Genomic DNA, 47,397 nt, shown 5'->3' on the forward strand with positions numbered 1-47,397 from the left:
AAGGCAAGACGGGCGCGCACGACCGCTGGATGTTTTATCTGGCGCGCATCTGCAACCACTGCTCGAACCCCGCCTGCCTGGCCGCCTGCCCCCGGCAGGCGATCTACAAGCGCAAGGAGGACGGGATCGTCCTCATCGACCAGGAGCGCTGCCGCGGCTATCAGAAGTGCGTGCAGGCCTGCCCGTACAAGAAGCCGATGTTCAACCCGAAGGCCGGCAAGTCGGAGAAATGCATCGCCTGCTATCCGCTCATCGAGAAGGGCATCGCTCCGCGCTGCGTGCAGACCTGCATCGGCAAGATCCGCATGACCGGGTTCATCAACACGCCCGACAAGGCCGATCCCGACAACCCCATGGACTACCTGGTGCACGTCGCGAAGGTCGCCGTCCCGCTCCTGCCCCAGCTCGGCACCGCGCCGAACGTGTACTACATCCCGCCCATCCACGTGGACAAGACCTATCTGGCCCAGATGTTCGGGCCGGCCGCGGGGGACGCGGTGGACGAGTACAAGCGCCGCGTCGAGAAAACGGTCGGCCTGCTCACCTTGTTCGGCTGCACCGACCGCTGGGTCGACAAGTTCAAGGTCGAGAAGGGGATGGCGACCGCCTATCAGGACGGAAAGGAAGTGGTGACCGTGCCGGTCAAGGAGCCCATCGTCTTCCGGGCCTTCCGCGACGAGAGGCACGCGGTCAACCGGCAGAGCGTGACCTGAGGAGATCTATGGCCACCGATACAGTGGAAAAAGTCCCCGCCCCGCCGCGCGCCATCGCCTTGCGCCTGGTTTCGGCCGGATTCGGATACCCGGACGCTGCCTGGAGGCCGCGCTTCGACGCGCTGTTCCAGGCGGCTCGCGCGTCGCATGCCGTGAACACGAGCGGTCTGATCAAGCTCGAGAAGGCCCTGAACGCCGCGACCCCGTCGGAGCTGGAGGGCCAGCACTTCCGGCTGTTCGGACCCGCCCCGCTCTGCCCGCTGGAGCTGTCGTTCCACGCGACGAAGGACCCCACCGGTCAGGCGAAGACGCTCGCCGACCTCGCGGGCTTCTACAAGGCCTTCGGCGTCGAATCCGAGGAGCGCGCCGACGGCCTGCCGACGGTGCTCGAGTTCCTGGCCTATCTCGAGATCAAGCGCGTCCACGCCGAGCTCAACGGCTGGAGCGCGAAGCGCGACATCGCCGCCGAGGCGTCCGAGAAGATGCGCGGGGAACTCGTCTTTAGATCCGTCGGCGTCATCACGCGCAAGCTCACCGCGGCCGGCGCGCCGGAATTCTATCTGCAGCTCGCGGCGCTGTGCCGCTCGCTCCTGGGAGGTAAGTCGTGAAACTCATCGGCACTCTCGTCGTTCTCGTCCTGGCGGCGGCTCCCGCCGCGGCGCTGCATCAGAACCTCGTCTCGGGCAAGGTCGATATGCTCGAGCTCGATCCGTATGCGGCGGCCTGGGAGAAGGCCTCCGCCGTCAAGGTCGGCGTCGCGCCGCAGAAGCTCGTCGTCCCTCAGGGCGGCGGCGCGGTCTCGGACGTCGAGGTCCGAAGCCTGCGCGCCGGCGACGAGATCTTCTTCCGCCTGCGCTGGGCGGACCCGAGCAAGAGCGAGGACCTGGAACTGTCGGGCCAGTTCGTCGACGGGATCGCGCTCGAGTTCCCGCTGGTCGCCGGCTCCATGCCCGCGCCGATGATGGGCGAGAAGGGCAAGCCGGTCAACGTGTGGCGCTGGAGCGCGGCCATGGCCAAGCCCGATCACGCCCCCAAGGCGTACTCGGACTACTACCGTCCGGACGCCATCCACACCACGATCAAGTATCCCGCCAAGCCCGAGGACCTCGTGGCCGAGGGCTGGGGGTCGATCGGACGGCGAGAGAGCCAGGCCGTGGACGGCGCCGGGGACTGGAAGGACGGGACCTGGACCGTGGTGCTTCGGCGCAAGCTCAAAGTCCCGGGCGGCGCGGCGTTTTCCGGCGGGACCGTGGTCCCCTTCGCGCTCGCCGTATGGGAGGGCGGGTCCGCCGAGCGCGGTCCGGCCAAGTCCTTCGCGGTCTGGAACAACCTTCTCCTCGACCGCGCCGCTCCGGCCAAGCCCAAGAACCCGCTCGTCGCGGGAAAGATCGTTTACGACCGCTACGGCTGCGGGGCCTGCCACGGCGCGGACGCGATGGGCGGCGTGCCCAATCCGGGCTCGCAAGTGGATCCGATCCCCGCCTTGAATCGCGTGGCGGAGGGCTTTACCGAAGACGAGATCAAGAGGGTCATCCTCAACGGCCGCAACGCCACGCCGAAAGACGCGGGCGATGTTCCCCGGCTTCATATGAACTCCTGGAAGACCCTCATGGACGATGAAGAGGTCGACGCGGTCACCGACTATCTCATGAGCCTGATGCCCAAGGGAGAGAAGACGGACTGGTAGTCAGCCGCCGATCGAGCACATGAAGCGGGGGTTGGCCTCGGCGGCCGCCGCCCGGGCGCCCATGCCGTGGCTCTCCGGCTTGGCGCGGACGGCGTCGCGGATGAGGCCGGCCAGCCGCTCCGGGCCCGCGCCTTCCCGCAGGGGCGTGCGCAGGTCCACGCCGTCCTCGCCGTCGAGGCAGGGGATCAAGGTCCCGGTCGAGGACAGGCGCACGCGGTTGCAGGCGTCGCAGAACCCGCAGCTGAGCGCGCTGATGAAGCCGACGGTCCCGGCGGCGCCGGGCCGGCGGAAGTAGCGGGCGGGCCCGTGCCCGAGGGGGCGCTCCCCGGGGGAGACGGCCTCCAGGGGGGCGGCCGCGGCCGTCATCTCGCCGAGCGGGACCCGCCGTTCCGGGCTGAAGAAGCCGGTCTCGCCCATCGGCATCAGCTCGATGAAGCGCACGTGCACGGGCTTGCCCTCCGTCAGCGCCGCGAACGCGCCGATCTCGTCGTCGTTCATCCCTTTGGCCACGACGACGTTGAGCTTGACCGGAGCCAGCCCGGCCTCCACCGCGGCCTCCACGCCCGCGAGGACGGAGTCCAAGCTCCCGAAGCGCGCGATCCGTGCGAACCGGTCCGGCCGCAAAGTGTCGAGGCTGACGTTGACCCGCCGCAGCCCGGCCGCCTTGAGCTCGCCGGCGAGCCCGGCGAGCAGCACGCCGTTGGTGCTCAGCGACAGGTCCTCGATGCCGGGGATGCCGGATAGGCGGCGCACCGGCGCCGGCAGGCCCGGTCGCACCAGCGGCTCGCCGCCGGTCAGGCGGACCTTGGAGACGCCGAGGCGGGCGAAGGCTCCGACGAGCGCCGCGATCTCGTCGTCGGCGAGCAGGTCGGCGCCGGGCGCGAAGCGCGCGGCGGCCTCGGGCAGGCAGTAGACGCAGCGCAGGTTGCAGCGGTCCGTGACCGAGAGGCGCAGGTAGTCGATGGTCCGGCCGAAGCCGTCGCGCATCACGGCGCCAGCCCCTTGGCCCGCTCGTAGTCCTCGCGCGTGTCGATGTCCATGAAGGAGAGGCCCTGCGGGTCGACGCCCTTGACCTCGCCCTCGAGCATGAAGCGCGTGCGCAGGGTGTCGAACAAGCGGGAGATGCCGAGCGCGTCGGCGTCGATGGAGGCCCGGATCAGGCCGGCGCAGGCGCGCGAGTAGACGCCGCACAGCGGCTGGCGCCGCTCGCGCCACACGGGGATCACGGCGTCGTAGTCGGCGCGCGAGTGCCACATCGCCTTGATCAGCTCCGGCCGCACGAAGGGCATGTCGCAGGCGGCGACGAAGGCGTGCGGGGTCGCCAAGCCGTGCAGCGCGGTGAAGAGCCCTCCCATCGGGTGCCCGTCCGGACACAGGTCCTCGACGACCGAGACCCTGTCGTTCTTCAGGAAGGCGAGCTCGGCGGCGTTCTTCGTGACGACCAGGACCTTGGGGAGGGCCTCCAGCAGGGAATCCGCGACCGCCTGCACGAGCGGCCGCCCCCGCCAGTCGGCGAGGGCCTTGTTCGCGCCGAAGCGGCTGCTGCGGCCTCCCGCCAGGACGACGCCGGTCATCCCGGCGATCATTTCAGCCACCGGAAGCCGAGGACGTCGCCGCGCCTGACGCGTCCGTCGGGCGCGACCGCCACGGCGTTGGCCCGCGACGCCATCCCCATCATCGCCGAGCCTTGCGGGCGCAGGATGTCGAGCTCGTAGCCGCCGGACGCGGGACGGGCGCGGCAGAACAGGTATTGCCGGCGGTCCGGGGGCGCGGGATAGTCGTCGAGAGCGACGCCCGCGAGATGGTAGCTGGGGTGCTTCGGCGCGTAGCCCTGCAGCTTCTCGAGGGCGGGGCGCACGAACTCCTCCAGGCAGACCAAGGCGGCGATGGGGTTTCCGGGGAGGCCGAAGGCGAGCTTGGCCGGCGCGCCCGCGGACTCGAGGACGCCGAAGAACAGGGGCTTGCCGGGCTTGATGGCGACCTTCCAGAAGACCTCGCGCACGCCGAGCTCGGCGAACACGGACTTGGTGCAGTCGAAGTCCCCGACGGAGACCCCACCCGTCGCCAGGAGGACGTCGCTGCGCTCCAGGGCGGGGGCGAGGACCGCGCGCAGCGCGTCCGGCTCGTCCGGGGCGATGCCGAGATCATAGGCGGCGACGCCCCAGCGCGCCAGCGCGGCGAGCAGGGCCGGCCCGTTGGAGTTTCGGATCCGGCCCTCGGCCGGCTCCTCCCGGTGATCGACGAGCTCGTCGCCGGTCGCGAGGACCGCGACGCGGGGGAGGCGGATCACGGGGACCTCGGCGATGCCCTGGGCGGCGAGCAAGGCGACGTCGTACGGGCGCAGGAGCGCGCCCTTCTCGAGCATGACGCTGCCCTCGGCGACGTCCTCGCCGCGCTCGCGCACGTGGCTGCGCGCGCGGGTCGTGCCCGCCAGCCTGACCTTGCCGTCCGCCCCGGGCTCGGTCGCCTCGACCATCACGACGCTGTCCGCGCCGCGCGGCAGCGGGGCGCCGGTCATGATCCGCGCCGCCTGGCCGGACTTCACCTCGAGGCGAGCCGTCTCGCCCGCGCGAACGGTCTCGAGCACGGTCAGCTCCACGGGATTCTGCGGCGCGGCGTCCTCGAGGTCCGCCGCGCGCAGGGCGAAGCCGTCCATCGCCGAGTTGTCGAAGGGGGGGAGCGCGGTCCGGGCGCGGATGTCGGAGGCGAGGACGCGGTCCACGGACCGGGTGAGGGGGATCGTTTCCGCGCCCAGGACGGGGGCGAGGTCAAAGATCAACTGTAAGGCCTTGTCGGCGGAAATCATGTTCTCCTTTTTGATTCAGCCCGGGCGGCGGGCTTCGAGAGGGCGAGGCCTTTCGGCTTCGCCCCGCGGCCGGCGGGTCATGGCTCGGCGCGAGCTTTAGACCGTCCGGCTCGGAGCGGCGGCTAAGAGTCCTTGTCGTCGGCGACCGTCTTCAGCCCCTCCTTGAACGCGTTGAGCGACCGTCCGATCCCCCGGGCGGCCTCGGGCAGGCGCTTGGATCCGAATATGAGCACCGCGATCACGAGTATGACGGCCATTTCCGTGAATCCTATGTTGGGCATCGCGTGTTCCTCGCTCAAGGCATATCCGGACTGCCTTGTCCGGATTTCATGCAACGATACGGCCAGATCGGGCCGCGGCGCCTCAGCGGTCGCCGGTCATGTAGGTCTCGACCTCGGCCCAATAGCGGTTGACGTCGCGCTCCATCGCCCGGTATTGCTCGTGCGCCTGCCTCGAGAGGCGGTGCAAAGTGGAGCGCCCGGCGTAGGCGTTGAAGGTCGGCCAGACCTTCCGCTCCTCCTCGTCGATGAGGCGGCGCAGCATGCCGGCCAGCTCCACCGACAGCTCGCGGATGGTCGCGCCCCCCTCGGGAGTGATCGTGCTCAGCAGCGAGGCGGCCTCCTCGCGGAGCTCGGCCACGGCCTTGTGCTGCTTGCGCACCTGGGCCAGCGCGCGGTACGCGGCCGGCGTCGGCAGCTCGGGCGACTCGTCGTAGATCAGGTGCTCGAGGGTCTGATGCGCCTCGAGGGCCTTGAACAGGACGAGGAGGATGTTGCGCATCTCATGGGCGGCCGTGCGGTCGTTGGTCTCGGCGGCGGCGCGCTCCAGCCGCCCGACGAGCTTGAGCAGCAGCGCGTGCTCCCCGGACAGCGATTCGAAGACGCTCATGGCTTGACCTCCGGCGCGGGCGCCTCCGGAAGCCGCAAGGTGAAGACGCTCCCCTTGCCCTCCTCCGATTCGGCGGCGACGTCTCCTCCCATCGCGCGCAGCGCCGCGCGGCAGAAGGTGAGCCCCAGGCCGAGCCCGTGCCCGCGCCTGTGGTTGGATCCCTGGTAGAAGCGGTCGAAGATGAAGGGGAGCTCGCGCGCGGGGATGCCCTGGCCGTCGTCCGCGACGCGGATCAGGATGGAGGCGCCGTCCCGCGACGCCCCCGCCTCGATCCGGCCTCCGGCCGGGGTGAACTTCAGCGCGTTCCCGATGAGATTGGTCACGGCGCGGCGCAGCAGGTCGGGGTCGGCCCTCGCGGTCAGCCCCGACGCGGGGCCCGCGCGCAAGGCGAGCCCGAGCGAACGGGCCGTCTCCGTCTCCTCGTCGAGGATCCCGGCGATGAGGAGGTCGGCGTCCACGGCCGTCAGCCGGACGGGCATCGCGCCGTCCTCCAGCCTGGTCGTCTCCAGGTACGATTCGATGAGGTCGTCGAGTCTCCGCGAGTTGCGCGCGCCGCCCTGGATCAAAGCGATGTCGCCGTCGTCGAGCACGTGCCCCGCGCCGAGGTCCTCGACGGCGCGCAGCGCGCCGTACATGATGGTCAGCGGCGCGCGGAAATCGTGCGCGAGCATCTGCCGCCACTCCTCCTGCTTGCGCCCCCGCTCGGCCAGCGCGGTGACGTCCTCGATGATGACGAAATGGCGCTCGAGGCTGGGCAGGCGCACGCGCAGGCAGCGCACGCGCAGGTCGCGGTCCGTCGGGAGGTATTTCCCCGCGAAGGTCACGGCGTCCTGGTCGCCGCGGGGGACCTTGAGCGGGCAGGCCGCCTCCGCGTCGTGACGCCCCTCGAGCCCCGCGCACAGCAAGGCGCAGATCGAGGTTTCGCCGGCGGCCCGCGCGGCCGGGCCGAGCAGGCGGCCGGCGGCGGCGTTGGCGTAGAGGAGATCCCCCTCAGCGTCGGCGATGCAGAAGCCGTCCGTGAGGCAGTCGAACAGAGGCCGCAGGGAGTCCAGAAAGTCGGCGCTCATGAACGAAACGGTGCACCACTACGACCACAATGTTACGACAATGATATGGCGATATCGCCGCAAACGGCCTATGCCGCGGAGGCGCGGGCCGCGCGCCGGCGCTCGAGGCCGCGCGCGGCGATGGCTTCCTGGGTGCCGCACGAGCAGTAATACACCGAGAGGGTCTTCGTCCTCTCCAGCGCGAACAGCATCAGGTCGAGCGCGGTGAGGCCGCTCTCCGCCGTCGGGCGCCAGAGCAGGTGGGCGGCGTCCGATTTGAGCGCCACCTGGCCGTCGGCGACGACGCGGTCGCGGTTCTCGGCGCACAGGAACAGCTCGTGGATGTTCAGGAAGGGGACGCCGAGCTCGTCGAGCTCGAGCACCATCTTCTCGAGCCTCTCCCTGTCCTCCGGGACCACGGGGATCTCGACGGCCGTCTCATCGAAGTATCTCCGCGCGCGGCGGACCGGCGCGGCGTCGTAGTCCCGGGCGGCCAGGTCGAAGCGGATCGCGTCGAGGCCGGCGGACTTCAAGCGCCCGAGGAGCTCGTCGGTGGCCAGATCGCCGTTGGTGTACAGGTCCACGCGGGGAGGATCGGGCATCGCCTTGAGCACGCCGAGCAAAGCCAGCACGCGCTCGGGGCGCAGCAGCGGCTCTCCGCCCGAGAGGCCGACCGAGCGCAGGCCGTAGCGAGCGATGATCTCGGCCGCCTCCGCGGGGTCGTCGATCGGTATGCCGTGGACGACGGTCTCGTCCTTGCGCGGCTTTTGATTGAAGCAGAAGAAGCAGTCCCGCGTGCACAGCCCGGTCACGTACAGGTTGCTGCCCATGCCCTCCAGGCAGGACGCGCAGCCGGGGGGCAGGCGCCGCGTGTAGAGCGTCAGGCTCTCGAAGTCGCCCTTGACGCCCGCCGCCTTCAGCCGCTCGAGGCGCCCGCGCAGCTCGACGACGCGCTTGGGGTCGGGCTCGGCGCCGGGAAGCGGCGTCGTGGCCCGCGCCGCCTTGCGCGCGTACCAGGACAGGTCGTCCTCGTCCTTCAGGCTCAGGCGTTCACCTTCGCGGGCGCGACGTCGAAGCGCGACTGGAAGAAGCGCAGGCGCGGCGGCTCGTAGGAGAACTTGAGCCCCGGCAAGGCCGCGCGCTTCTCGTGGAGGCGGGCGATGCCGTCGGCGACGAAGTCGAGGTGGGTCTGCGTGTACGCGCGCCTCGGCAAAGTCAGGCGCACCAGCTCCAGCGACGGCCGGTGGTTGCGGCCCTTCTCGTCGCGTCCCGCGGAGACCATGCCGCGCTCCATCGCGCGCACGCCGGTGGCCTGGTAGATCCAGGCGGCCAGCGCCTGGGCGGGGAGGTCGTCCTGCGTCAGGTGCGGCAGGAAGGCCTTCGCGTCGACGAACACCGCGTGGCCCCCGATGGGGCGCACGATCGGCACGCCGCCCTCGGCGAGGCGCTTGCCGAGATACTCGACCTGCGCCACGCGATGGGCGATCCAGTCGTCCTGCACCATCTCGCGCACGCCGACCGCCAGCGCCTCGAGGTCGCGTCCGGCCATGCCGCCGTAGGTGTGCAGGCCCTCGTACAGCACGCACAGGTTGCTCGCCTCGTCGTAGAGCCCCTTGTCGCGCGTGGCCAGGAAGCCGCCGATGTTCACGTAGGCGTCCTTCTTGGCGCTGACCGCGACGGCGTCGACGACGGCGCACATGTCCTTGAGGATCTCGGCGACGGGTCGCCCCTTCTGGGCCGGCTCGCGCTGGGAGATCATGTACGAGTTCTCCACGAGCCGGGCGCCGTCGAGGACCAGGCGGACTCCGTTCGCCTTGCACAGCGCGGAGACCTTGCGCAGGTTGTCGAGGCTGACGGGCTGGCCGCCGGCCAGGTTGACCGGGGCGCCGACGCAGACGTAGGCCATGCCCGCGCGGCCGGTCTTCTTGATCAGCGCCTCGAGCTTCTCGAGGTCCACGTTGCCCTTGAACGGGAGCTCGGCGTCCGGGTCGTGCGCCTCGTCGACGATGACGTCGTGGAACACGCCGCCGTTGAGCTCGATGTGGGCGCGGGTCGTGGTGAAGTACATGTTGCCGGCGACGGCCTGGCCGGGCTCGATCCACGCCTTGGACAGCAGGTTCTCCGCGCCGCGGCCCTGGTGGGTGGGCACTAGATAAGGGAAGCCGTACACGTCCTTGATCGCGGCCTGCAGGCGCTCGAAGCTCTCGCTGCCGGCGTAGGCCTCGTCGCCGACCATCATGGCGCCCCACTGCGCCGCGCTCATCGCGTTGGTGCCCGAGTCGGTGAGCAGGTCGATGTACACGTCGGCGCTGCGCAGGAGGAAGGTGTTGTAGCCGGCCTCCGCCAGGCGCTCGTGCCGCTCCGCCTCGGACAGCCGGCGGATGGGCTCGATCATCTTGATGCGGTACGGCTCGGGCAAGAGGCGGGTGGAGGGGGTAGCCATGGTGCCAGTGCCCTTGCAACATTCCGGCTAGGCGCCCGCGAGCGGCCTTTCGGCGGCGCTATCGGCCTCTGTCGGATTCCATTCTCTCGACGAGGGTTTTGAGCACGTATGTGCTCAAAACCCCTGAGGGGGAAATGAGGACCGAACAGGGGAGGCAAGGGAACGACGGCGGTTCAGGCCGCCGTTTTTTCGAGCGTCCTCCGCGTCATGAGCAGGTCGTCGGTCCAGATGCCGTCCATGCCCTGGCCGAGGAAGAAGCGCACCGCGTCGGGCTCGTTGGCGACGCCGCCGCTCACGCAGACGCCTCGCCGCTTGGCGGCGGCGACCTGGGCCGGCAGGTCGTACACCGCGCAGGCGGCGCGGTAGAGGACGCGCGTGAGCTTGCCGTCCCAGCCGAGCGAGATCGCCTCGGCGCCCAGGTCGCAGGAGGCCTCGACGTCCCAGGGCGGGCCGGGCATCACGGCGATGCGCACCGACGGGGCCGCCTTCTTGGCCGCGATCAGGAGATGGCGGCTCTTGTAGAAGTCGAGGAGGAAGGTCCGCTCGCGCACCGGCGAGGACGCCGCGCGCCGGGCGGTCTCCTCGGCCAAGGGCACGCTCGGCTGGTGCAGGTCGAGGAACAGCTCGGCCCCGGGCCAGCTCTGCATGTCCTCGAGCGCGTCGTCGAGGTGCGGGATGGCGTACCGGCCGAACACCTTGAGGTCCTTGAGCTCGCGCCACTTGAGCCTCGCGACGAGGACGTCCTTGCCGCACACGCGCGAAGCGCGGTCGTCGTGGAAGATGAACGGCTCGCCGTCGGCGCTGAGCTGGACGTCGAGCTCGATTCCGTCCGCGCCCTCGAGCCTCGCGCGCCTCAGCGCCTCGAGCGTGTTCTCCGGCGAGGTGAGCATGGCGCCGCGATGGGCGTACATCTTGGTTCTTCCTATGGGCATATCTTCCCCGGGTTGAGCAGGCCGTAGGGATCGCGCGAGAACTTGTGCACGCGCCAGGCCTCGAGCCGCGCCGGGCCCCAGACGTTCTTGATCCAGTCGAGCTTGCCCAGGCCGATGCCGTGGTGATGGTTGACGCGGGCGCCGGCGTCCGCGCCGGCCGTCAACGCGTCGTTCCAGGCGGCCGCGTGACGTCCGCCGCCCGAGCCGGCGAAGGTCACGTACAGGCAGGCGCCCGTCCCGTCGAAATGCGAGACGTGGGAGAAGCTCAGCGCGTGAGGGCGGATGGCCGCGCGCACCGCCGCGTCCACGCGCGGCAGCAGGGCCAGCGGCGCCCAGAAATCGGCGGTGTCGACGAAGCCGCCCGCGGCGAAGGTGCGCTCCAGGCGCTCCTTGCTCAGGTGGTAGCGCCTGTCCCACCAGCGACGGGAGGGGCCCTCGCCCAGGTCGAGGGCCCCGCGGGCGGGGGGCGGGGCGGCGCCGCGATACGGCTCCTCGTCCTCGTAGACGGCGATCGCGACCCAACTGCGCCCGAGCAGCGGCGCCAGGGCGTTGAGCCAGTCGGTGCGCTTGAGCAGGAGGGCCTCGACGCGGGAGCGCATGGCCCCGGAGGAGCCCGCGCCGGAGCGCTTGAGGCCGTTGAAGAAGGCGTCGACCGGGCCGTACAGGCGGAGCACCGAGGGCGGGCCGTTCTTGGTCATGGCCTCCTGCGCCCACTCGAGCGCGTCCTCGGGCCCGGGGAACTCGTAGGCGAAATGGCGGCGTGAGGCGGGCCTCGGGCGCACGCGCAAGGTCGCTTCGACGATCGCGCCCAAGGTCCCTTCGGCCCCGAGGTGGGCGGCGGCGCTCTCGGGCCGCACCGACCCGTCGAGCTCGGCGACGCGCACGCCGCGGACCTGGGCGCGCACGCCGCCGTAGCGGGTGGAGAGCTGGCCGAAGGCGTCGGTCGCGATCCAGCCGCCGACGGTGGAGTCCTCCATCGACTGCGGGAAATTCATCAGCGACCAGCCGAGGAACTGGAGCCGCCGCTCGAGCTCTCCGCCGAGCCAGCCGGCGCCCGCGCGCACGACGGGCTCCGCCGCGTCGAGGCGCAGCTCGAAGTCCTTGAGGCGAGCGGAGTCGAGCACGACCGCGCCCGGGCGGGCCGGCACCGCCGCACCCAGCACGCCGGAGCCCGCGCCGCGCGGCACCATGGTCACGCCGTGACGGGCGGCCCAGGCGAGCGCCGCGGCGGCGGCCGCCTCGGTCGCGGGACGCAGGGCCGCGGAGGGGGCGTGGCCCGAGACCTGGGCCTCGTCCCAGCCCAGGGCCTGCGGCCAGGAGTCGCGGGCGTAGGCGCGCAGGCCCGCGCCCGTCGCGATCCCGCCGGCGCCGAGGTCGTCGTACAGCTCGTCGAGGGGGAGGCCGGCGCTCATCTTCGCCCCGTGAACGCGCGGCGCAGGACGAAGCCGGACAGCAGCGCCGCCGACGCCGCCAGGCCGCCCGCGCGGATCAGGGGCCACGGCATGCCGCGCTCCGCCTCGACGGGCGCGGGCGCCGCGGGCGGACGTCCCAGCTTCTCGAGGACGGCGGCGAGGACGTCCTCGCCCATGGGCCGGTAGGTGGTGAGCTTGCCTCCGGCGACGGTGACGAGGTTGGAGAGGCCCTCGCCGGCGTGATCGAAGATCCGGTGCTCGCGCGAGAGGAGGAAGGCGGCGCCGGAGCGATGGGGGATGGGACGCAGGCCCATCACCGCGCGGCAGGGACGCGCGGCCAGCCCGGGCAGGACGAGGGCGAGCGCGCGCCTCAGGTCCTCCTGCTCCGGCGCGCGGACGCGGGCCTCGTCGGGCGGGCCGTCGTGAGGCACGTCGGTGGGGCCGACCCAGGTCTCGCCCGGGCGGGGGTAGGCGCCGACGCGGCGGCCGCCCGGTCCCGGGAAGATGAGGCCGCGCGGCGGAGGGTCGCCGGGGATGACGAGGTGGACGCCCTTGCGCAGGCGCAGCCTCACCGTCGACGCGCCGGCCAGGCGCGCCACCTCCTCGGCCCAGGGGCCCGCGGCGTTGACGAAGACCCGGGCCGCGATCTCCCCGCGTCCGCCGTCGATCGCGGCCGAGGCGACGCGGCCGCCGCGGACGGTCAGGCCGACGACGCGCCGGCCTTCCTGAAGCTCCCCTCCGGCCGCGACCGCGGAGCGGGCGAGCGCGGCGACGAGGCCGGGAACGTCGACGCGCCACTCGTCGAAGGACACCGCGCCGAGCAGGGAGTCCGCGCGCAGGCCGGGCAGGCGCGCGGCGGCCCCGGCGGGGGAGAGGCGCTCGTGGCGGCGCGCGCCGCGCAGCCGCGCGAACAGGTCGTACTCGTCGTGAAGGGCCTCGACGAGACGCAGGCCCAGGCCGTCGCCGCGGTACACGGGCCACACGAACTCCTGGCGGGTCAGCAGCTCGGGGCGCTCGGCCCGCAGGCGCTCGATCTCGCGGCACATGAGCCAGGAGGTCCCGACGTCGTAGGGGAGATAGCGCAGGCCGCCGTGCAGGAGGCCGCTGGTGACGGCCGTGGTCTCCCGGCCCGGCGCCCCGCGGTCGACCAGCACGGCCTTCAGGCCCGCGCGCGCGGCGCACTCGAAGATGCCGAGCCCCGCGATGCCGCCGCCGATGATCGCCAGGTCGTGGACGGTCATGTCAGTCGCGCCGGATGCCGGTCAGCTTCTCGTAGAGGTATTGGATGTTCTTGGCCTCGAGCGTGTGCACGGCGTAGGTGATGAAGAAGGCGGCGAACACGTCTATGGAATAATGGAAGCGGCCGATGAGGACCGTCGCGGCCATCAGGATCGAGACGGCCAGGAAGCTCAGGCTCACCCAGGGAGCGCGGAAGAGGAGGAAGGCGAGGAAGGGCGTGGCGGTGTGGGACGAGAAGAACAGGTCGTGCTCGAAGGTCAGGAAGCGGCCGAAGACGGCGAACAGCGGGTCGCCGGCCACGACCGCGTGGTCGGGCGGCGTGCGCATCGGCGTGAGGATGATGAAGAAGGAGCGCACGACGACGAGGACGGCGTAGGCCCAGAGGATGCGCGGGATGCGGCGGCGCTCGTAGCGGAGGGAGGCGTAGACGAGCCAGAGGAGGAGGAAGGTGAAGCCGTAGATGAAGAGGACCGAGGTGTCCCAGTGCGGCAGCCGGGCGAGCAGGAGGTCGGGCGAGGTGTGGGCGTTCTCCCCGTTCGCGTCGGCCAGGCGTCCCGCGAACTGGTTGATCACCAGCGCCGCGGCCAGCGCCGAGCCGCCGACGAGATACTCGCGCCAGGTCGCCGGGCGCATGTCGTCGGGCCTCACGCGCGGGCCCCCAGCATGAGCTCCGCCGCGCGCAGGCCGAAGGCCGCGATCGTCACCTGCGGGTTGACTCCCAGGCTCTCCGGCACCACCGAGCCGTCGGCGATCGTCACGCCCGGGCCCGCGCTCTGGTCCCAGCCGGCGACGCGGCCGGCGCCGCAGGTGCCGAGCGGGTGGAAGGCCATCATCTGCAGGGCGGCGGGGCCGGCCGACTCGAGCGGGAGGGCCGCGAGCGCGCGCTCGTCGGCGGCCTCGTTGAGCTCGATGTTGAACGGCAGGAGCACGCGCTCGGCGCCCGCGGCGAGCAGCGCGCGCGCGGTGAAGCGCGCGCCGCGGACCATGCGGGCGTAGTCTCGCGGCCCCATCCGGTAGCGCGCGACGGGATGGGCGGGCCCGAGCGGATGGTCCACGCGGCCGCGGCTCTCGTCGCGGATCATGAAGCCGAAGGTCGCGGCGCGCGCGTAGGCGCTCATCCAGCGGCTCAGCGCGCGCCCTTCGAGCGGCACGGTCATCGCCGACATCTCCGGGGGGACGTAGACGCCCTCGTAGCGGATGGCGGGATCATACGGGTCGACCACGCCGGCACCCTGCGGCACGCCCTTCCAGCCCTCGACCTTCTCGTCGAACAGCCCGAACACCTTGGCGGCGGGATGGACGGAGAGCCCGGCGCCCGCCCCGCGCCAAGCCGGACCGAGCCGGAACTTGCGCACGAAGTAGGGCGTGGCCAGCGTGCCGCAGGCGAGCACGAGGCCTCTCGCCTGAACCCGTCCCTTTTTCCCGTCGGCGGACCGGAGGCCCACGCGCACGCCGCCGGTTCCCGCGTCGATGTCGACGAGAGTCGTGCCGCTTCTCAATTCGAAGCCGGTCTTTCCTTGGATCCCCGCCAAATACGCTTTATACGAAGTCACCTTCGCGTCCTTCGGGCAGACGAAGCAGCACATCCCGCTGCCGACGCAGCCGTCCTCGGCGCGGTCGAGGTTGTGCCCGCCGGGTATGCCCAGCCGTTCGAGCCCGCGCAGGAAGATCCTCGACGCGGCCGTCATCGTCTCCGGCGGCGCGGTCTTCGCCTTGAGGGCGCGCCAGGCGTCCTCGACGAGGCGGCCGAAGCCGGACGCCGAGAAGGCGCCGCCGGAGGCGCGCTCCCAACCCGACAGGATGTCCGCGGGCGGGCGCAGGCAGGTGCCGGAGTTGATCGTCGTCGTCCCGCCGACGGTCCTCCCGGTGGGGATCGGGAGCAGGCCGTCCCCGAGAGCGGCGCGCAGGCCGCCGTCGGCGTAGTAGCGCTGCACGGCCTCGAAGGCGTCCGCGGCCGGGCGCGCGACGGGGCCTTCCTCCACGAGCAGGACGCGCGCGCCGCCCGACACGAGGCGCGACGCGGCGGCGGCGCCGCCGGCGCCGCTGCCCGCGACGACGAAATCCCAGCGCTCAGCGGCCATCGGTCCCTCTCGGACGGTACACCGTGACGGCCAGCATGGTCTTGACGCCCAGGAAGGCGGCCCGGGCGGCGGGGCGTCCGTCGCGCTGGAGCAGGCCGAGGAGCCGCTCGCGCTCCGCGTCCGTCAGGCCCGCGAAGCTCCGCGCGCGGCCGAGATAAAGGAAAGGCGCCGCGAAGCGTACGAACAGCGCGCCGGCGCCGAAGTAGGCGCGGGCCCACCGCGGCGCCAGGCTCAGGCGCGAGCGCAGGCGCGCGGCCAGGACCTCGCGGCGGTCGTCGAGGCCGGCGTGACGCGCGCAGCCGCGGGCGAGGGGGAGGAGGCAGGCGAGGCTGATCATGAGGCCGGCGCCGCGAGCTCGACGATCGCTCCTTCGGGGCTGTCGAGCTCGGCGAGCAGGAAGCCGCCTTCGCGGACGGTCAGGCGCATGGCGCCGGTCATCGATGTGCGGCAGACGCCGGGGCCGGAGGGCGAGTCGTAGGGGAACTCCGCGCGCAGGCTCTCGTCGAGGCGGCATTCGCCCTCGACGACGACGCCGCCGAAGCGGACGCGGAAGGACCAGGCTCCGCCGCGGAGCTCGGAGCGCGCGGACAGCGAGGCGAGGAGGCCGGCGGAGGCGAGGTCCCGGCCCTGATGGACGAGGCGCGCCGCCGTGAGCGGGACGCTCAGCGGCCCGAGCAGCGGCGCGTCGGCGGTGAGCAGCTCGAAGACGGCGTCGCCGTCGGGCCGCGCGAACACGGCCCGCGCCCAGCGCCAGCTCCGCGCCCCGCCCGGGCTCCACAGGTGGCCGACGCCGGCAGGCGCGCGCTCGAAGCGGGCGCTCAGGCCGCCGACGCGCGCCTCGCCGGAGGCGCGCACCAGGCCCTCGGCCGATTCGTAGCCTGCGCGCACGAGGCCCGCGCCGGCGAGGAAGGGCGGCGCGAAAGCCATGGTCCCGGCCTCGGCCTCGGGCCAGGACAGGTCCCAGGAGGGGCCGGCCGCGCGGCCGCGCGCGAGGGAGAAGCTCCCCAGGCGGTACGCCGTCGCGGGGCCCGACTCGACCTCGGCGGCGGGGCGCTCCCAGGTCTCGAGCGCGACGCGCCCGGCCGTCTTGTCGAACAGGACGGCGCGGCACTGCGCGCCCCCGCGCGAGACGGCGTAGCGCGCCCAGAAGCCGCGGCGCGCGGAGGGGTCGGTCGCCATCACGAACCACGCTTCCTGGCTGAGACGCGCGCCGCCCGCGGCGCGGGGATGGTAGGGCCGGACCAGTCCGGCGCGGAGGAAGGCGAGGTGGACGAAGATGGCGGAATCCACCGCGGTCCCGACGAGGAAGGCGGCGTCGCGGTCCGCGGCGGCGAAGGCCGCGAACAGGACGGAGGAGACGGCCTTGGAGAGGAGGAGGAGGTCCCACCGGGAGTCGAGGAAGGGGTCCGCCGCGATCTGGAAAGAGAGCAGGGAGATGACGGCCATCAAGGAGCCGGCGAGCCCCAGCCACAGCCCGGGGCCCCCGTTCGGCAGCCCCAGCAGGCGGCTCAGTCCGGCCGGGGCGGCGACGAAGACGACTCCGGTCCCCAGGAACACCCAGCCGTACGCCCGCATCATGCGCATGTCTCTCCTAAGAACGCCAGGGCTTCACATGCAACACTAGCGCCGACGAGGCTTCGAGACTATGATATCGGTCATAGGCGGCCGGCGGCCCGGGGGCTACACTCAGGAGGCAGGGAGGACCCGTGGAAAAACGCACCATCCGCTTGAATCTCGACGTGAGCTTCGTCTACGGACCGCGCACCTGGCGCGTGCCGCTCGCGGCGATGCTGCTGCTGTGCGCGGTCGGCGACCTCAACTCCGAGAGCGTGACCCTCAGCACCTATTATCCCGCCCCTTCCGGCGTGTACACCCAGATGATCACCACCGGAGACACCTACCTCGCGCGCGACGGCGCCGGCACCCGCGTCGGTATCGGCACGACGACTCCGACCCAGAAGCTGTCGGTCGTGGGGAACGTCGACGTCTCGGCCGGCTACGTGAAGATCAGCTCGGTCGGCTGCGGCGTGGCCGACGTGACGCAGGGCGTGGTCTGCAGCGGCACGCAGTACGCGACCTTCACCCCGGGCTTCTACATCGAGGGCTGGTCGTACCAGAACCGCGGCGGCGCGGTCATCGCCGAGGCGGGCCCCGGCCAGACCACCACGCAGGTGCGCGCCCTCAACCCGACGACGGGCTCCGAGGACTGGATGACGCTCAAGAAGAACGACTCCTCCACGCGCATCTGGTGCTGCCCGCGCTAACGCGCGAGGACGCGCCGGATGATCTTCCTCGGGTCGCTCGCTTGGGCGACGAGCTCGGCCGGATCGTAGGCTCCGCCCATGTCCCACAGCCCGGCGCAGATCGAGGTCAGCGAGCACTTCCGGCACGCGGCGCCCTTGCCGTAGCGCCAGGCCCGCTCGCGGTAGTGCACGCGGGAATCGAGGAAATCCACGGCGCGCTGTTCGCCCTTCACGATGGCGCGGGTCTCGGTGGAGCAGTGCCCGAACTCGCCCATGTAGCAGAGGGGGACCTTCTCCAGGCGGAAGGTGCGTCCGGTCCGTTCGAGGAAGCGCATGGCCAGGAGCAGCGAGCGCTTGGTGCTCCGCAAGGCGGGCACGGTCCCCCGGTCCGAGGCCACGCGCTCGACCAGCGGGTCCAGGTAGGTCCACGAGAAGTGCTTGAGATACGGGAAGCGCGCGCAGAGCCACCGCGCGGTCTCGTGGATGTGGTCCGCGTTCTGGGCGCAGACGGTCTGATTGACGTCGACGCTCACCGCGCGCCGGCTCAGGCGCGCCAAAGTGCGCACGATGTTCGCCAGGGACTCGGGGTTGCCCGTCAGATCGGCCTGCACCTCCTTGCGGTGGCTGTGCACGCTGACGTGCAGATGCGAAAGCCCCGCGTCGATGAGGCCGTCGAGGAAGGCCGGGTCCGAGGTGAGCTGGCCGTTGGTGATCAGGCGGCAGGGCATGCCCTTGCGCGCGGCGTAGGCGATCAGCTCCCGGAGGCCCTTGTACAGCGTGGGCTCGCCGCCGGTGAGGATGACGCCGTCGTAGCCCTTGCGGCGGTAGCCGTCGATGAGCCTCTTGCCCGCGGCGAGCGTGAGCGCGCGCTCGTTGACCGGGTTCGAGCAGAAGCGGCAGCGCTGGTTGCAGCGCCGCACGACCTGGATGTAGCCGAGGTTCGCCATCGTCGGTTGTGTTTCTCGGCGCATTGTATACAATACGCGGCGCGATGATGCGGATTCCTCGGCCGGTGACGGACCACTTCGGCACCCGGCTCGAGCCGCGCGAGCTCGTCGCGGGCCTCGCCGCGCGGGGCCTGCGCCGCTTCATCCTCGTCCTCGAGGACGGCGGCGCGCTGCTGCGGACGGACGACGACCTCGACGGCGACGCCGCCTCGCGCGCGCTGACCTGGCTGCGCGGCGAGCTGTCGCCGCTGCTGCCGTGCCGGCTCGAGAGGGCGCCGGGCCTGAAGGCGGGCGGCGCGTTCGAGGACCGGCGCCGGCGGGCGCTCTGGACCGTCGCGCTCGGCGAGATCCTCGACGAGGCGGCCGACGCCGCGCGCGTGGAGGCGGACGTCTTGGCCCGCGCCGGAGCCGGCGCGGCCTTGATCACCTGGCCGCGTCCGGGCGGCGCGCGCGGGGTGCGCCCCGCGCGCATCGCCGCCGCGTCGAGCGAGCCGCGGGCTCTGGCCTGGCTGAAGGCCGCGCTGGACGGCGCCCGGGAGGCTCCGCTCCCCGAGGCGGACGTGCTCCTCGACGGCCTCGAGTGGGGCGTCGCGCGGCGGCCGACGATCGCGGCGGCTCCCGCGGCGGTCCCCGTCGTCGTCGACGCGGCGCGCTGCGACGCCTGCGGCCTGTGCGCCGAGGTGTGCCCGGCGCGCAGCCTGACGGGGAAGGGGACGTTCGCGCCGGGCGGCGTCGAGAGCTGCCTGCGCTGCTTCGACTGCGTCGAGGCCTGCCCCGTCGACGCGCTGCGTCCGGCGTACGGGCCCTCGAGCGCGACGACCGGCGCGGCCCTCGCGGACCGTCCGGGCTGGCTGTCCCGCCTGCGCGGCGCGCCGGGGCCGGCCCTGCCCGCGCTCTTCCCGCCCTCGTATCTCCTGCCGAAGCCCGGGCCGAAGGGGGAGCCGAGATGGATCCTGGGCCTGGCCGTGACCACCATGCAGGAGCACGCGGCGGCCCTGCTCGAGGACGGAGCGGTCGCGGGCGCGGTGGAGGAGGAGCGCCTCTCGCGCGTGCGCCATCACGGGCGCGCCGGCGCGAGCCTCGCCGCCGACCCCACGCTGTGCCTCGAGGAGGTCCTGTGCCGCCGCGCGGCCGGGGCGCTGCTCTCCGAGCGCGGCCTCACGCTCGACGACATGGACGCCATCGCGGTCAACGGCATCCCCGCGCGCTACCGCCGCGCCTACCGCGCGCACGAGGACGGCGCTCCGATCCCGGTCCTGCGCGCGGGGCGGCTCGTCTTCGTGCCCCATCATCTCAGCCACGCGGCGTCCGCGTGGCGCGTCTCGGGACAGAAGGACTCCTGGGTGCTGACCGTCGACGGGCGCGGCGACCGCGAGACCGCAGCGGTGTTCCGCGGCGCGCGCGGGCGCCTGCGCCGCGTCTCGGAAATCCTCAGCCTCACCGACCGCTCCATCGGCGGCGTGTACGAGACCGTGACCCGCCTCCTCGGCTTCGGCGCGCACGGTCAGGGCAGCGTCATGGCCCTGGCGTCCTTCGGCCGGCCGCGTCGCGGCTTGTCGCGGTTCCTCTCTCGTCGGGCGCGCGGCGTCTACTCCATCCACGAGCGCGGGCTCGCCGAGCGCTTCAAGGCGCTGGCCCGCGCGCCGGGCGCGCCGCTGAGGAAAGCCCACAAGGGCCTGGCGGCGTCGCTGCAGGCCGCGCTCGAGAAGACCGTGCTGGGCGTGCTCAAGGACGCCGGCGTGCCGCGCGGAGCGTCGCTATGCCTCGCCGGAGGCGTGGCCCTCAACTGCCGCTTGAACGAGCTGATCCGCCGGACGTTCCGGCCGCGCGCGCTGTTCGTCCAGCCCGCGGCCAACGACGCGGGCACGGCGCTCGGCGCGGCGCTCGAGGCGGCGGCCCTGCTCGGGGCGCCGCCGGCGCGGGAGCTCGCGGGCGCCGCCCTCGGCCCGGCCTTCGCGGAGGACGAGCTCCGCGCGGCCCTCGAGCGCGCCGGCCTCGCCTACGAGCGCTCCGCCTCCGTCGCCCGCGACGCCGCGGCGCTGCTGGCGGAGGGCGAGGTCGTGTGCTGGTTCCAGGGGCGCGCGGAGTTCGGGCCGCGCGCGCTCGGCTCGCGCAGCATCCTCGCCGATCCCCGGCGCGCGGACATGCACGCGCGCGTCAACCGGATCAAGGACCGCGAGCCCTGGAGGCCCTTCGGGCCTTCCCTCCTCGCCGGCCGCGAGGCCGAGTGGTTCGAGGACGGCTTCGACTCGCGCTTCATGCTCTTCGCCCGGCGGCTGCGGCGCGGCAAGGCGGCGCTCGTGCCGGCCGTGGCGCACGTCGACGGGACGAGCCGCCCGCAGTCGGTCCACGCCGCGTCGAGCCCGCTCTACCGCGAGCTCATCGCGGAGTTCGACGCGCTGACCGGAGTGCCCATGGTGCTCAACACCTCCTTCAACCGCCGGGGAGAGCCGATCGTCTGCTCGCCCGCGGACGCCGTGGACGCCTTCCTCGGCATGCCCGAGGCCGGCGTCCTGGTCCTGGGGCCTTTCGTCGCCCGCCGCGCGGCCGCGCGCCGGGACGAGGGGGACGCGGCCCTCGCGGCCCGGCCGGGCGGCCGGCGCCTGATGCTGCGTCTGACCGCGCGGGACGACGGCGACCCCGCCCACGCGCCCATCGCGGACATCGCCCATCTTCCCGACCGCTCCTTCGAGGACGCCGCGCGCGCCCTCTCCCGGGGGCGCGAGGCCGGGTGCTCCGAGCTCGTGATCATGAGGGGGGAGGCGACCCTCCGGCCGGACCTGCCGGAGCTCCTGCGCCGCGCCCGCGCGATAGGCTACCGCTTCATCCAGCTCCAGACCAGCGGGCGGAGCCTGTCGCGCGCCGGGACCCGGGCGAGCCTCATGGGGCTGATCGACGCCTTCGAGATCACCGTGTTCGCGGCGGACGAGGCGACGCACGACGCGCTGACCGGCCGCCCCGGGTCGCTGCGCGAGACGCTCGCCGGCGCGCGCGCGGCCGTGACGGCGGAACGCGAGGTCGTGCTCGTCGTCCCGGCGGTCCGGAGGAACCTGTCGCGGCTGGTCCCGGTCGCGGAGCTGGCCGCGCGGCTCGGAGCGCGCCGCGTCCAGTTCTGCTTCCCGCGGCCGGTGGAGGCCGCAGCCGGCCTCCGGGCCGAGGCGCTGGCCCGCCTGGGCGACGCCTCGCCGGGGATCCGCGCGGCGCTGCGCGCCGCGGCCGCGGCGGGCGTCGCCGCCTCCACCGAAGGCGTCCCCTTCTGCCATCTCGACGCGGACCAGCGGACGGGACCGGACTCCGGCGGGGGCTGGGCGCGGTTCCGCGTCGACGATCTCCGCCGCCTCGAGGAGTCTCTCGATCCGCGGCGCGCCGGCTCCCGCCCGGAGGCGCCGGCGTGCCGCGGCTGCGCGGTCCGCGACGCCTGCCCGCGCACCTGGGCGCTCTACCTCGCCCTGTTCGGCTCCTCCGAACTGGCGCCCGTCGCATGACGTCCATCATAGACGCGGCGCCCGCGCCGGGATTAAACTAGGCCATGATATCCCGAATCCTCCTCGCGTCTCTGTTCGCCGGGCCCGCGTACGCCGCCGCGCCTGAGACCGCTCCCGCCGCCGCCGCCGAGGCGAGCCAGAGGCTGTTCGCCCGCTGCTCCAAGGCGGATTTCGGCGTCGACGAGCTCCTGGCCGACGCCGCCCTCCGCTCGGACCTGGCGACCTGCTCCAGCGCCGAGATCCGCGATCTCCTGGACTACGCCGCGTGCCGGGACCTGCAGGGGGCGCCCGGCGGATGCGCGGCGCTCGGCGGCATCCGAGGGTGGGGAGCGCAGAGCGTCGCGGGCTGCCGCGACACCGCGCTGGACGACCGGTTCATCTTCCAGACCCTGCGCAACGGCGACGCCCTCGGCGCCTGCCGCGACCTGTTCAAGCTCGACGGCAAGTCGGGGCCCGCCGTCGACCGGGGCTGCGCCGCCGTGATCGCGGCGGTCCGCTCCGGAAACGCCGCGTCCTCCTGCGCCGCGCTCGCGCGAGAGCGGCTGCTCGAGGCGGGGGAGCGCTGCGAGGACCACATGATCCGGTGGGCCGGCGTCCCCGCGGACTGCGGCAGGATCAGCGACGCCGACGCACGCCATCTCTGCCGCGGGCGCGCGTCCCTGGCGGCCGGCGCGCGCAGCCCCGCCCAGTGCGCCGCGTCGCCCTCGTGCCAGGCGCTCGCGGCGAGGTCGCCGAAGGCGTGCGACGGCCTGAAGGCGCGCTTCACGCGCTCGCTGTGCGCCCGCGTCGCCGCGGAGGCCAAGGGCCTCGCCCGCGGGCAGGAGCTGCGGAGCCAGGCCGAGGCCGAGGCCAAGGCGAAGGCCGCGAAGGAGGCCGCGGCTCAGGCCGCGGCCGAGGCCGCTCGTCGGGCGAAGGCGGAGGCGGCCATCGCGAGCCTCAAGGCCGAAGCGGATTCCGCCGCGAGCCGGGCCGCGACCGATCTCGCCCGCGCCAAGGCCGAGAGCGAGGAAAAGGCGGCGAAGCTGGCGGCGGCCGAGTCCGCGAAGCACGCCAAGAACGCCGAGGCCGTCAAGGCCAGGGCCGAGGCGGAGGCCCGGAAGGCGCTCGCGGCCGAGCTCAAGGTCCGGAGCCAGCCCAAGCCTCAGTTCAAAAAGGGCGAACCGATGCAGGCCCAGTCGCCGGAGGTCACCGAGATGCTGAAGGCGCTGCAGGAAGGCCGGCCGATCCCGAAGCCCGCGCCGAAGCCGAAGAAGGCCGTTCCGGCGGAGGACGCTCCCTCCGCGCGATAAGAGGGCGTGGCCGTTCCGTTGCGTTTCCCGGTCGCGTGACCAGGACCCGCTGCCAATCCTCGCTCCAGCCCGTCGACAGCGACGCCGCCCGCCTGCTCAAGCTCCTCGGAAGCCGGCGCCTGGCGGCCCTTCAGGCCGCCTTCGGCGGCCGCCGTCTGTGGATCCCCAAGGCCGGCAGCAACCTCCGCTGCTCCGTCTGCCGCTTCCGCGACGACTGCATCCGCTCCTGGCGGACCCAGGGCGTGAGCATCGTGAACATCGCCAAACGCCTGGGCGTGTCGCCGAAAACCGTGTACCGGGTCATCGGGATCGAGCGCGCCAAGGCGGCCGCGTGATTCTCATCCAAGGCACAAAATAGAATGGCCCGTGCGCGGGTAAGCCGCTACCATAACGACGAGCCCGCTCCCGTCCGACTCTCCATCCGCGAGGAAACAATGCCCACCAGCGAAAACGCCGAGATCGCCTTCGAACTGGACGAGAACCTCTATCCGCTCGAGGCCGTGCAGAACGCCGTCTACGTCTTCACCGACCGCGCGTACGTGCGCGTCGAGCGTTCCGAGCCGGAGCGGCTCAAGGTCGTCATGACGGTCAAGGCGGGCGCCGCGCCGTCGGCGCGCGTCGAGCTGAAGGGGGAGTTCGACAACGAGCTCATCCACCAGGTGCTGCGTCAGCGCATCTCGGCCTCCAACCAGAAGATCCGCGAGTTCATCGTGACCAAGGCGCTGGTCTCGGCCCAGCCCGCCGCGCTGGTGTCCTCGTCCTCCGCCCCGGCCGTCCCGGCCGCCGCGGACGCCGGCGCGCCGTGCCCGGAGTGCGTCGAGTCCGCGCCGCCGCCGCCGCCCGCGGCGCCTCAGATCGACGCCGCCCTGGAGAAGGAGATCGACCGCCTGCTGGCCGAGATCGAGAGCGGGGACGGCGCGGCCGATCCCCTCGGGGTGTCGGTGCCTTGGGAGGAGGCGTTCGGCGGCAAGGACAAGAAGGACGAGGCCCCGAAAGTCCCCAAGGCGAAGGCGGCCAAGGCGAAGCGCAAATGAGCGCTCCCGCCGCCGCAGGGATCCCCGCCCTCGACCCCGTCAAGACGGGCCCCTTCCGCTTCCGGAAGCTGGCCGGGGGGATGCTCGTCACCAACGACCTCGGACGCCACCAGCTCCTGGATCACGACAAGTTCCTGGCGTTCATCGCCGGGAAGCTCGAGGCCGGCGATCCGGCGTACGAGAAGCTCAAGGCCGACGGCTTCATCCGCGACCAGATGGATTTCGACGCCATCGCCTCCGTCTGGGCGAAGCGCAACAAGTTCCTGTGGCAGGGCCCGACCCTCCACGTGATCGTCACGACCCTGCGCTGCAACCACCGCTGCCTGTACTGCCACGCCAGCGCGCTCGGCATGGCCGACGCCTCGACCGACATGACCGAGGAGACGGCGCGCAAGGTCGTCGACCGGATCTTCGAGAGCCCCAGCTCCGCCATCACCATCGAGTTCCAGGGCGGCGAGCCCCTGGCGAACTGGCCGGTGGTCAGATTCATCGCCGAGTACGCGGCCGAGAAGAACAAGACCGCGGGCAAGAGCCTGTGGCTGAACCTCGTCACGAACCTGAGCCTCATGGACGACGAGAAGATGAAGTGGCTGCTGGCCCGGGGCGTCAACTTCTGCACGTCCATCGACGGCCCGGCGGCGCTCCACGACCGCAACCGCCCCTGGAGCTCCGGGGCCAGCCACGCCGAGGCGACGAAGTGGTTCCGCAAGATCGACAAGAAGACGCGCGCCAAGATGTTCCGCATCGACGCGCTCCTGACGGTCACGCGGCTGTCGCTGAGCCAGCCCCGCGAGATCGTCGACGAGTACGCCTCGATCGGCGCGCGCGGCGTATTCCTCCGGCCTCTGAACCCCTACGGCATGGCGGTGGCCACCTGGAACAAGATCGGCTACGGCCCCGAGGAGTTCCTCGCCTTCTACGAGAAGGCCCTCGACCGCGTCCTCGAGCTCAACCGCGAGCGCTCCCTGCGCCGGCCGTTCTTCGAGCAGACCGCCCGGCTGTACCTCGCCAAGATCCTGACCGACGACGACCCCAACTACCTGGACCTGCGCTCCCCGTGCGGGGCGGGCATCGGCCAGATGGCGTACAACTTCGACGGCTCCGTCTTCACCTGCGACGAGGGCCGCATGCTCAACCGCATGGGCGACGACACCTTCCTCATCGGCAAGGCCGGGGAGGGAACCTACGCCGAGTCGGCGGGCCATCCCGTCGTCCGGGCGCTGGCGGTGGCCTCCAACCTCGACAACCAGGTCGAGTGCTCGCAGTGCGCCTACAAGCCGTACTGCGGCGTCTGCCCCGTGCAGTGCTACAAGGAGCAGGGCGACATCACCGGCCGCATGCCGACGAACTCCCGCTGCAAGATCAGCATGGGCGTGCTCGACATCCTGTTCGACCGCCTGCGGGACAAGAGGAACGAGAAGATCTTCCGCTCCTGGCTCAAGGTCAGGAAGGGAGAGAGCGAGAAGTCCGCCGCGCTGTATCAACGAGGCTGAGAGGATCCCCCAATGGAAGACAAGGATGACAAGAAGCAAGCCAAGGACGCGGAGATCATGCCCCGCGTCGCCAAGGACCTCTCGCGCTTCCTGACCAGCGAGGAGGGGAAGATCCTCAAGAAGGACGTGGTCAAGGCCGCGGCCGTCCTGGGGATCATCGGGGCGGCGATCATGCGCGCCGAGGACCTCCTCGCGCAGACCGCCCACACCAACGCGGTCCACAACTCCGGCGGCGCCTCCTCGCACGGCAGTCACAGCTCTCACGCCAGCCACGCATCGCACGGGTCGCACGGCTCGCACGGGTCGCACGGCTCGCACGGGTCGCACGGCTCCCACGGCTCCCACGGCTCCCACGGCTCGCACGGGTCGCACGGGTCGCACGGCTCGCACGGGTCGCACGGCTCCCACGGCTCGCACGGGTCGCACGGCTCCCACGGGTCGCACGGCTCGCACGGCTCGCACGGGTCGCACGGGTCGCACGCGCGTCCCACGGCTCGCACGGGTCGCACGGCTCGCACGGGTCGCACGGCTCGCACGGGTCGCACGGCAGTCATGGCAGCCACGGACAATGGTGAGCTCGTCCGCCGCGCCGGGCTGATACGCCTGGTCCGGGCCGCCGCCGAGGCGGTCCGCGCGGCGGGAGCGTCCCCGGCCCGCGTCGCCGTCCGCGTCGATCCGTCCGCCGCCGTCTCTTGCGTCTGGCGCGCCCTGCCGAGAGGCGGGCGCGCCGCCGAGTTCACGGCGCCCCTGACGGCGTCCGGGACCGCGTTCGCGGCCGCCTTGGCGGCGGCCGTCAAGGGCCCGGCCTTTCCCGCCGTGAAGAAGGCCGCGCCGGCCAAGGTACTCCTCTTCCGCAGCCTGCTGGAGGCGCCGGGCAAGGAGGGCGCGGAGCGTCTCAACCAAGGCACCTTCTACCTAGCCTCGGCCCTGCGCGCCTCCGGCGCCGAGGTCGTGCTGTCCGACGCCAAGGTCTCGCGCTTCGGCCGCGAGCCGGCGCAGCGCGCCGAGCTGTCCGCGCTCCTCGACGCGCATCCGGACGTCTCCCTCGTCGCGCTGAGCCTGTACGACGCCTATTTCGAGGACGCCGCGGCCCTCGTGCGCTTCCTGCGCGCGCGCGCCGCGGCCCGGATCGCCGTCGGCGCCCTCATGCCGACCCGCGACCCCGAGGCGGCCTTGGTCCATCTTCCCGGCGTCGACTTCGTCGGCCGCGGCGCCGGCGAGGGGCTGCTGCCGGAGCTGGCCGCGCTCGGAGCCGGTCCGCTCGACGAGGCCGCGCAGGGGGCCCTGCTCTCGCTCGACGGCGCGCTCGCCCTCGACGGCGGCGCGGCGTACTGGGCGGGCGCCGAGAACATCTTGCGCGTGCCCGACCTCGACCGCGCCGCGCTCGACTTCTCCTTCGTCGAGCGCCGCGACGCCGCGTCCGGCCCGGCCTTCTGCCTGTCCCGCGGCTGCGGCTCCGCCTGCCGCTTCTGCACCTCGCCCGACCAGGGCCGCTTCCACGGCAAGACCCCCGCCGAGGTGGGCAAGGTTCTGGCCGCCTACGGGCGGCGTCTCAAGGAGCTGTACGGCTCCTGGAGCGCGGCTCCGGCCGAGGCGTTCGGGATCGGCTTCTACGACGACGATTTCCTGGCGGACGCGCCGCGCGCGCGCGCCGTCCTCGCGCTCATGCGGCGCACGCCGTTCCACCTGCGCTTCGTCCAGGGCAGCATACGCGCCCTGTTCCTCCGCGACGCGGACGGCGCGCTCGCGGGCCTGGACGAGGGGCTGATCGAGGCGCTGGACCCCGAGCTGTTCGCGCCCAAGCTCGGCCGCGGCGACGGCTCGCGGGACCCTCAGATCTACCTCGGCACCGAGAGCTTCTGCGACGCCGAGCTCGCGCGCCTGGGCAAGGGCTACGGCGCCGGGCGCGTCGAGGAGGCGGTCCGCGCCCTGTCCCGCCGGGGCCTGCGCCAGGCCCACCACTTCATCGCGACGAACGCGCGCACCGAGCCCGGCGACGTCCTGGAGAGCCTGGGCCGCGTCGCGCGGCTGCGCGCCGAGTGCGGGCCGGAGTTCGCCCTGCTCGAGCCGGTGATCGCGCATCTCGTCTCCTTCCCCGGCACCGCGAGCCGCCGCGCGCTCGCGCGCGAGGGGCTCGACGCCTGCGTCGAGCTGCGCGGGGTCCTGAGCGTCCCCGGCTTCCCCGAGTTCGACTACCCGCTCACGGTCAGGGACGAGCCCGCCGACGCCGACGTCGCCGCCTGGGCCCGGCGCCTGGCGCTCAAGGGCGCGGGCGTGGATTGGGAGGGCGAATACGAGGGGCTCCTGTTCGAGTGGCTGCTCCGAGCCGAGCGCCTGGCCGCCGCCGGCGCCGAGCCCGCGCGCGCCGCGCGCCTGCGCCGCGCGGTGGACGCCCAGGCCGCCGCGATGGGAGCGGCCTCGTGAGCGCGCGCGGCAACCTGAAGGCGAACCTGCAGCTGTTCGTCACCCGGCGCTGCCAGCTGCGCTGCATCTACTGCCCCATCCTCAAGGGCGACGGGATCATGGCGCTCTCGACCGCGCTCAAGGGCGCGGACCTCCTCCTCGGCCACGGCTCCCCGCGCCTGCGCCTCGACTTCGGCGGGGGCGAGCCCCTGATGAACTTCGACGTCGTCCGCGAGGTCTCCGCTTACGCCGCGCGCCGCGCCGCCGAGCTGGACAAGCGGATGGGCTTCTACATGGTCACCAACGCGGTCCTCGTCGACGACGAGGTCCTGGAGTGGGCGGGGCGCAACCGGGTGCTCCTCGAGTTCAGCATGGACGGCGCCCCCCCCGACCACAACCGCTACAAGGCCGCCTACGACCGCGGCCTCGACCCCTACAAGGCCACGCGCGCGGGCGTCGAGCGCGCCCGGCGCGCGGGCGCGCCCCACTTCGTCATCATGGTCGCCAGCCCCGCCAACGTGGGGCGCCTGGCGGAGAACTTCGAGCATCTCCTGGACATCGGCGTGCGCAGCGTCGACCTGAGCTACGCCATCGGCGCGATCTGGTCCCCCGAGGACGAGGCGCTCTTCTTCGCGCAGGTCGAGCGCGTCCTGGACCGCCACGCGCGCGCCCTCGACTCCGGGGAGATCCGGCTGGGCAACGCCAGCCAGCGCGTCGAGCCGACCATCCTCAACAGCGAATTGATGGTGGATACGGACGGGTCTCTTCATCAGATGACGGAGTGGATGTTCGAGACGACGCCGGCGTCCGCGCCGGCGCCGTTCCCGGTGGGGACGCTCGACTCCGTCAAGGACATCAACGCCCTGCGCTGGAGCCGCTTCCACGCGTACTACACGCTCGTGAAGATGTACGAGGGCAACGCCAAGGTGCAGGCGGCGCTCCTCAACAACATCTCCTTCGGGCTGCGCGTGGGGAAGTTCTTCCGCGCGGCGGCGGGACGGCTCGGGAAGGTGGCCGCGTGACCGTGTACGAGGACTCGATGTCGCGCGCGGAGCGCGCCCTCGTGAACGTCGATAAAGACGGAGGCGCGTCCGCGCGCCGGATATTGGCGGCGATCGACGCCGCCTTGTTCGAGGCCCTGAGGCGAGCCGAGAGCGCGCCGGACGGGTCCGCGGCCGCTTCGCGGCGCGCGGAGATAAAACGACAGGCGTTCTATCGACGGCGCCTTCTTGGGCGGCTGATCAAATCCGGGGTACGCCCCACCGGGGACCACTTACGAGCCTTGTTCTCGGGATCGGGGAGCGACCGGCTCATACTGCTCGTCACTCATGCCTGCCAATTGCGCTGCGCTTACTGTCGCGTGCGCAAATACGGCGCGACGATGACCCCGGACGTGGCCGAGGCGGGGGTGCGCTGGCTGATGAGCTCCCTGCGCCGGGACGTCGAGCTCCAGTTCTTCGGCGGCGAGCCGCTACTGGCCCTCTCCGTCGTGCGGCGCGCGGTCGCGCTCGCGGAGACCTCGGCCCGCAACGCGGGGAAGACCGTGCGCTTCCTCCTCACCACCAACGGCCTGGCCCTCGACGACGAGGCCGTCGCTTTCCTGAAGGCGCACCGCTTCCACGTCGAGGTCAGCTGCGACGGCACGATGAGCGCCCAGGACGCCCAGCGCCCCACGGCCAAGGGCGGGAGCTCCTGGGCCCGGCTGCGCTCCGGGGTGGAGCGCCTGCGCAAGGCCGGCGTCCCCTACCAGGTCATCGCCGTCCTGCTCCCCGAGGACGCCGCCCGCGCCGACGAGCGCGTGGAGTCGCTGGCCGCCATGGGCCACCGCCGCATCCAGATCAACTACGCGCTCGGCCGCCATTGGACCGGCGAGCAGGCCGACGCCCTGCACGAGTCGATGGAGAAGGCCGCCCTGTCGGCCCGGCGCCTCGGCGTCGAGCTGGTCAACCTGACCGTCAAGCGCCGCGAGCCCGTCGTGCTCAACAGCGAGCTGACGGTCGACTGCGACGGGACGGTGTACCGCGAGACCGGCGTGTGCCTGGAGGAGGACTTCCAGGAGATGAAGAAGCGGTTCAAGGTGGCGGACGTGAGGAACGCCGGGCTCTTCGAGACCTACGGCGCCACGCCCTTCGACAACTTCGCCATCCTCGCCTCCGCCTACGGGCGCGGCGGGATGCGGCGCACCTTGCTCAGCAACCTCGAGCTCGGGCGGTCCTTCGCGGAGGCGAGATGAAGGTCGTCCTGCTGAACCCGCGCGATCCCGCTCCGCCCCCGTCCTATTTCGGCGCGCCGTACGGCCTATCCTTGCTCGGCGCCATCCTCAAGGGCAAGGGCTTCGAGGTGATCGGGCGGGATTACTCCCGCGCCTCCGGTGAAGACATGCTCGTGGACGCGGCCGCGCTGGTCCGCGCGGAGCGGCCCGGTCTCGTCGGCGTCTCCTGCCAGAGCTCCAGCCGCGGCGCGGCGGCAGCCCTGGTCCGCCGGCTCAAGGAGGCGTCGCCCGGGACGCGCGTGGTCGTGGGCGGGCCTTTCGCGACCGCGGATCCGGAGCTGGTCCTGCGCCGCACCGGCGCCGACTGGGTCGCGGTCGGAGACGGCGAGGAGACCTTGCCCGAGCTGGCCGAGTGCCTGGCCCGCGGCGGCGATCCGCGCGGGGTCGCGGGTCTCGTCTGGTCCGACGGGGGGAAGGCCGCGCGCGCCCCCGAGAGGGCCCCGTTCACGGACCTCGACCGCCTGCCCGACCCGGACTTCGACCTGTTCGACGCCGGGGCCGCCCTGGCCCGGTACCGGCGCCCGCGCGCGCTGGCCATGAACAGCGCGATCATGCTGCTGAGCTCGCGCGGCTGCGTGTACCGCTGCGTGTTCTGTCCGATGAGCGCCTTCAAGGGCAAGCCCCGCCAGCACTCGCCGGCCCATTTCGTCGGCCAGGTCGCGCGGATGGCCCGCCGCTACCGCTGGCGCGACTTCGTCTTCGGCGACAACTTCTTCACCCGCGACCGGCAGCGCGTGCGGGAGATCTGCGCCCTCCTGCGCCGGGAGGCTCCCGGCATCCGCTGGATCTGCATGACGCGCGCCGACGCGATGGACCCGGCGCTGGCGCGCGAGATGGCCGCCGCCGGCTGCCGCGAGATCTCCTACGGCGTCGAGAGCGGGTCGGCGAAGGTCCAGAAGGCCATCGGCAAGCGCCTCGAGCTCGGCCTCGTGCCCGCCGCCTTCGCCGCCACGCGCGAGGCGGGCATGCGGGCGGTGCTCATGCTCATGGTGGGCAACCCCGGCGACGACCTGGAGACGACGCGGGAGACCGCCCGCTTCCTGCGCGCGGTCGAGCCGGACCGCGTCCAGGTGCACACGACCAAGGTCTATCCCGGCACGGGCCTCCACGCCGTCGCGGCGGCGGCCGGCGTGATCCCGCCCGGGTTCTACGAGGGCGACGAGCACGAGCCTCCCTCCTACACGGTCGAGCGCACGGCGGCCCAGCTCGCGGAGATGCGGGTCCTCCTGCCTTCGCGCACGCATTACCTCGAGGCCGGTCCCGGCTGCGTCAACGGCTGCTGCGCCTTGCGTCGCCCCGCCGCCGGAAAAAGGGCCGGGCTGTCCGCCGCCCTGGCGCAGACCGCCTTCCGCGCGGAGCGGGGCGTGCTGGGCGGAGGGGACTCCCTGCTGATCCGGGGGCTCGGCAAGGTCCTCGACGACGCCGAGGCCCTGCAGGTGTTCGACCTGAGCCTGTACACCACGGCCCGTCCGCTGGCCGACCCCCGCGTCGCCGCCCGCCTGCGGGCGCGCAAGGATCTCCGCCGCGTGGTCGTGCCGCTGTTCTCTCCGGACGCGGCGCGCCACGACGCGCGCGCCCGCGTGCCCGGCGCGCTCGCCCAGACCAAGCTCGGCCTGCGCCATTGGCTGCGCGCCGGCGGGGAGGCCTGGGTCTGGCTGCTTCCCATGCAGGAGGACCTCTCGGACCTCCCGTCCTGGATCCGCCGCCTCGCCGCCGAAGGCGTGCGCGAGGCGCTGCTCGCGCACCGCGAGCCGCCGCCGGGCTGGGGCGGCCTGCCGCTCGAGGACAGCCCTCGCCTCGAAGCCTTCGCCGCGGCCGCGGCCGAGGCCGCGCGGGCCGCCGGCGAGGCGGGGCTGGCGCTCTCGGTGTTCGGGCTTCCGCCGTGCCTGTGGGACGGGACGCTCGCGCCGCGCCACGAGGACCGCGCGCTGTACGACGAGGCCGTCTCGGGGTCCGCGCCGGCGGCGTCGCTGCGCGAGCGGCGGCGGCCCCGCCTGGCCTTCGGCGAGGCCTGCGGCGGCTGCGCGCGTCGCCCGTCCTGCGACGGCGTCTGGGCGGATCACCTCGCCCGCCACGGCGAAGGAGAGCTCCGTGCCGCCTAGCGCCTTCCGGAGCGAGACGCGCTCGGTCATGCTGATGACCACGTATGAGTGCCAGCTGCGCTGCGCCTACTGCAACGTGCGGCGCGGGCCGCGGCGCATGGACGAGGCGACCGCCCGCCGCGGCGCGGACCTCCTGCTGTCCTCCCGCGCGGGGCATCTGATCCTGAACTTCTTCGGAGGCGAGCCGCTGCTGGCCTGGGAGCTCGTGCGGAAGACGGCGCTGTACGCCCGCTCCCGCCGCGGCGGCCGTCCGCTGCGGATCAACCTGACGACCAACGGGCTCCTGCTCGACGACGCGAAGATCGCCTTCCTCAAGAGCGTCGACGGCTACGTCCACCTGAGCCTCGACGGCGGCGCGGAGGGCAACGCCTCCAGGCTCGCCGGGACCGGCCCCGGCGCGCAGAAGGCGATGGAAGGCGCCTTGCGCCGCCTCGCCGCATCCGGCCTGCCGTATCACGTGAACGCGGTCGTGACCCCCGGGCGCGCGGCCTCCTTCGACGCGGATCTGCTCCGCCTCGAGCGCCTCGGCGCGCGCCGCATCCAGCTCGGCTATCAGGTCGGCGTCCTGTGGAGCCGGGAGGCCGTCGCCGGCCTGCTCGCCGCCCTCGACCGCTACGCCGCGCGCGGCGAGGCCGAGCCCGTCAACCGGACCTCGGACAGCGAGCCCGTCATGCTCAGCCGCGAGACGATCGTGGACACCGACGGGGGGATCTACTGGGACGGCGGCCTCTTCCTCGAGGCCGCCCTGCCCGAGGCCCGCGCGGCGCTGCGGCTCGGGCATCTGGACGACGGGCGCGGCGCGGACTCGTTCGACGGCGAGAGGAAGACCCCCTACGAGCGCTTCCTCGAGGCGTACGCGGCGAAGAGCGCGGGCCGCCACGTCATCCTCAACAACATCAAGGTCGGCCTCGCGCTCAAGCGCCACTGGATGGGCCAGCGGGGCAGCGAGGACCCGGCCATCCGCCGCGGAGTCGTCCAGGCGACTTTGGCGGAGCAGGACCGGTTCCTGAAGCGCCGCATGCCCGGCCTCGACCGCGTGTTCCTCTTCCTGAAGGGCGGCTGCGACCTGGACTGCGTGTTCTGCAGGAATAAACCGGAGAAAGACCACCAGTCCCTCGACGAATTGTCCGCTTCGTTGAATGAGAACGCCGCGCTGCGCCGGAAGAAGATCGCCTTGGTGGGGAACGAACCGCTGGCCCATCCGGAGATCGTCGAGGTCGTGACGCTGTGCCGTCGGAAGGGCTTCACCGACATCGAGATCATGACCTCCGGCCTCCGGCTCGAGGCGCTCGCCGCGCCGTTGGCCGAGGCGGGTGTCCTCTCCTATGCCCTGGCCCTTCACGGCTCGACGGCGAAGATACATGACGCCGTCGTCCGCCATCCCGGCTCCCACGCCGCGGCGCTGCGCGGCGCCGAGGCCGCGCGGGCCTTGGGCGCGAAGGTGTTCCTGCACGCCAGCGCCTGCCGCGGGAACCTGGGCGACCTGCCCGCTCTCGAGAGGCTCGCCCGCGAGCGCGGCTGGCCCTTCTCCATCCATCCCCTCCGCCCCAAGGATGCCGGCGGGATGAACGTCCCGTACGGCCGGGTCGCCCCGGACTACGCCGAACTGCGCGCGGCGCTGGCCGGGCGCGTGAGCTCTCTGACCGGCTTTCCCGCCTGCGTGGCCCGGGACATCCAGGGCCGGGCCGCGTGCGCGGAGGAGGACGTCGCCGACTCGATGAAGCTCTATCTCCGTCATCAGGCCTTCTTCAAGCCCGGGGAGTGCGGCGGGTGCCGGGAGCGGGAGCTCTGCCCCGGGACCTTCGAGGAGCATCTCCGCGAGCGGCCCGCGGAGAAAAAGGAGCTGAGCCCCTCATGACGAACGCGCGGCGCCTCGAGCTCCATCTCTCCTACGCCTGCGGCCAGAGCTGCGCCTTCTGCTCGGAGAGCGTGCGCATGAAGCGCTGGCGTCACGCGCCGCTCACGGGCGAGGAGGTGTCGGCCGTGCTGCTCGCGCGGCGCAGGGCCGGCTTCAACCACGTGACCTTCACGGGCGGGGAGCCGACGGCCCATCCGCTCCTGCCCGCCGCGCTCGGCGCGGCGCGCAAGCTCGGCTTCAACACCTACCTGACGACGAACGGGGGTCTGTTCGCCCGCGAGGACTACGCGCGCGAGGTCCTGCCCCTCGTCGACGAGCTGTGCCTGTCCGTGCACGGGCCCGACGCGCAGACCCATGACGCCGCGGCGCGGACGCCGGGCTCGTTCGCCCGGGCCATGCGGGCGCTGGAGAACGTCGAGCTCCACGGCACGGGCGTCTACCTGCTGACCAACACCGTCGTCACGCGGGCCAACTGGGAGCGCGTGGAGGAGACCCTGTCCCTGCTGAGATTCCGTTCCCGGATCCGGCATTGCCTGCTCTCGAACGTCGCCCCCGAGGGGCGCGCGGCGGACGACTACCGCGCGCTCGCCGTGCCGCTCGCGCTGTGGCGAGAGCGCGTCCCCGCGCTGGCCGCGCCCTTCGCGGACGGCCGCGTCGTGCTCCGGCTCTTCGGCCTGCCGCTGTGCGTGCTGGGCGGACGGGACGAGCTCTCCAACGACGCCCACTTCTCGCCGCGCGTGACGGTCGAGCGGCGCGGGGTCCGCGGCGCGCCCGGGCTCGTCTCGATCGAGAGCGTCGACGCCTCCCGCCGGCGGAGCAAGCCCCCGCGCTGCCGCTCCTGCGTCTCGCGGGGCGACTGCGCGGGCGTGTTCGACCGGTATCTCTCCGCGTACGGCGCCGCGGAGCTCTCCCCCCGGAGGGAGGGCTGATGGCCACCCTCGCCTACCTGCAGGTCGCGCGCATCTGCAATCAGAAATGCCTGTTCTGCTCCAACCCGGAGAACGGCCGCGTCATCTCCTGGAAGGAGGCGACGGACCTGGTGGACTCCTTCGCCGCGGAGAAGGCCGCGGGCGTGATCATCACCGGTGGGGAGCCGACCTTGTTCGACCGCCTTCCCGAGCTGGTGGCCTACGCCTTGAAGAAGGGCCTGCCCCCGCGCCTGATCACCAACGGGCAGCGCGTGTGCCGGCCCGACTACCTCAAGGCCCTCGTCGACTCCGGGCTGGACCACATGCACGTCTCGGTCCACTCGGCGAAGCCGGAGGTCCAGGGCGAGCTGACCGGCAACAAGAACTCCCTGCCCAACATCCTGCGCGCGCTCGAGAACGCCGGCAAGCTCGGCGTGCGGGTGGACATCAACACCGTCATCAACGCCCGCAACGCGGACCACCTCTCGCAGACGCCGCGCTTCCTCTGCGAGCGCTTCCCGTTCCTCCATCACTTCGTCTGGAACAACCTCGACCCGCTGATGAACGCCGCGTCGCTGAACCCGCAGCTCGTGCCGAAGCTGCGCTCCTTCGAGGTGGAGCTGCACCGCGCGATGACCTGGCTCGCGAAGGCGGGCAGATCGTTCCGCGTCGAGCGCGTGCCGCTGTGCTTCATGTCCGACTTCGGGCACTTCTCCACGGAGACGCGCAAGTTCATCAAGGACGAGGGCCGCGACATCTATTTCCTCGACGAGAAGGGGCGCAGGCGGCAGGACAAGAGCTCCTGGAGCTACGGCAAGGCGCCGCGCTGCAAGGAGTGCTCGGTCGAGCGGATCTGCGCCGGGCTGTACCAGATGGACGTGTACTACTCCTCGGAGGAGCTGTGCCCCATCCTGACGCCGGCGCAGGCGGTCGTCGACAAGGTCCGGGCGGAGGCGTCATGAGCGATCGCGTCGACCTGAAGGTCGGGTTCCGCTGCAACAACTACTGCCACTTCTGCGTGCAGGGCGACAAGCGCGAGCGCCTGCCGACGAAGCCCGAGGACGAGCTGGTCAAGTCCCTGGCGGAGGGACGGGAGGGGGGTGCTGTCGGCGTCGTGATCACCGGCGGCGAGCCCACCTTGCACAAGCAGATCGTCAAGATCGCGAGGACGGCCCGCTCCCTCGGCTACACTTTGATCCAAGTGCAGAGCAACGGCCGCACCTTCTGCTACGAGGACTTCTGCAAGCGCCTCATCGACGCCGGCGTCAACGAGTTCGGGCCCTCGCTGCACGGCTCGACGGCGAAGGTCCACGACTACCTGACCGGCGCGCCCGGGGCGTTCATGCAGACGGTGTCCGGGATGCGCAACCTCAAGAGGCTCGGGCAGCGGGTGATCACCAACTCGGTGATCACGAAGGCCAACTACCGCGACCTGCCCGGCCTCGCGCGCCTGCTCGTCGCGCTCGGCGTCGACCAGTTCCAGTTCGCCTTCATGCACATGAGCGGCCGCGCCGGCGAGAACAAAGAGTGGCTGACCGCGCGCAAGAGCCTCATCGAGCCGTACGTCAAGCGCGCGCTCGACGTGGGCATCAAGGCGGGCCGGACCGTCATGACCGAGGCCATCCCGTACTGCCTGATGGGAGGCTACGAGAAGTACGTGGCCGAGCAGATCATCCCGCGTACGCGCATCTACGACGCCGACTGCGTGATCCCCGACTACACGCGCACGCGCATCGACGAGGGCAAGAGCCGCGGGCCGCGGTGCGCCGAGTGCGACTGGCACTCCCGGTGCGAGGGCCCGTGGCGGGAGTACCCCGAGCTGTTCGGCTGGGACGAGTTCGTGCCGGTGAGGAAGGCCCCGTGAGGAGCGAGCGCCTCCTCGTCCTCGTCCTCACCCGGCGCTGCGAGCGCCGCTGCGGGTATTGCCCGCAGTCCTTCGACGAGGCCGACATGTCCGAGGGCGTCCTCGACGCGGCGCTGGACGGCTTCCTGCCGCGGCTCGCCTCGCCGCCGCGGGTCAAGCTGTTCGGCGGCGAGCCCCTGCTGCGGCCGGACCTGGTGACGCGCGCCCTCGAGCGGATCGCGGCCCTGGCTCCGGGGACCGCGGTGGAGCTGCCCACGCACGGCAAGGGGCTTCCCGCGGTGGAGGCGCTGCTGGCCAGGCGCCCCGAGGTGGAGGTCTTCGTCAGCCGGGCCGATCCCCTGGCCGCCCGCCTGCCGGGCGTCGCGCACAACTTCCTGATCCCGCCCGGCGAGTCCCCGGCGGCGGCCGTGCGGCGACTGGCGCTGGCGCGCAAGCGCGGCTACTCGCGCTTCAATTTCCTGCCCGCCTACTTCGTGCCGTGGACGCCCGCGCAGGTCGAGGGGCTGACGCGGTGCTTCGCCGCGATCCGGCTGGCGCTGTCGCGGTGGGCCGGGGCGGGCCGGCCCGTCGAGGTGCTCAACCTCGCTCGGACCGGGACGACGCCGCTGTACAACGACGGGCTGGTGGTGGACACGGACGGAGAGGTGTACAACTCGAACTTGATCCTCGCCGCGGCCGTCCGTCCCCATCGCCGGCGCCTGCGCCTGGGCGACGTGCTCAACGCCGAACGGCTGGCCTCTCGTCCCGCCGCCGACGCGGCGCAGGTCCTGGCCGACGCGTTCCCGCCCGGCGTCCTGGCGTCCACGCGCTCGGTCGACGCGGAGCTGACGGCGTTCTGCCGGGCTCTCGGCTCCTAGCAGGAGGACCGGCGCGGAGACGCCGGAAACGCCGCGCCGGCGCCTTCGAACATCGGATAGCGCATGACCACGCCCCACGCGCCGATGTCCCGGTGCAAGGTCGCGTTGAGCGCCCGCTCGACGAACCGGAGGCAGCCGGCGAAGCCCAGGAAGGGCTGGCTCGACAGGGCGTGGTAGGCGTAGGAGGGATAACCGAGCTCGATGGCGGCCGCCCCGGTCCTCCCTTGCTGGAAGAAGCTGTTGCCGACGATGATGTCGACCGGGCCGGCCTCGGCGAGCGCCGCGTCCCACTGAGCGGAGGTGGGCTGGCATAAAGGGCGTGGCAGGCCCGGGAACCTGTCGGCGAGCCCCCGGGGCATCTTGTCGGGACGGCTCATCAGGGCCGTGGCCGCCACCTCCCAGCCCAGGTCGTCGGCCAGCTGGGCGAGGCCGGCGAACAGGTAGGGATCGGCGGCCAGCGCCACGCGCTTGTGGAGCATCGCCTGCGGGACCACCCATTCCAGGCGCTTGAGGACCGGGGCCAGCTCCGCGGCGATGAGCGCCTCCGCGGCCTTCTTGGGCCTCTTGCAGGCCTCGGCGACGGCGCGGATCCAGTCCTCGGTGGGAAGGAGGCCGAACGGGAGCTCGAGCTCGACGGCCTTCACGCCCAGGCGGTCGGCCAGGACCTTCGCGGCCTTGCGCCCGTAGGGCAAGGACAGGATCGTCCCCGCGGCCTTGACGTCCGAGAGCTCCCCGTACGGGACGTTCCCGAGCCAGACCGACGCGAGCTCCATGCCCAATCCCGCCAGCAGGCGCCGCAGCTCCGCGATGTTGGCGACGTGATCCTGCTCGTTGCGGTCCATCATGTAGCCCACGATGGCGACTTTTTTCGGGTCCGGCGCGGCGTCCTTCAGGTCGACGGCGCGCGCGAGCGCCTCGAGCGCGTCGGCGTAGCCGTCGAGCCAGTCTCCCGACAGCGCGTCGGAGGGCAGGGGCAGGACCGGCTTGGCGCTGTCCTTCGCGGCGCCGCGGACGATGCGCCGGTAATCCACGGCCAGGATCGAGCAGCAGGGCCGAGGCGACAGGAAGAGGACCTTCAAGGCGGGCCGGGCCAAGAGCTCCTTGGCGACGCGGGCGATATCGGGCTCGCGGTCCTTGACCAGGTCGGCGATGTCCTTGTAGGAGTGCTCGAGGCGGTGGGCGGTCCCGCCCGCGGCGTCGAGCAAGGTGGACGCCAGGTCGTGGTTCCCGTAGACGAACTCGGCCTTGGTCATCGAGCATTCGGCCCCGTCGATGAGGAGGCAGGAGTCCGGCACGGCGTTGACGGCCAGCAGCGCGCCGACGAGGTAGGGGGCGTTGAGGCGCTGGGTATCGTCATTGCACGCCATGGTGCCTCCACCGAGTCTCGTAGCGCCGGTGGAACGGAAGCCGGCAGATCCGCAGCAGGCGCCGCAAAGTGCGGACGGCCCCGTCGAAGCCGGGCTCGAAGGCCGCGCGGGAGAAGCGGCTCTTCCCGTTCCGGAGCAGGCGCCGGTCGTGGCAGACGTCGCTGTAGACCGCGGAGAAATCGCCCTCGGACAGGAGGCGGTCGAGCTCCTCCGGCGTGTTGAAGCGCTTCACCCCGGGGACGGCCGGCCGGGACGAGGGCGAGGGCGACCAGAGCAGCAGCTCGACGCCGAACCCCATCTCCCGGACCATCGGCAGGAGGGGAAGGCCTCCCAGGGAGCGTCCGTCCGACAAGGCCGCGGCGTCCGCCTCCGGGATGACGAACGCGAGGCGATGGCGGGCCGCGCTCGCGCGCAAGGCCCGCCACGTCCGGCGCAGCCCGCGGTAGCGCTCGCCGAAGGCCTCCTCGAACCTCTCCGGACGGCCCGCGGCGGCCGCGACGGCCTTGAGCCAATTCCGGGTCCCGAGGAGGCCGTAGGGGGACTCCGGCGAGATGAACTTCAGCCCCGGTCCCTTGGCGAGCTCGGCGAAGATCACGCCGTATTCCGAGCGGGGGGACAGGACCTGCAGGCCCGACTCGCGCAGCTTCACGAGGCTCGTGTAGGTCCAGCCGGGGAGGATGCTCTGGCCGACCTCGAGGCCCAGCTCCGCGACGAGCCCGGCCAGCTCGGCGCGCGGGCGGCCGCTCGGGAAGCCGATGAGATCGACCTTGTTCGGATCGGAGGCCGTCTCGAGGTAGCGCGGGCTGGAGAAGGCCTGGGCGATGGCGGTCTTCAGGATCGCGATCTCGGGGTTCAGGGCCGTCGCGGCGGCGATGGCGAAATCGTATTTGCGGCGCATCCGCTCCAGGACCTTGGAGACGTCGTCGCCGATGACCGCGGGCACGCAATAGGACCGGATGACGAGCAGGTCGGGCTTGGGATTGCGCCGCAGGAAATCCTCGACCATCGCCTCCAGCCGCTCGACCCCGCCGCCGCGGATGACGTCCTCGAGGCCGGAGTCGGTGCTGAGCTGCGCGACGCGGGGGCCGTCGTTGCCCTCCCGCAAAGTCCCCTCGTTGTGCTTGCGCTCCCAGAACCCGAACGGCCCGGAGAGGAAGACGAACCAGCACTCCCAGTCGCCGTGGTGGACGAACAGCGCCCCCTGCGGGAACCCGCCGACCGCGGAGGTCTCGTCGAGGAAGAACTGCACGGACTGGTCGGGCGCCGCCGCGGTCCCGCCCGCGCCGTCCGGCCACGCCTGAGGCGGGCCGCCGTCCCCCGGCCGGGCGCGGCCGTTCCCGGCGCCGGCCGGCGCGGAGACCGCGCCGACGGCGCCCGGATCGCGCTCCAGGACGCGCTGGAGAGTCCGCAACGGCACCAGGCCCAGGCGCGACGCGGTCCGGCGCAGGAGGCTCTCCGCCGCGGGGGTCGGGTTGCCGGCCCCCTGGAAGCAGAGGCCGAAATTCGGCGTCTTGATGAACGTCCCCTCGATCTCCGTCGGCTTGAGGACGACGACGAGCTCGGACTTGTCTTCCCCCTTGACCCCGAGGCCGATGCAGCCGTCGGGCGAAAGGAAAGCGGACTCCAGCCGCCAGCGATCCTCGAGCTTGAGCAGCTTCGAGAAGGATTCCAGCGAGCGCGGGCCGCCGACCCGCCTCGCCTGGGCCTTCTCCCGTTCCGGACGTCTCTCCGTCTTCGCGGGCGCGGCGGCGCCGCTTCCGGCCTGGGCGCGCATCGGGGGCGAACGGAACTGCCGCAGCGAGAGCTCCGTGAAAAGGCGGTCGTCCATCGGCGTGGGCGCCCCGATCTCCCCGGGCGCGACGGCCGCCACCGCCGCGGCGAGGTCCTTGAAGACCCGGACGAGGCCCGAGCCGGGATCGTGCTCGATCAGGGTCTTCCTCAGGTACTCGGCCTCGCGCACGATGGGGTCGCGGGGGACGAAGCCCAGGATGCGCGTGTTCAGCAGGCGCGCGAAGCGCTCCAGCATCTCGCGGTCCACCTCGGGGTCGCGCATGTTGACGATCAGGCCGCCGAGGACCGCTCCGTTGGCGGTATAGGTCCGCACCGCCTTGGCGATGTTGTTGGCCGCGTACAGCGCGGCCATCTCCTCGGAGGCGACGATGAAGATCTTGTCGGCGAAGCCCTGCCGCAGCGGCGCGGCGAAGCCGCCGCAGACGACGTCGCCGAGGATGTCGAAGATCACCGTGTCGTACTTCGCCGGGCTCATGAGGTCGAGCCGCTCCAGGGTCTCCAGGAGCTGGTTGATGCCGTAGCCGGCGCAGCCCAGCCCCGGCTCGGGGCCGCCGGCCTCGACGCAGTCGATGCCGAACTTGCCCTTGGTCAGGACCTCGGCCGCGGTGAGCGAGGTGAAATGCGAGGCCTGATGGCGCTCCTGGAAGGTGAGGATCGAGGCGTCCTCGGTGAGGGCCAAAGTGGAGTCGTGCTTCGGGTCGCAGCCGATGTGCAGGATCTTCCTTCCTTCGGACGCGAGGATCGCGCTGAGGTTGGCCGAGATCGTCGATTTCCCGATTCCGCCCTTGCCGAAGAAGGCGAGCTTCTCCATGACCGCCATGCGAAGTATGATACGATATAAAACGTGATTTGTCGTCGACGGACGGTGGTCGGATGAAGGCCCGCCCGGCGGACCTCTCGAAGCTGCGGTCGTCGGGCTCCGACGTCACGCTGATCGAGGAGCTCACCTGGCTGGACGGCGCCGCCGTCGCGGCGAGGCACCTCGAGGACACGATCACGCTGCGCTGCCGCAACCGCTGCCTGTCCTGCCCGCAGCCGAAGATGCGCCGCGACATCCCCTGGAAGGTCGTCTCGAAGGGCCTGCAGGAGTACGCCCGGCGTCCGGACCGGCGAGTCGGCGAGATGGAGCTCGTGCTGACCGGGGGCGAGCCCTCGATGGCGAAGTCCTTCCTGGACATCGCGCGCCTGGGCCGGGACCTGGGGTTCGGGGCGGTCTCGGTGATCTCGAGCTCGGAGAGCTACGCCGACGCGAGGTTCGCGCGCGCCGTCTACGACGCCGGCATCCGGCGCGTGCTGCTGTCGTTCCACTCGCACCGTCCGAAGGTCTACCACTTCTTCACCGGCACGCGCGGGCAGTACGACCGGGCCGTCCGCGGTTTTTCGAACTGCCTGAGCCTGCCGTTCGCGTCCGTGAGCTGCAACATGGTCGTCAATCGCCTGAACTACCGCGACGTGCCCGCGCACGCGGCGTTCTTGGCCGGCCTGGGGGCGGCGCCGACCGCGCGGGCGCCGCTGTCGCTCGTGCTGTCCGTCCTCGAGGAGAACCCGAAATGGGAGAACCTCTGCGTGCCCCATCGCGCGGCGGCGCCCTACATCCGCCGCGCCTGCGAGGAGGGCCGGCTCCCGATCCGGAGGTTCGCGGGGGATTGGACCATGCCGGTGTGCGTCGGAGGGCTGGGCGAGGCGTCGCCTTCCCTGGCCCCGCTCGCGCGCCGCGACTCCGCGACCTGGTACGCGCCGAGGGGCTGGACGCCGTCGGGCTCGCCGCCGCCGGAGGCCTTCCGCCGCGTCAAGGCCTCGGCCTGCCGCGGCTGCGCCATGGACCCCGTCTGCGCCGGCCTCGGCCGGACCTACGCCGGGAGGTTCGGGACCGGCGAGCTCGCGCCGGTGCCGAGGCGCCTCTCCGCGCCGGGCCGCGGCGAGCGGATCCTCTCGTGGTAGGGCGTCAGGGGGCGTAGGCCCGGATCTCGCGGGGGGGCTCGGGCTCGTCGGCGCGCCGCCGCGGCGCGGCCTTCGAGATCCACCGGCGCAGGCCCATGAAGAACTCCCCGTAGCGCCGTCCGAACGCGATGTTGTTGAGGATCACGCGGCGCTGGCCCGGGTTCCCGGCGTACATCGCGAAGTGCGCGCGGGCGCAGTGGAAGCGGTTGATGTAGAGGGAGTCGTAGGCGGGCGCGTCGTGCACGCTGCCGAGCGGGCGCGGGGTCGGGGCCCCGGGCGGCACGCACTCCATCAGCCATTCCGTCAGCAGCCGTATGGTCCCGTCCGTGTCCACGGTGAACTCCGGGTTGATGACCCCCGGCTCGACGTCGCCGCGGAGGTTGCCGATGCGGATCTCCCCGGCGGCCAGCTCCCGGCGATGGCGCCCGGCGAAGCGGAGCATCTGCGCGAAGTAATCGTCCTGCGCCCGACGGGGCCACTCGACGCCGATCGAGTAGTTCAGGTCGAAGGAGCGGACGCCGTGCGCGAGGAGGTGCTCGAGGTTCCGGTCGAGCGCCTTGACGCTCGCGGGCGTGGCCACCGGGATCACCGAGCAGGTCACGCCGGAGAGCAGGACCTTCTCCACCTTGCGCCGGAGGACCTCGTAGGTGTCGAGCCCGCCGCCGCCGGCGACGCGCTCGAGGTTGTGCGTCCTCGGCGCGCCGTCCCACGAGAGCACGACGAGGAACCCGTGCCGCGCCATCCACTCGAGCTTGCGGTCGTCGAGCAGCAGGGCGTTCGTCGCGATGTGGAAACGGAGCCTCTTGCCCAGGCTCCGGCCCCGCCGGGCGGCGTGCTCCGTCGCCTCGCGGATCACGTCGAAGGCGAGCAGCGGCTCCCCGCCGTAGAACTCGAGGGTCAGCTCCTCGCTCCGGGAGCCGAGCAGCAGGTCCACGCCCTTGAGCGCGGTCGCCGGCGTCATGTCCTCCCCGCCCTTGATCACGGCGCAGTAGCGGCAGCGCAGCTGGCAGCGCCGCGTGACGAACAGCTGCAGGCTCGACTTCCAGTTGCGCAGGCCCATCAGAGCGGCCTCAGGTCCTGGTAGTCCGCGAAGCGCGCGACCGCGGCGCGCAGCGCGGCCTCCCGCGCCGGGCGGCGCCGCGAGAGCGAGAGCGCCTCGGCCTCGAGCAGCGCGTCGAGCAGGACGCGCGCGAGCTCCTCGAGCCAGCCGACGGGCGCGGCCCCGGCGACGCGCGCGAGGCAGGCGCGGACGAGGGGATCGGCGGCGCCGCGGGGCGCCGGGACCGCCGCGACCGTGAAGCCCTCGCCGCACAGCGCCGTCAGCCGCACCAGGCGGTAGAGGTTCTCGAGCAGGTCCTCGACGGAGGCGCGGGGGGTCGCCACGAGGACGCGGTGCTCCTGTCCCAGTCCGCGCCGCGCGAGCTCGAGCGCGGCCGTCTCGATCCGCGCGTAGCGGCTCGACCGCCCCAGCCGCGTCCGCTCGGCGTCGCAGAAGCTGCCGGTCGCGACGCGGACGACCCTCACGCGGGCGTCCTCTCCGAGACGGCGCGCATCCGCGCGAGCATGAGGTGCTCGGCGAGACGATCGGCGAAGTCGAGGAACCCGCGGAAGCCCAGGTAGGGCCGCGGGGCGAGCGAGTGGTGGAAGTAGGAGGGGAAGCCGAACTCCATCACCGGTCCCGCCTCGAGCCCCAGGACCTGCCAGCCGACGTTGTTGGTCGCGCACAGGTCGTAGGGCGCCGCGCCCGCGACGGCGGCGAGCCATGCCGTCTCCTCGGGCTCCTGGAGCGGAGGGCGCTCGAGGGCGAGGGCGCGGGGCCCGAGGCGCCCGGCGCGGGAGACGACCGCGGCGGACTCGACGCGGGCTCCGAGGAGCGCGGAGATCTCGAGGAAGCCCTCGAGCAGGTGGGGGTCGCCCAAGTAGAGGAGCCTTTTATTAAGGAACACCTGAGGGGCGGCCCACTCGAGGGGAGGCACCGCGCGGCGCAGCTCCGCGTCGATGAAGCGCTCCGCGGCGGCCTTGCGCCCCAGCGCGGCGGCCACGGCCCTCACCCAGCGGACGCTCCCGTCGAGGCCGAACGGCAGGCCGGTCTCGACGAGCGGGACCTTCAGCCGCCCGGCGAGGGTCGCGGCGGCCTCGCGCGCGTAGGGCAGGCTGATCACGGCCGAGGCGCGGCTCGCGCCGGCCAGGCCGGCGTAGGAGCCGCCGGAGGGCCAGGCCGAGACGAGCTCGAGCCCGAGCGCCCCGAGCATGCGCTCCAGCTCGCCGAGGTTCCCGCGCGCGTCGCCCTCGTTGCGGTCCAGCAGGTGCCCGACGACGGCGACGGCGTTCTTCCGCCGCTTCGGGCGCGGCAGGTCGACGCTCCCGGCGATCGCGTCCCAGACGGACGCGTAGCCGTCCAGCCAGTCGTGGTCGAGCGTGTCGCAGCGGATCTCGAGGAAGGGCGTCCTCGTCTTCCGGCGCAGCGGCTCGATGAGCCGGTCGTACTGGATGCCGGAGAGGCCGCACATCGTCAAGGCGGAGACCATCACCAAGCCCGCGTCGGGGCGGCGGAGGACGCGCTCGAGCAAGGTCCGGATGCGCTCCTCGCGGCTGAAGGTGATCGTGTCCCAGGTGGTCCCCGTCATGACGATCCGGTGGAAGCCGAGGGGATCGAGCAAGGTCGAGCGCCAGTCGTGCTTGCCCGACAGGTGCTCGGCCTTGAAGGAGACGCACTGCGGCCCGTCGACGAGAAGGTAGGCGTCGCGGACCGCGTTCACCGCGACGTAGACGCCGAGGAGGTAGGGGAGGTTGAGCCGGAGGGAGCGCGCGTCAGCCACGGGGCTCCTCCGCGAGGTAGCGGGCGTAATCCCGATAGAGCGGCATCCCGGCGGCGCCGAGCAGGCGCTCGAGGGTCCGGACGGCGCCCGCGAGGCCGGGCTCGAAGAAGGGTAGGGAGAACTGGCTCTTGCCGGCGCGCGAGAGCCGCGCGTCGAAGAAGAGGTCGGAATAGACGGCGTCGACGGGCCGCTCGCGCAGGAGCGCGTCGAGCTCCTTCTGCGAATGGAAGCGGCGGATGGTCTCCCGGCCGCGCGCGTCGTCCGCCGCGGGATGCGCGGTCCCGCCGCCGCAGGGGCACCAGAGGAGCCATTCGATCCGGAACCCCATCTCGCGGATCGCGGGCAGGAGGGGGACGCCCGCGCTGAAGCGGCAGTCCCGGAGCCGGGCGAGGCGCGCCGCGTCGCAGACGAAGCCGAGGCAGCGCCCGTGGGCCCGCCGCCTCAGCTCCTCCCAGCGCCGCTCGAACGGCGCGGCCAGCCCGCTCCAGAGACGATCGAGCTCCTTCTTCCGGTCGAACGATTTCGCGATCTCCCCGAGCCAGCGCCGGGTGCCTTCCATCCCGTACGGCGGCTCGATGGCGAGCGCCGGGATCGGGAGCTTGCCGAACAGGCTCGCGGCGAGACCCTCGTACGCGCGGTGCGGCCTCAGGACCTGGAGGTCGGCGTCGCCGTAGCGCGCGACGCTCTCGCGGTCGAACTCCGGCAGCACGACGCTGTTGACCTCGATCCCGAGCGCGCCGAGCAGCGCCGTGAGCTCGGCTAAGCTCCGGTCGCGGGGGAAGCCCACGAGGTTGAGGCGCGGACCCGCGTCCCGGCGGACCGTCTTGTCCGCGAGGGCGAAGAGGTCGGCGAGCAGGTCGGTGTGCTGGTCCGCGTCGCGATCGGGGAAAAGGACGGGGATGCCCGAGCGCCGGCGGAAGCGCTCGACGACCGAGTCGTTGTCGTCGCCGATGACGACGGCCGGGCAGGAGGTGAGGAAGACCGCGAGGCCGGTCCGGCCCGGGTCCGCGGCGAGCCCGCTCATCGCGGCCTCCATCTTCCGCGAGCCGCCCATGATGATCTCGCTGTCCTTGATGTCGCAGACGATCTGGCGCGAGCCGAGGCGGCGCAGCTCGAAGGGCAGGGGCAGGACGTTCGAGCAGTGGTCGGGCCACGGATGGTTGACGAACCCGGCGGCGCCGTCGTCGCTGCGCGCCTCGACGAAGAAGCACTCGAGCTCCTTCTGCACGACGAAGGCGGTGTCGCGCAGCAGCGGCTTGGCGGAATTGAGCTCTATCTCCGGGCCGGCGAAGAACTGGCGCCACTGGTCCTCGACGCCCCAGGTCCACATCATCCAGCTCGCGTAGGGAGGGGCCTGCGCCCCGTCCGCGGCCTCGCCGAGCTCGCGCGGAGGCTCCGGGCGCGGCGCGAGAGGAGCCGCCGGGGCCTCCGCGCGCGCGGCGGCGGGCGCCGGCGCGGCGGGCGCGGAGCGCGCGGG

41 protein-coding genes and 1 riboswitch (1 of these 42 only partly in view) are annotated in these 47,397 nt (G+C 72.4%); of the genes, 19 read left to right on the forward strand and 22 right to left on the reverse strand.

Annotation, left to right across the window (positions count from 1 at the left end; genetic code table 11):
- The 3 genes in view from HYV14_02285 to HYV14_02295 are tightly spaced (at most 8 nt apart) and all read left to right on the forward strand, a layout consistent with a single transcriptional unit that may run on beyond the window.
- Positions 1-713, forward strand: the 3' portion of a protein-coding gene (locus HYV14_02285; GenBank protein MBI2384820.1) for a dehydrogenase. Its footprint begins 424 nt before the window's first position; only the last 713 of its 1,137 coding nucleotides appear in the window; the start codon falls outside the window, past its left edge; it ends in the stop codon at positions 711-713.
- Positions 714-721: 8 nt separating this feature from the next.
- Entirely contained in the window at positions 722-1,321 is a 600-nt protein-coding gene (locus HYV14_02290) for a molecular chaperone TorD family protein (GenBank protein ID MBI2384821.1), read from the forward strand.
- Complete coding sequence (locus HYV14_02295) at positions 1,318-2,400, forward strand: c-type cytochrome (protein MBI2384822.1); 1,083 nt, start codon at positions 1,318-1,320, stop codon at positions 2,398-2,400. Before HYV14_02290 ends, HYV14_02295 begins: the two co-directional genes overlap by 4 nt.
- On the opposite strand, the gene moaA is transcribed toward HYV14_02295, so the two are convergent.
- The 15 genes from moaA to HYV14_02370 form a co-directional block, all read right to left on the reverse strand.
- Positions 2,401-3,387, reverse strand: a complete 987-nt coding sequence (gene moaA / locus HYV14_02300) for a GTP 3',8-cyclase MoaA (protein ID MBI2384823.1) — start codon at positions 3,385-3,387, stop codon at positions 2,401-2,403.
- Positions 3,387-3,995, reverse strand: a complete 609-nt coding sequence (locus tag HYV14_02305; protein MBI2384824.1) for a molybdenum cofactor guanylyltransferase — start codon at positions 3,993-3,995, stop codon at positions 3,387-3,389. Before HYV14_02305 ends, moaA begins: the two co-directional genes overlap by 1 nt.
- Positions 3,983-5,206 (reverse strand): molybdopterin molybdotransferase MoeA, encoded by a 1,224-nt coding sequence (locus HYV14_02310; GenBank protein MBI2384825.1) that lies wholly within the window; start codon positions 5,204-5,206, stop codon positions 3,983-3,985. Before HYV14_02310 ends, HYV14_02305 begins: the two co-directional genes overlap by 13 nt.
- Positions 5,194-5,334: riboswitch (molybdenum cofactor riboswitch) on the reverse strand. Its footprint overlaps the gene before it by 13 nt.
- Positions 5,329-5,487, reverse strand: a complete 159-nt coding sequence (locus HYV14_02315; GenBank protein MBI2384826.1) for a twin-arginine translocase TatA/TatE family subunit — start codon at positions 5,485-5,487, stop codon at positions 5,329-5,331. Its footprint overlaps the riboswitch before it by 6 nt.
- A gap of 82 nt (positions 5,488-5,569) precedes the next feature.
- Positions 5,570-6,094 (reverse strand): hemerythrin domain-containing protein, encoded by a 525-nt coding sequence (locus HYV14_02320; GenBank protein ID MBI2384827.1) that lies wholly within the window; start codon positions 6,092-6,094, stop codon positions 5,570-5,572.
- Positions 6,091-7,161, reverse strand: coding sequence for a PAS domain-containing sensor histidine kinase (locus HYV14_02325; protein MBI2384828.1), 1,071 nt, complete (start codon positions 7,159-7,161; stop codon positions 6,091-6,093). The genes HYV14_02320 and HYV14_02325 overlap by 4 nt, the downstream gene beginning before the upstream one ends.
- A 68-nt stretch (positions 7,162-7,229) precedes the next feature.
- Positions 7,230-7,970 (reverse strand): radical SAM protein, encoded by a 741-nt coding sequence (locus HYV14_02330; protein MBI2384829.1) that lies wholly within the window; start codon positions 7,968-7,970, stop codon positions 7,230-7,232.
- Between the two features lie 212 nt (positions 7,971-8,182).
- Positions 8,183-9,583: a tryptophanase gene (locus tag HYV14_02335; protein MBI2384830.1), complete on the reverse strand. Its 1,401-nt coding sequence runs from the start codon at positions 9,581-9,583 to the stop codon at positions 8,183-8,185.
- A 173-nt stretch (positions 9,584-9,756) separates the two neighbouring features.
- On the reverse strand, positions 9,757-10,515 hold the full coding sequence (locus HYV14_02340; protein MBI2384831.1) for a glycerophosphodiester phosphodiesterase: 759 nt from the start codon (positions 10,513-10,515) through the stop codon (positions 9,757-9,759).
- Complete coding sequence (locus HYV14_02345; GenBank protein ID MBI2384832.1) at positions 10,506-11,927, reverse strand: FAD-binding oxidoreductase; 1,422 nt, start codon at positions 11,925-11,927, stop codon at positions 10,506-10,508. The genes HYV14_02340 and HYV14_02345 overlap by 10 nt, the downstream gene beginning before the upstream one ends.
- Positions 11,924-13,168 carry an FAD-dependent oxidoreductase gene (locus HYV14_02350; protein MBI2384833.1) on the reverse strand — a complete coding sequence of 415 codons (1,245 nt, stop codon included), beginning with the start codon at positions 13,166-13,168 and terminating at the stop codon, positions 11,924-11,926. Before HYV14_02350 ends, HYV14_02345 begins: the two co-directional genes overlap by 4 nt.
- Position 13,169: 1 nt before the next feature.
- A complete protein-coding gene (locus HYV14_02355) occupies positions 13,170-13,814 on the reverse strand; it encodes a hypothetical protein (protein ID MBI2384834.1) in 645 nt (214 codons plus the stop codon).
- Positions 13,811-15,247, reverse strand: coding sequence for a GMC family oxidoreductase (locus HYV14_02360; GenBank protein ID MBI2384835.1), 1,437 nt, complete (start codon positions 15,245-15,247; stop codon positions 13,811-13,813). The genes HYV14_02355 and HYV14_02360 overlap by 4 nt, the downstream gene beginning before the upstream one ends.
- Positions 15,237-15,584 carry a hypothetical protein gene (locus HYV14_02365; protein MBI2384836.1) on the reverse strand — a complete coding sequence of 116 codons (348 nt, stop codon included), beginning with the start codon at positions 15,582-15,584 and terminating at the stop codon, positions 15,237-15,239. The genes HYV14_02360 and HYV14_02365 overlap by 11 nt, the downstream gene beginning before the upstream one ends.
- On the reverse strand, positions 15,581-16,831 hold the full coding sequence (locus tag HYV14_02370) for a hypothetical protein (GenBank protein ID MBI2384837.1): 1,251 nt from the start codon (positions 16,829-16,831) through the stop codon (positions 15,581-15,583). The genes HYV14_02365 and HYV14_02370 overlap by 4 nt, the downstream gene beginning before the upstream one ends.
- A 122-nt stretch (positions 16,832-16,953) precedes the next feature.
- On the opposite strand from HYV14_02370, the gene HYV14_02375 reads away from it, so the two are divergent.
- The gene (locus HYV14_02375) at positions 16,954-17,511 is read left to right on the forward strand and encodes a hypothetical protein (protein ID MBI2384838.1); all 558 of its coding nucleotides are present in this window, start codon (positions 16,954-16,956) and stop codon (positions 17,509-17,511) included.
- On the opposite strand, the gene HYV14_02380 is transcribed toward HYV14_02375, so the two are convergent.
- Complete coding sequence (locus HYV14_02380) at positions 17,508-18,437, reverse strand: radical SAM protein (protein ID MBI2384839.1); 930 nt, start codon at positions 18,435-18,437, stop codon at positions 17,508-17,510. The two genes, HYV14_02375 and HYV14_02380, sit on opposite strands and share 4 nt — an antisense overlap.
- Before the next feature lie 44 nt (positions 18,438-18,481).
- Between HYV14_02380 and HYV14_02385 the strand changes: the two genes are divergently transcribed.
- From HYV14_02385 to HYV14_02450, 14 genes are all read left to right on the forward strand, one after another.
- Positions 18,482-21,922, forward strand: a complete 3,441-nt coding sequence (locus tag HYV14_02385) for a 4Fe-4S binding protein (GenBank protein MBI2384840.1) — start codon at positions 18,482-18,484, stop codon at positions 21,920-21,922.
- A gap of 44 nt (positions 21,923-21,966) precedes the next feature.
- A complete protein-coding gene (locus tag HYV14_02390; GenBank protein ID MBI2384841.1) occupies positions 21,967-23,211 on the forward strand; it encodes a hypothetical protein in 1,245 nt (414 codons plus the stop codon).
- Positions 23,212-23,246: 35 nt separating this feature from the next.
- On the forward strand, positions 23,247-23,546 hold the full coding sequence (locus HYV14_02395) for a helix-turn-helix domain-containing protein (GenBank protein ID MBI2384842.1): 300 nt from the start codon (positions 23,247-23,249) through the stop codon (positions 23,544-23,546).
- A 99-nt stretch (positions 23,547-23,645) separates the two neighbouring features.
- A complete protein-coding gene (gene hxsD / locus HYV14_02400; protein MBI2384843.1) occupies positions 23,646-24,245 on the forward strand; it encodes a His-Xaa-Ser system protein HxsD in 600 nt (199 codons plus the stop codon).
- On the forward strand, positions 24,242-25,738 hold the full coding sequence (hxsB, locus tag HYV14_02405; GenBank protein ID MBI2384844.1) for a His-Xaa-Ser system radical SAM maturase HxsB: 1,497 nt from the start codon (positions 24,242-24,244) through the stop codon (positions 25,736-25,738). The genes hxsD and hxsB overlap by 4 nt, the downstream gene beginning before the upstream one ends.
- Before the next feature lie 12 nt (positions 25,739-25,750).
- Positions 25,751-28,162 carry a cobalamin B12-binding domain-containing protein gene (locus tag HYV14_02410; GenBank protein MBI2384845.1) on the forward strand — a complete coding sequence of 804 codons (2,412 nt, stop codon included), beginning with the start codon at positions 25,751-25,753 and terminating at the stop codon, positions 28,160-28,162.
- Positions 28,159-29,163 carry a radical SAM protein gene (locus tag HYV14_02415; GenBank protein ID MBI2384846.1) on the forward strand — a complete coding sequence of 335 codons (1,005 nt, stop codon included), beginning with the start codon at positions 28,159-28,161 and terminating at the stop codon, positions 29,161-29,163. The genes HYV14_02410 and HYV14_02415 overlap by 4 nt, the downstream gene beginning before the upstream one ends.
- Positions 29,160-30,374, forward strand: coding sequence for a radical SAM protein (locus tag HYV14_02420; GenBank protein MBI2384847.1), 1,215 nt, complete (start codon positions 29,160-29,162; stop codon positions 30,372-30,374). The genes HYV14_02415 and HYV14_02420 overlap by 4 nt, the downstream gene beginning before the upstream one ends.
- Positions 30,371-32,515: a cobalamin B12-binding domain-containing protein gene (locus tag HYV14_02425; GenBank protein ID MBI2384848.1), complete on the forward strand. Its 2,145-nt coding sequence runs from the start codon at positions 30,371-30,373 to the stop codon at positions 32,513-32,515. Before HYV14_02420 ends, HYV14_02425 begins: the two co-directional genes overlap by 4 nt.
- Positions 32,505-34,373: a radical SAM protein gene (locus tag HYV14_02430; GenBank protein ID MBI2384849.1), complete on the forward strand. Its 1,869-nt coding sequence runs from the start codon at positions 32,505-32,507 to the stop codon at positions 34,371-34,373. Before HYV14_02425 ends, HYV14_02430 begins: the two co-directional genes overlap by 11 nt.
- Complete coding sequence (locus HYV14_02435; protein ID MBI2384850.1) at positions 34,370-35,302, forward strand: radical SAM protein; 933 nt, start codon at positions 34,370-34,372, stop codon at positions 35,300-35,302. Before HYV14_02430 ends, HYV14_02435 begins: the two co-directional genes overlap by 4 nt.
- Positions 35,302-36,243, forward strand: a complete 942-nt coding sequence (locus HYV14_02440) for a radical SAM protein (protein ID MBI2384851.1) — start codon at positions 35,302-35,304, stop codon at positions 36,241-36,243. Before HYV14_02435 ends, HYV14_02440 begins: the two co-directional genes overlap by 1 nt.
- Positions 36,240-37,145 carry a radical SAM protein gene (locus HYV14_02445; GenBank protein ID MBI2384852.1) on the forward strand — a complete coding sequence of 302 codons (906 nt, stop codon included), beginning with the start codon at positions 36,240-36,242 and terminating at the stop codon, positions 37,143-37,145. Before HYV14_02440 ends, HYV14_02445 begins: the two co-directional genes overlap by 4 nt.
- Complete coding sequence (locus tag HYV14_02450) at positions 37,142-38,002, forward strand: hypothetical protein (GenBank protein ID MBI2384853.1); 861 nt, start codon at positions 37,142-37,144, stop codon at positions 38,000-38,002. The genes HYV14_02445 and HYV14_02450 overlap by 4 nt, the downstream gene beginning before the upstream one ends.
- Here HYV14_02450 and HYV14_02455 read toward each other — a convergent pair.
- Both HYV14_02455 and HYV14_02460 read right to left on the reverse strand, forming a co-directional pair.
- Positions 37,999-39,369: a hypothetical protein gene (locus HYV14_02455; protein MBI2384854.1), complete on the reverse strand. Its 1,371-nt coding sequence runs from the start codon at positions 39,367-39,369 to the stop codon at positions 37,999-38,001. The two genes, HYV14_02450 and HYV14_02455, sit on opposite strands and share 4 nt — an antisense overlap.
- Entirely contained in the window at positions 39,356-41,980 is a 2,625-nt protein-coding gene (locus HYV14_02460) for an AAA family ATPase (protein ID MBI2384855.1), read from the reverse strand. The genes HYV14_02455 and HYV14_02460 overlap by 14 nt, the downstream gene beginning before the upstream one ends.
- A 53-nt stretch (positions 41,981-42,033) precedes the next feature.
- Between HYV14_02460 and HYV14_02465 the strand changes: the two genes are divergently transcribed.
- Complete coding sequence (locus HYV14_02465; GenBank protein ID MBI2384856.1) at positions 42,034-43,101, forward strand: radical SAM protein; 1,068 nt, start codon at positions 42,034-42,036, stop codon at positions 43,099-43,101.
- A gap of 4 nt (positions 43,102-43,105) precedes the next feature.
- Here the strand turns inward: HYV14_02465 and HYV14_02470 are convergent, their stop codons facing one another.
- The 4 genes from HYV14_02470 to HYV14_02485 form a co-directional block, all read right to left on the reverse strand.
- Complete coding sequence (locus HYV14_02470; protein MBI2384857.1) at positions 43,106-44,161, reverse strand: radical SAM protein; 1,056 nt, start codon at positions 44,159-44,161, stop codon at positions 43,106-43,108.
- Complete coding sequence (locus HYV14_02475) at positions 44,161-44,625, reverse strand: hypothetical protein (GenBank protein ID MBI2384858.1); 465 nt, start codon at positions 44,623-44,625, stop codon at positions 44,161-44,163. The genes HYV14_02470 and HYV14_02475 overlap by 1 nt, the downstream gene beginning before the upstream one ends.
- Positions 44,622-45,920 carry a hypothetical protein gene (locus tag HYV14_02480; GenBank protein ID MBI2384859.1) on the reverse strand — a complete coding sequence of 433 codons (1,299 nt, stop codon included), beginning with the start codon at positions 45,918-45,920 and terminating at the stop codon, positions 44,622-44,624. Before HYV14_02480 ends, HYV14_02475 begins: the two co-directional genes overlap by 4 nt.
- The coding region (locus HYV14_02485) for a hypothetical protein (protein ID MBI2384860.1) at positions 45,913-47,397 on the reverse strand (1,485 nt) is incomplete at its 5' end. The genes HYV14_02485 and HYV14_02480, both read right to left, overlap by 8 nt.

The sequence above is a fragment of the Elusimicrobiota bacterium genome (assembly GCA_016182905.1).
Taxonomy (GTDB): Bacteria; Elusimicrobiota; Elusimicrobia; order UBA1565; family UBA9628; genus GWA2-66-18.

Excerpts from the sequence above, each read along its gene's own strand:
- HYV14_02290 (MBI2384821.1), top strand. The coding sequence starts at position 722 with ATGGCCACCGATACAGTGGAAAAAGTCCCCGCCCCGCCGCGCGCCATC.
- moaA (MBI2384823.1), bottom strand. The coding sequence starts at position 3,387 with ATGCGCGACGGCTTCGGCCGGACCATCGACTACCTGCGCCTCTCGGTC.
- HYV14_02310 (MBI2384825.1), bottom strand. The coding sequence starts at position 5,206 with ATGATTTCCGCCGACAAGGCCTTACAGTTGATCTTTGACCTCGCCCCC.
- HYV14_02315 (MBI2384826.1), bottom strand. The coding sequence starts at position 5,487 with ATGCCCAACATAGGATTCACGGAAATGGCCGTCATACTCGTGATCGCG.
- HYV14_02320 (MBI2384827.1), bottom strand. The coding sequence starts at position 6,094 with ATGAGCGTCTTCGAATCGCTGTCCGGGGAGCACGCGCTGCTGCTCAAG.
- HYV14_02325 (MBI2384828.1), bottom strand. The coding sequence starts at position 7,161 with ATGAGCGCCGACTTTCTGGACTCCCTGCGGCCTCTGTTCGACTGCCTC.
- HYV14_02330 (MBI2384829.1), bottom strand. The coding sequence starts at position 7,970 with ATGGGCAGCAACCTGTACGTGACCGGGCTGTGCACGCGGGACTGCTTC.
- HYV14_02335 (MBI2384830.1), bottom strand. The coding sequence starts at position 9,583 with ATGGCTACCCCCTCCACCCGCCTCTTGCCCGAGCCGTACCGCATCAAG.
- HYV14_02340 (MBI2384831.1), bottom strand. The coding sequence starts at position 10,515 with ATGCCCATAGGAAGAACCAAGATGTACGCCCATCGCGGCGCCATGCTC.
- HYV14_02345 (MBI2384832.1), bottom strand. The coding sequence starts at position 11,927 with ATGAGCGCCGGCCTCCCCCTCGACGAGCTGTACGACGACCTCGGCGCC.
- HYV14_02350 (MBI2384833.1), bottom strand. The coding sequence starts at position 13,168 with ATGACCGTCCACGACCTGGCGATCATCGGCGGCGGCATCGCGGGGCTC.
- HYV14_02360 (MBI2384835.1), bottom strand. The coding sequence starts at position 15,247 with ATGGCCGCTGAGCGCTGGGATTTCGTCGTCGCGGGCAGCGGCGCCGGC.
- HYV14_02365 (MBI2384836.1), bottom strand. The coding sequence starts at position 15,584 with ATGATCAGCCTCGCCTGCCTCCTCCCCCTCGCCCGCGGCTGCGCGCGT.
- HYV14_02370 (MBI2384837.1), bottom strand. The coding sequence starts at position 16,831 with ATGCGCATGATGCGGGCGTACGGCTGGGTGTTCCTGGGGACCGGAGTC.
- HYV14_02380 (MBI2384839.1), bottom strand. The coding sequence starts at position 18,437 with ATGGCGAACCTCGGCTACATCCAGGTCGTGCGGCGCTGCAACCAGCGC.
- HYV14_02385 (MBI2384840.1), top strand. The coding sequence starts at position 18,482 with ATGATGCGGATTCCTCGGCCGGTGACGGACCACTTCGGCACCCGGCTC.
- HYV14_02390 (MBI2384841.1), top strand. The coding sequence starts at position 21,967 with ATGATATCCCGAATCCTCCTCGCGTCTCTGTTCGCCGGGCCCGCGTAC.
- hxsD (MBI2384843.1), top strand. The coding sequence starts at position 23,646 with ATGCCCACCAGCGAAAACGCCGAGATCGCCTTCGAACTGGACGAGAAC.
- hxsB (MBI2384844.1), top strand. The coding sequence starts at position 24,242 with ATGAGCGCTCCCGCCGCCGCAGGGATCCCCGCCCTCGACCCCGTCAAG.
- HYV14_02410 (MBI2384845.1), top strand. The coding sequence starts at position 25,751 with ATGGAAGACAAGGATGACAAGAAGCAAGCCAAGGACGCGGAGATCATG.
- HYV14_02425 (MBI2384848.1), top strand. The coding sequence starts at position 30,371 with ATGAAGGTCGTCCTGCTGAACCCGCGCGATCCCGCTCCGCCCCCGTCC.
- HYV14_02435 (MBI2384850.1), top strand. The coding sequence starts at position 34,370 with ATGACGAACGCGCGGCGCCTCGAGCTCCATCTCTCCTACGCCTGCGGC.
- HYV14_02440 (MBI2384851.1), top strand. The coding sequence starts at position 35,302 with ATGGCCACCCTCGCCTACCTGCAGGTCGCGCGCATCTGCAATCAGAAA.
- HYV14_02445 (MBI2384852.1), top strand. The coding sequence starts at position 36,240 with ATGAGCGATCGCGTCGACCTGAAGGTCGGGTTCCGCTGCAACAACTAC.
- HYV14_02455 (MBI2384854.1), bottom strand. The coding sequence starts at position 39,369 with ATGGCGTGCAATGACGATACCCAGCGCCTCAACGCCCCCTACCTCGTC.
- HYV14_02460 (MBI2384855.1), bottom strand. The coding sequence starts at position 41,980 with ATGGCGGTCATGGAGAAGCTCGCCTTCTTCGGCAAGGGCGGAATCGGG.
- HYV14_02465 (MBI2384856.1), top strand. The coding sequence starts at position 42,034 with ATGAAGGCCCGCCCGGCGGACCTCTCGAAGCTGCGGTCGTCGGGCTCC.
- HYV14_02470 (MBI2384857.1), bottom strand. The coding sequence starts at position 44,161 with ATGGGCCTGCGCAACTGGAAGTCGAGCCTGCAGCTGTTCGTCACGCGG.